Annotated in this window: 45 protein-coding genes (2 of these 45 only partly in view); 19 read left to right on the top strand and 26 right to left on the bottom strand. The window is 38.4% G+C overall.

Going from position 1 to position 57,671, the window contains the following annotated elements; translation table 11 throughout:
* A protein-coding gene (gene dacB, locus LQ201_RS18505) for a D-alanyl-D-alanine carboxypeptidase/D-alanyl-D-alanine-endopeptidase (protein ID WP_230146297.1) crosses the window boundary here: on the top strand, window positions 1–283 show its end. 1,124 nt of this gene lie to the left of the window's left edge; 283 of the gene's 1,407 nt are visible here — the last part of the coding sequence; the start codon falls outside the window, past its left edge; the stop codon is at window positions 281–283.
* A gap of 112 nt (window positions 284–395) precedes the next feature.
* Here the strand turns inward: dacB and LQ201_RS18500 are convergent, their stop codons facing one another.
* Both LQ201_RS18500 and LQ201_RS18495 read right to left on the bottom strand, forming a co-directional pair.
* Window positions 396–1,526: a hypothetical protein gene (locus LQ201_RS18500; RefSeq protein WP_230146296.1), complete on the bottom strand. Its 1,131-nt coding sequence runs from the start codon at window positions 1,524–1,526 to the stop codon at window positions 396–398.
* A complete protein-coding gene (locus LQ201_RS18495) occupies window positions 1,526–2,158 on the bottom strand; it encodes an ATP-binding cassette domain-containing protein (protein WP_230146295.1) in 633 nt (210 codons plus the stop codon). Before LQ201_RS18495 ends, LQ201_RS18500 begins: the two co-directional genes overlap by 1 nt.
* Window positions 2,159–2,233: 75 nt before the next feature.
* Between LQ201_RS18495 and LQ201_RS18490 the strand changes: the two genes are divergently transcribed.
* The 5 genes from LQ201_RS18490 to LQ201_RS18470 all read left to right on the top strand — a co-directional run bounded on the left by LQ201_RS18490 (window position 2,234) and on the right by LQ201_RS18470 (window position 6,474).
* A complete protein-coding gene (locus LQ201_RS18490; RefSeq protein WP_230146294.1) occupies window positions 2,234–2,755 on the top strand; it encodes a GNAT family N-acetyltransferase in 522 nt (173 codons plus the stop codon).
* A 60-nt stretch (window positions 2,756–2,815) separates the two neighbouring features.
* Window positions 2,816–3,664 carry a DUF2911 domain-containing protein gene (locus tag LQ201_RS18485; protein ID WP_230146293.1) on the top strand — a complete coding sequence of 283 codons (849 nt, stop codon included), beginning with the start codon at window positions 2,816–2,818 and terminating at the stop codon, window positions 3,662–3,664.
* 334 nt (window positions 3,665–3,998) lie between these two features.
* Window positions 3,999–5,294 carry a phosphopyruvate hydratase gene (eno, locus tag LQ201_RS18480; protein ID WP_029278432.1) on the top strand — a complete coding sequence of 432 codons (1,296 nt, stop codon included), beginning with the start codon at window positions 3,999–4,001 and terminating at the stop codon, window positions 5,292–5,294.
* 166 nt (window positions 5,295–5,460) lie between these two features.
* Window positions 5,461–5,760: a septum formation initiator family protein gene (locus LQ201_RS18475; protein WP_025145767.1), complete on the top strand. Its 300-nt coding sequence runs from the start codon at window positions 5,461–5,463 to the stop codon at window positions 5,758–5,760.
* Between the two features lie 99 nt (window positions 5,761–5,859).
* A complete protein-coding gene (locus LQ201_RS18470) occupies window positions 5,860–6,474 on the top strand; it encodes a trimeric intracellular cation channel family protein (protein ID WP_230146292.1) in 615 nt (204 codons plus the stop codon).
* A 56-nt stretch (window positions 6,475–6,530) separates the two neighbouring features.
* On the opposite strand, the gene LQ201_RS18465 is transcribed toward LQ201_RS18470, so the two are convergent.
* Window positions 6,531–8,615, bottom strand: a complete 2,085-nt coding sequence (locus LQ201_RS18465) for a hypothetical protein (RefSeq protein ID WP_230146291.1) — start codon at window positions 8,613–8,615, stop codon at window positions 6,531–6,533.
* A 245-nt stretch (window positions 8,616–8,860) separates the two neighbouring features.
* Between LQ201_RS18465 and LQ201_RS18460 the strand changes: the two genes are divergently transcribed.
* Window positions 8,861–9,595, top strand: a complete 735-nt coding sequence (locus LQ201_RS18460; protein WP_230146290.1) for a murein L,D-transpeptidase family protein — start codon at window positions 8,861–8,863, stop codon at window positions 9,593–9,595.
* A 94-nt stretch (window positions 9,596–9,689) separates the two neighbouring features.
* On the opposite strand, the gene fabG is transcribed toward LQ201_RS18460, so the two are convergent.
* The 5 genes from fabG to LQ201_RS18435 all read right to left on the bottom strand — a co-directional run bounded on the left by fabG (window position 9,690) and on the right by LQ201_RS18435 (window position 15,922).
* A complete protein-coding gene (gene fabG, locus LQ201_RS18455) occupies window positions 9,690–10,433 on the bottom strand; it encodes a 3-oxoacyl-[acyl-carrier-protein] reductase (RefSeq protein ID WP_057933957.1) in 744 nt (247 codons plus the stop codon).
* Window positions 10,434–10,512: 79 nt separating this feature from the next.
* Window positions 10,513–11,070 carry a hypothetical protein gene (locus LQ201_RS18450; RefSeq protein ID WP_230146289.1) on the bottom strand — a complete coding sequence of 186 codons (558 nt, stop codon included), beginning with the start codon at window positions 11,068–11,070 and terminating at the stop codon, window positions 10,513–10,515.
* 2 nt (window positions 11,071–11,072) lie between these two features.
* Window positions 11,073–12,149 (bottom strand): agmatine/peptidylarginine deiminase, encoded by a 1,077-nt coding sequence (locus LQ201_RS18445; RefSeq protein ID WP_230146288.1) that lies wholly within the window; start codon window positions 12,147–12,149, stop codon window positions 11,073–11,075.
* 98 nt (window positions 12,150–12,247) lie between these two features.
* Window positions 12,248–13,123: a carbon-nitrogen hydrolase gene (locus LQ201_RS18440; RefSeq protein ID WP_230146287.1), complete on the bottom strand. Its 876-nt coding sequence runs from the start codon at window positions 13,121–13,123 to the stop codon at window positions 12,248–12,250.
* A gap of 831 nt (window positions 13,124–13,954) precedes the next feature.
* Complete coding sequence (locus LQ201_RS18435; protein ID WP_230146286.1) at window positions 13,955–15,922, bottom strand: SPFH domain-containing protein; 1,968 nt, start codon at window positions 15,920–15,922, stop codon at window positions 13,955–13,957.
* Window positions 15,923–16,375: 453 nt separating this feature from the next.
* On the opposite strand from LQ201_RS18435, the gene LQ201_RS18430 reads away from it, so the two are divergent.
* The gene (locus LQ201_RS18430) at window positions 16,376–17,284 is read left to right on the top strand and encodes a hypothetical protein (protein WP_230146285.1); all 909 of its coding nucleotides are present in this window, start codon (window positions 16,376–16,378) and stop codon (window positions 17,282–17,284) included.
* Between the two features lie 158 nt (window positions 17,285–17,442).
* Here the strand turns inward: LQ201_RS18430 and LQ201_RS18425 are convergent, their stop codons facing one another.
* The gene (locus tag LQ201_RS18425; RefSeq protein WP_230146284.1) at window positions 17,443–17,682 is read right to left on the bottom strand and encodes a cysteine-rich CWC family protein; all 240 of its coding nucleotides are present in this window, start codon (window positions 17,680–17,682) and stop codon (window positions 17,443–17,445) included.
* Between the two features lie 230 nt (window positions 17,683–17,912).
* Here LQ201_RS18425 and LQ201_RS18420 point away from each other — a divergent pair, with 230 nt between their 5' ends.
* Complete coding sequence (locus tag LQ201_RS18420) at window positions 17,913–18,668, top strand: SDR family oxidoreductase (protein ID WP_230146283.1); 756 nt, start codon at window positions 17,913–17,915, stop codon at window positions 18,666–18,668.
* A 117-nt stretch (window positions 18,669–18,785) separates the two neighbouring features.
* On the opposite strand, the gene LQ201_RS18415 is transcribed toward LQ201_RS18420, so the two are convergent.
* The 5 genes from LQ201_RS18415 to sucD all read right to left on the bottom strand — a co-directional run bounded on the left by LQ201_RS18415 (window position 18,786) and on the right by sucD (window position 25,055).
* Window positions 18,786–21,170, bottom strand: a complete 2,385-nt coding sequence (locus tag LQ201_RS18415) for a ribonucleoside-diphosphate reductase subunit alpha (protein ID WP_131029987.1) — start codon at window positions 21,168–21,170, stop codon at window positions 18,786–18,788.
* A 150-nt stretch (window positions 21,171–21,320) separates the two neighbouring features.
* On the bottom strand, window positions 21,321–22,292 hold the full coding sequence (locus LQ201_RS18410; protein WP_025145778.1) for a ribonucleoside-diphosphate reductase small subunit: 972 nt from the start codon (window positions 22,290–22,292) through the stop codon (window positions 21,321–21,323).
* Window positions 22,293–22,747: 455 nt separating this feature from the next.
* The gene (locus LQ201_RS18405; protein WP_230146282.1) at window positions 22,748–23,128 is read right to left on the bottom strand and encodes a septal ring lytic transglycosylase RlpA family protein; all 381 of its coding nucleotides are present in this window, start codon (window positions 23,126–23,128) and stop codon (window positions 22,748–22,750) included.
* 144 nt (window positions 23,129–23,272) lie between these two features.
* On the bottom strand, window positions 23,273–23,776 hold the full coding sequence (locus LQ201_RS18400) for a methionine-R-sulfoxide reductase (protein WP_215131388.1): 504 nt from the start codon (window positions 23,774–23,776) through the stop codon (window positions 23,273–23,275).
* 406 nt (window positions 23,777–24,182) lie between these two features.
* Window positions 24,183–25,055, bottom strand: coding sequence for a succinate--CoA ligase subunit alpha (gene sucD / locus LQ201_RS18395; RefSeq protein WP_230146281.1), 873 nt, complete (start codon window positions 25,053–25,055; stop codon window positions 24,183–24,185).
* Between the two features lie 675 nt (window positions 25,056–25,730).
* Here sucD and LQ201_RS18390 point away from each other — a divergent pair.
* Both LQ201_RS18390 and LQ201_RS18385 read left to right on the top strand, forming a co-directional pair.
* A complete protein-coding gene (locus LQ201_RS18390) occupies window positions 25,731–26,159 on the top strand; it encodes a cupin domain-containing protein (protein ID WP_230146280.1) in 429 nt (142 codons plus the stop codon).
* Between the two features lie 114 nt (window positions 26,160–26,273).
* Window positions 26,274–26,963, top strand: coding sequence for a VIT family protein (locus LQ201_RS18385; protein WP_230146279.1), 690 nt, complete (start codon window positions 26,274–26,276; stop codon window positions 26,961–26,963).
* A 414-nt stretch (window positions 26,964–27,377) separates the two neighbouring features.
* Here LQ201_RS18385 and rlmF read toward each other — a convergent pair whose 3' ends face one another.
* The 6 genes from rlmF to LQ201_RS18355 all read right to left on the bottom strand — a co-directional run bounded on the left by rlmF (window position 27,378) and on the right by LQ201_RS18355 (window position 36,210).
* Complete coding sequence (gene rlmF, locus LQ201_RS18380; protein ID WP_230146278.1) at window positions 27,378–28,394, bottom strand: 23S rRNA (adenine(1618)-N(6))-methyltransferase RlmF; 1,017 nt, start codon at window positions 28,392–28,394, stop codon at window positions 27,378–27,380.
* A 210-nt stretch (window positions 28,395–28,604) separates the two neighbouring features.
* Window positions 28,605–29,891 carry a C4-dicarboxylate transporter DctA gene (dctA, locus tag LQ201_RS18375; RefSeq protein WP_230146277.1) on the bottom strand — a complete coding sequence of 429 codons (1,287 nt, stop codon included), beginning with the start codon at window positions 29,889–29,891 and terminating at the stop codon, window positions 28,605–28,607.
* A gap of 65 nt (window positions 29,892–29,956) precedes the next feature.
* A complete protein-coding gene (locus tag LQ201_RS18370; protein WP_230146276.1) occupies window positions 29,957–30,982 on the bottom strand; it encodes an isoaspartyl peptidase/L-asparaginase family protein in 1,026 nt (341 codons plus the stop codon).
* A 57-nt stretch (window positions 30,983–31,039) separates the two neighbouring features.
* Window positions 31,040–32,809: an ABC transporter ATP-binding protein gene (locus LQ201_RS18365; RefSeq protein ID WP_230146275.1), complete on the bottom strand. Its 1,770-nt coding sequence runs from the start codon at window positions 32,807–32,809 to the stop codon at window positions 31,040–31,042.
* A gap of 87 nt (window positions 32,810–32,896) precedes the next feature.
* A complete protein-coding gene (gene truA / locus LQ201_RS18360) occupies window positions 32,897–33,649 on the bottom strand; it encodes a tRNA pseudouridine(38-40) synthase TruA (protein ID WP_230146274.1) in 753 nt (250 codons plus the stop codon).
* Between the two features lie 71 nt (window positions 33,650–33,720).
* Complete coding sequence (locus tag LQ201_RS18355; protein ID WP_230146273.1) at window positions 33,721–36,210, bottom strand: prolyl oligopeptidase family serine peptidase; 2,490 nt, start codon at window positions 36,208–36,210, stop codon at window positions 33,721–33,723.
* 296 nt (window positions 36,211–36,506) lie between these two features.
* On the opposite strand from LQ201_RS18355, the gene LQ201_RS18350 reads away from it, so the two are divergent.
* The 8 genes from LQ201_RS18350 to LQ201_RS18320 all read left to right on the top strand — a co-directional run bounded on the left by LQ201_RS18350 (window position 36,507) and on the right by LQ201_RS18320 (window position 46,607).
* Window positions 36,507–36,974 (top strand): DUF4293 domain-containing protein, encoded by a 468-nt coding sequence (locus LQ201_RS18350; RefSeq protein ID WP_230146272.1) that lies wholly within the window; start codon window positions 36,507–36,509, stop codon window positions 36,972–36,974.
* Window positions 36,975–37,074: 100 nt separating this feature from the next.
* On the top strand, window positions 37,075–37,608 hold the full coding sequence (locus LQ201_RS18345) for a hypothetical protein (protein WP_230146271.1): 534 nt from the start codon (window positions 37,075–37,077) through the stop codon (window positions 37,606–37,608).
* Between the two features lie 175 nt (window positions 37,609–37,783).
* A complete protein-coding gene (locus LQ201_RS25745; RefSeq protein ID WP_371823053.1) occupies window positions 37,784–37,876 on the top strand; it encodes a DUF4293 family protein in 93 nt (30 codons plus the stop codon).
* 33 nt (window positions 37,877–37,909) lie between these two features.
* The gene (locus tag LQ201_RS18340; protein WP_230146270.1) at window positions 37,910–38,767 is read left to right on the top strand and encodes an acetylxylan esterase; all 858 of its coding nucleotides are present in this window, start codon (window positions 37,910–37,912) and stop codon (window positions 38,765–38,767) included.
* 324 nt (window positions 38,768–39,091) lie between these two features.
* A complete protein-coding gene (locus LQ201_RS18335) occupies window positions 39,092–40,993 on the top strand; it encodes a DEAD/DEAH box helicase (protein WP_230146269.1) in 1,902 nt (633 codons plus the stop codon).
* Between the two features lie 676 nt (window positions 40,994–41,669).
* Complete coding sequence (locus tag LQ201_RS18330) at window positions 41,670–43,514, top strand: alpha-L-fucosidase (protein ID WP_230146268.1); 1,845 nt, start codon at window positions 41,670–41,672, stop codon at window positions 43,512–43,514.
* 313 nt (window positions 43,515–43,827) lie between these two features.
* The gene (bshC, locus tag LQ201_RS18325) at window positions 43,828–45,414 is read left to right on the top strand and encodes a bacillithiol biosynthesis cysteine-adding enzyme BshC (protein WP_230146267.1); all 1,587 of its coding nucleotides are present in this window, start codon (window positions 43,828–43,830) and stop codon (window positions 45,412–45,414) included.
* A 107-nt stretch (window positions 45,415–45,521) separates the two neighbouring features.
* On the top strand, window positions 45,522–46,607 hold the full coding sequence (locus tag LQ201_RS18320) for an Ldh family oxidoreductase (protein ID WP_230146266.1): 1,086 nt from the start codon (window positions 45,522–45,524) through the stop codon (window positions 46,605–46,607).
* A 491-nt stretch (window positions 46,608–47,098) separates the two neighbouring features.
* Here LQ201_RS18320 and LQ201_RS18315 read toward each other — a convergent pair whose 3' ends face one another.
* The 6 genes in view from LQ201_RS18315 to LQ201_RS18290 are tightly spaced (at most 54 nt apart) and all read right to left on the bottom strand, a layout consistent with a single transcriptional unit that may run on beyond the window.
* Window positions 47,099–49,768, bottom strand: coding sequence for a glycoside hydrolase family 3 C-terminal domain-containing protein (locus LQ201_RS18315; protein ID WP_230146265.1), 2,670 nt, complete (start codon window positions 49,766–49,768; stop codon window positions 47,099–47,101).
* 2 nt (window positions 49,769–49,770) lie between these two features.
* Window positions 49,771–51,195, bottom strand: coding sequence for an alpha-L-fucosidase (locus LQ201_RS18310; RefSeq protein ID WP_230146264.1), 1,425 nt, complete (start codon window positions 51,193–51,195; stop codon window positions 49,771–49,773).
* Between the two features lie 18 nt (window positions 51,196–51,213).
* The gene (locus LQ201_RS18305) at window positions 51,214–52,524 is read right to left on the bottom strand and encodes a vanadium-dependent haloperoxidase (RefSeq protein WP_230146263.1); all 1,311 of its coding nucleotides are present in this window, start codon (window positions 52,522–52,524) and stop codon (window positions 51,214–51,216) included.
* Between the two features lie 10 nt (window positions 52,525–52,534).
* Window positions 52,535–55,885 (bottom strand): VCBS repeat-containing protein, encoded by a 3,351-nt coding sequence (locus LQ201_RS18300; protein ID WP_230146262.1) that lies wholly within the window; start codon window positions 55,883–55,885, stop codon window positions 52,535–52,537.
* A 54-nt stretch (window positions 55,886–55,939) separates the two neighbouring features.
* A complete protein-coding gene (locus LQ201_RS18295; protein ID WP_230146261.1) occupies window positions 55,940–57,274 on the bottom strand; it encodes a cytochrome c in 1,335 nt (444 codons plus the stop codon).
* On the bottom strand, window positions 57,274–57,671 hold the 3' portion of the coding sequence (locus LQ201_RS18290) for a redoxin domain-containing protein (RefSeq protein WP_230146260.1). Its footprint extends 190 nt past the window's final position; the window shows 398 of its 588 coding nt (coding positions 191–588); its start codon lies beyond the right edge, outside the window — the gene reads right to left on this strand; its stop codon occupies window positions 57,274–57,276. Before LQ201_RS18290 ends, LQ201_RS18295 begins: the two co-directional genes overlap by 1 nt.

The raw sequence follows: 57,671 nt of genomic DNA, 5'->3' as shown, positions 1-57,671 counted from the left end.
TGATGGCAGTGGGCTTTCTCCGGGAGATAGAATAACAACTTCGGCAATGGCGAATATACTTTTCCAGATCCAAAAGGAGAACTGGTTTCCCGATTATTACAAAGCCTTACCAGAATACAATGGTATGAAAATTAAAAGTGGGACAATAAATGATGTTTCGGCATTTGCAGGCTATCATACCGATGCTGCAGGCAATAAATACATAATCGTTATTAACATCAATAACTATAGCGGAAGCGGGATTAACAAAAAGCTGTTCAGGGTATTAGATGAATTGAAGTAATAGAAAAAACTTCGATTAAAATATGTCATTTGGCTACATATACATCCGTGCAGTCATCTTGATCCAATAGCTATCGGATCAGCACGGCGATCGTTGTAGGTAAACCTTTTCATCAAATACCGATACAATTGTTATTCAAGTAATTTCTCCTAAACACTATCCAAGCCACAATAAGATTCAACGGAATAAGGATTAATCCGAAGCCAAACATGATAAATACATAAAAAAGGAAAAACAAGCAAAAAATCCATATCAAAAATCCCTTAATCTGTATCGCATTTAACAAAAGCAGGCTTCTAAATAACAGCACTGTAGAAAAGGCAAATGCGATTAACCCAAACGATGTTAAAATATCAAAATTGGTAAATATCCAACAGATTTCGGGCAGCAATAAAACAAGATAGTTTAAACAAAAACTAAAAAATACTTTCTTTTTAGTAAAAGGAAAATTTGGCAAGAAAGATAAGTATCTATTATTAAAAACCTTCTCCTGATAAATGAGCACCACATGTGCCACAACAATACACGAGGTAACGAGCATCAATAATCTTGAATCATCTTTAAGATCAGCAAAAACGACCAACACACTTGAAATCAGCACCCACGAAAGCAGTTTGGTGAGCGTATAAGCCAATTTCGATTGATTGAAAACCTGAAAACTATATAACAAAAAAACAGGTTTGCTCCATTTCCTGCTTACCCTAAGTAACCAATTTGGCTTGTTAACCTCTATTAAACGGTTACTTTCTTTAAGATATATATAAGCGCCTGCTAAAACCAGAAGCAATTGAAAAAATAAAATCCCGATAGAAATAAGATAATATCCAAATACAATTCCAATGCTTATGGCATATAAAGTATAACACAATACAGGGATAAATATGCAGGTCTGCACTATACACCAGGTCGTAAACTGTTGTTTTTTGTTTAATGCGGTGAAACTATAATACAGAAACTCTTGCTGGGGCAAAGCAAGCTGACTTAAGACGTATTTTAAGCTTTTGTAAGCATATAATGTGCTTCCTATAAGATACAAAATCATCATTAGTGGATTACTCACCAAACTAATGGTAAAGAAAAACTGCCAGAAATCAATCTGGTCTGGCCGAACAGTGCCCAAAGTATTGATAAAGAAGCAGTAACTGATCAACATCACAAAGATGAATACCAACATAGCTGCATGGGTACGGTAAAAACCATCAACAAATATTTTCTTTAAGGCAGTGTTTGAAAGCAACGACATTAAAAATTCAGTATTATTTTTTTATCTTGAATGTTAATCTGTTTAAGTCCGGGCAGTTTTAACTCATCCAATGGCTGATGTGAGGACAGTAAAAAACTGATTTTTTCATTTTGGTACTTTTCTTTAATCCAGCGGTATAATATCTCCAAAGATTCTACATCGATCGTATTTAAAGGCTCGTCTAATAAGATCAATTTAGGTTTTCCTAAAAAAGCCAAGACCAACGACAACTTTTTTAACATACCACTGGAATATGAACCTAACGGGTTATGAATGTAAGGCTCCATACCCATTTCAGCAATTAAGGTCTTTTCTTGATCAGAAACAGCCCCCTTGGCTTTAGCGAAAAGATCAACCATTTCAAATCCGGTTAAAAATTCGGGGTACAGTGGTTCGGCATCGGCAAAATTTACAAGTTTTCTATAGGAAACACCATGATCTTTTAAATAAACAGTACTTAATGCGATATCACCTTCGAAAGACAATATTCCTGCAATTGCTTTCAGCAGGGTACTTTTCCCTGAGCCGTTACTTCCTTTTATCCAGAAAATGCCTTCGGGAATTTTAATATTATCTATCTTTAAAACAAGATGATTGAAATAAGATTTTTCAAATTGATTGAAGTGTAACATAAAAGCATTTTTGTTTCTGACTTTAGTTTTAATGAAAAGTTACAAAGCACATTCATCTTGATAAAATCATACGTAATGCAATTAATTTTACGAACTTACCAACCAAGTGATGTTGAAAGTTTGGTTAAACATGCCAACAATTTCAATATTTCGAAATATTTAACCAATAAATTCCCTTTTCCTTACGAGAAAAAAGATGGTGAAGCTTTTATTCGGCTAGCCTTAAGCCACGAACCTTTGCAAATCAAGGCTATTGTGTTAGACGGTGAAGTAATTGGATCCATAGGCGTGCATCAACTGGCCGATATTTACAGCAAGAGTGCAGAAATGGGTTATTGGATTGCTGAAGATTATTGGGGTAAAGGCATTGTTCCGCTTGCCATACAAGAAATGTTGAACTATGGTTTCGAAACATTTGATATTGAAAGAATTTTCGCACGGACTACACATACGAACCTGGCCTCGCAGCAGGTTTTAAAGAAATCGGGCTTTGTTTTCGAGGCATCGCTAAAAGATACTATTTTTAAAAATGGCGAATATTTTGATGAATTGATTTTTGGATTTAGGAAACGCCAGCTAAGCAAAGAACAGAATTAAAACATTTGTTAAACTCGAAGCTTATTGCGTAAATTCGTGCAAACCAAAAACAACAAAGCAATGAAATTATCGATCAAATCAGTAATGCTGTTTGTTGCACTTTTAGGTGCAGCAGATTTCGCAAATGCCCAGGGAGCCAAGTTTCCCCAACCGAGTAGCGGACAAACCATTATCCAGGATTTTGGATTAGGCAAAATAACTTTAACCTACTCTCGTCCGAATGTTAAAGGTCGCAAAATTTTTGGCGGCATGGAGCCAATGGGCGTAGTTTGGCGTAACGGGGCAAACGCGGCCACACGCATTAAATTTACCGATGCCGTTAAAATTGAAGGCAAAGATTTACCTGCCGGCGAATATGGCCTGTTCAGCATCCCAGGTAAAAACGAATGGACGGTTATTTTCAGCAAAACGCCCGATCAATGGGGTGCTTACGAATATAAGGAAAGTGATGATGTGCTTCGTGTAAAAGTAAAAACCACGGCTTTAAAAGATAAAGTAGAAACCCTTAGCATGCAGTTTTCGGCTGTTAACGAAACTTCGGCGCAGTTAAATATGATGTGGGAGAATAGTGCTTATGCCATCAATATTACAACTTCTATCGATGAAAAAGTAATGGCAAATATTGCTGAAGCGATGAAGGGCGAAAAAAAACCTTACTTTAATTCGGCATTGTATTATTATCAAAATGGAAAAGATTTAAAAACAGCTTTAGAATGGATGACGGAAGCAGAAAAATCAGACCCTAAAGCACCATGGTTTAAACTATGGAAAGGCCGTATCCAATTGAAAATGGGCGATAAAGCGGGGGCATCAGCTACTGCGCAGCAAGGTATAGACGCTGCAAAGGCACAAAAGATTGATGAATATGTACGCCTCAATTCTGAACTTTTGGCCGAAGCTAAAAAATAGAGATATTTTATTTCGGTCGGTGTGACACCGACCGATAGGAAATTTTATAAAACCGTTGGAGTTGATTCAACGGTTTTTTTATGAGGTTATAAATTACATTGTCATGCTGAGGCGCGAATCATCTGTTCCATAGCTTGCAGATGCTTCGTACCTCAGCATGACAGAATACCAATATTAACTTAAAATTAACCGTTGATTAACTTGAACAACTATCGTAACATTAACCCTTAAAACGCTTTATTTATTTAAAAATAATACTAACTTTGATGTTGCGCTTAGTAATTGTACTTTATACACTAAGCAGGTTAAAAAATCAATAAAAAATCAAATAAAAATGAGCATAATCGTTAATGTCCATGCCAGACAAATTCTCGATTCGAGAGGCAATCCAACAGTAGAAGTAGAAGTTGTAACAGAAGCAGGTGCTTTTGGCCGTGCAGCTGTACCAAGCGGTGCATCTACTGGACAATATGAGGCTGTTGAATTACGTGATGGTGATAAATCTACATATTTAGGTAAAGGTGTTTTAAAAGCTGTAGAAAATGTAAATACTAAAATTGCTGATGCATTAAGAGGTATTGATGTTTTTGAGCAAAATACAATTGATAAAATCATGTTAGATCTAGATGGTACCGAAAACAAAGGTAACTTAGGTGCTAACGCAATTTTAGGTGTTTCTTTGGCTGCTGCTAAAGCTGCTGCTGATGAAATCGGTCAACCATTATACCGTTACATTGGTGGTGTTAACGCCAACACTTTACCAATTCCGATGATGAATATCATTAACGGTGGCTCACACTCTGATGCGCCTATCGCTTTCCAGGAATTTATGATTATGCCAGTTGGTGCACCTTCTTTCTCTGAGGCTTTACGTTGGGGAACTGAAGTTTTCCATAGCTTGAAAAAAATTCTTCACGATAGAGGTTTATCTACTGCAGTAGGTGACGAAGGTGGTTTTGCACCAACTTTTGACGGTACTGAAGATGCAATTGAAACGGTATTAAAAGCAATTGAAACTGCTGGTTACAAACCAGGTTCTCAAATCTGTTTAGCGCTAGATTGTGCATCATCTGAGTTTTACAAAGATGGTAAATACGACTATACTAAATTTGAAGGCGCTACCGGCGTAATTCGTTCTAGCGAAGAGCAGGCACAATATTTAGCTGATCTTTCTGCAAAATATCCAATTATCTCTATTGAAGATGGTATGGATGAAAACGATTGGACTGGCTGGAAAAGCTTAACCGATAAAATTGGTGACCATGTTCAATTGGTTGGTGATGATTTATTTGTAACTAACGTAACCCGTTTACAACGTGGTATTGATGAGGCTACCGCTAACTCGATCCTGGTAAAAGTAAACCAGATCGGTTCTTTAACTGAAACCATCAATGCGGTAACTTTAGCACAAAACAATGGCTATACTTCGGTAATGAGTCATCGTTCTGGCGAAACTGAAGATGTTACGATTGCCGATTTAGCTGTTGCTTTAAATTGCGGACAGATTAAAACCGGTTCTGCATCACGTTCAGACAGGATTGCAAAATACAATCAATTATTACGTATTGAAGAAGAATTGGGTGAAAACGCTCGTTTCATCGGTTCAAAATTTAAATACGCTAAAAAATAATGTATAGGATTGGGTTTAAACCCAATCCTATAATGTTAACAAGTTGAAAAACTTATTTGCAGAACATCCGGAGATTTTAAATCTTCGGATGTTTTTATTTTAATACTATATTTGTTTGTCGGATTTGGGTTTCTCAAATCTCACATCTAAAATCTCATATCAATATATGAAACGTTTAATAGATCTTTTCCGAAATAAATATTTCCTTGCTACTGTCGCTTTTGCGATGTGGATGCTATTTTTCGACAAAAACGATATGATGTCGCAATACGAGTACCGCAGTCAGGCCAATAAACTGCAGGAAGAAAAAGAATATTTCGAGAAAGAAACCGCGCAGGTTAAAAAAGATCTAAACGAACTGAATACCAATCTGAATACGGCTGAAAAATTTGCCCGCGAAAAATACTTCATGAAAAAAGACAATGAAGATGTTTTCGTGATTATTCAGGAAGAGAAAAAGGATTAGTTTTCAGTTAAAAGTTTACAGTTTTGAGTTAACAATCAAACCATAAAACAATTTATATTCCAGTTAACCGATTAAGCAATCAAACAGTTAACCTATCTAATGCTCCATATCCTCTACATTATTGCCATAACCGCTGAAGCCATGACTGCTGCACTTTCTGCAGGCAGACGTGATATGGATTGGGTTGGCGTTTGTATTATTGCCTGGGTAACCGCATTAGGTGGTGGAACGGTTAGAAATGTATTATTTGGCCATTATCCAATGAGCTGGGTAGAACATCCTGAATATTTGGTAATTACCGCAGTAGCAGCCTTACTCGCGGCATTTATTGCCTCCATTATGACTAAACTCAAAAAACTTTTCCTTTACCTTGATGCTTTAGGTTTGGTGGTTTTCACCATTATTGGTTGTCAGGTTGCACAAGAAATCCATTTACCTTATCTAATTGTACTTTTTAGCGGAATGATTACCGGCTGTGCCGGTGGGGTACTTCGAGATGTGCTCTGCAATGAAGTTCCATTTCTTTTTAGAAAAGAGATTTATGCCAGCGCAGCGATAGTTACCGGCGCGGTTTACATCGGCATAGAGCATTTTCACGGAAGCGAGATGCTGGCTACCATTACAGCCGCTGTTATTGGATTAGCACTAAGATTACTTTCTATCCGCTTCGAATGGCATATGCCCAAGTTTGTTTACAGGGATGAATGGCATTGATTCAGTTCGGGAGTTTTCAGTTTAGAGTTTTGAGTCTCCACCCCCCAACTTCTAACTTAAAGTTCCCCGTTCCGCTTTCTCAAAAACCACTCTACGCCCAGCAAAATCAAAATTAAGCCGAACAGCCATTTCATGCTAATCAATTCGTCGTATTTGCGGTCTTCGTAACTGATGGTTTTAATATTTTCGTTTTTGGCAATCTCATCGGCTATTTTCAGCAGGTTTTCGGGCATAAACAGCTTACCATTGCTTTGCTTAGATATGGTATTTAAAAGCTGGTGATTAGCTGTTGTCTGCTGAAATTCTGCAATCAACGCATTTACATAGAAACTACCCGTAGCCGTGAATTTCTTTCCGCCAAGTTCGGTATTCGCGACATAAGAATAATTCCCTGCAGGCATGGTTCCTGCATCTAGCTGATAAGCATTTTCGGTTTTAGAAAAAATATAATTAAACACTTTGCCCGCTTCGTTTTTAACCTGAAGATTAACTTCCGACTCATTTACAGGCTGATAGCTATCGTTATAAAGGGTGCCGTTAAACTGGATGGTTTCATTTTCATCATAAGCAGACTTTGAAGTAAATACCTTAAACCTTCTCTTATCATCTTTAACAGATAGGTATTGAACCGTTTTTGAAATCAGATCGTTTAAAACCGATTGATTGCTTTCATTTTCAGCTTCCGAAAGTTTCCATCTCCAAAGCCCCTCTCCCATTAAATAACCTATCTTTAAGCCATTTTCATTGGCAAAGAACAGCAATGGCTGTTGTGTGCTTACTTTGCCGATACGCTGATTAAAAACAGGTATTGCGCCTGCATTTACGGTTAACCTTCCAAACGGACTTAACAAAGGATCGAAAGATGAAAACTGCTTCTTGTCATCTTCAGTAAGATTGAAGCTTGTAAATCCATTTGCAAAATCGGCATACACTTCCTGAATGGAGCCATTTGCAGAACCCAAATTGACCTGATTTTGCATTTGATTAAAAGCATTTATATTGCTCTGTGCGCCCAAAATATACCAGATCGGTTTCTTTAATCCAGTTAATTTCTTTAAAAATGTTGACGAAATGTTTTGCACGTCGGGTAATTGATACAATATGATTAGATCGAATTTAGACGGATCTATTGTATTTAAATCATCAGCAAGGGCAAGTTTAGCCTCGTAGTGTTTATTTAACGAAATGGCCTCCTTTAAAACGCCTAAATCGGGATGTGGAGCAACCGCAGCAAGCAATACTTTCTGCCTGCCATCAATAACTTCTATATAAAAGGTTTGAACATTATTTCTGGTTGTAATTTCATTTTGTAAAGCACCAAGCTGAACGGTATATTTCTGAACACCAATTTTACCCGCATGAATCTTGACAGGGATCGTTTTAACAAAGGAACCTCCATTAATCGATATGTTTTGCTGTTCTACCTTTGCACCATTTTGGTTAACCGTTAAAGAAGTACTTTCGCCCTCACTTTGAAAAGCCTGAACCTGAACTTCGATCGTAAAATCATCATCCAGGTACACAATGTTATTGTAATTTACATTCGAAATTAAAACATCGCGCTTTGGGATACTATCACCCAGGGCAATGGTATAAACCGGTGCATTAATCTGATTTACGCTGTACAGCGGATTTCCACCATGATTAAAAATCCCATCGGTGGCTAAAATAATGGCGCCAACATTTCTGTTCGTATACTCATCTCTAACTTTCTGAAAAAAAGCCGAGGCATCCGTTAATTTCCCCTGATTTTTAAAATCGAAACCATCTGCAACCTGATCGCCAAAGTGAAGCGTTTTTACCTCGTACTTGTCTGTTAGTTTATCTTGTAGAGCTTTAAGGTTATTTTCGTATAATTTTTGGTCGAAACCAGCTGCTTTAACCTGCCCTACAGAAAGAGAATTATCTTGTCCGATAATGATTACGGGTTTATCTAAAGTATAATTTAATGTTTTGATGAGCGGTGCAAATATTAACCACGCAATGGTAGTCACTACGATAATTCGCAAGGCAGTTAAGCCATACTGAAGTTTTTTATCCAAATTTTTGTTGCCACGATATAGCAACCAGGCATACAGCACGCCCAACGCCAGGCAACCGAGAAAAAACAAAATAGATGTACCCGAAAAAAAACTGTTCATACTTTTATAAAGATGGTAATTTTGAGGAAATTTTCAAGATTATTATCCATAAAGAATTTATGCTAAGGCTAAAAATACACATTCATTTAACCACTGAGTTTACACCGAGGAATACAGATTACCCAAACTGTCTTTAAGCACCCAACTCCGTCTACTTCGTGCCTTTTCTCGGTGACCTTTGTGGTAAAAAAAGAATGTTATGCGCTCTGTGGTTAAATCCCTATTTTTAAACCAAATCAAAATTTATGAAATTAATCTGTTTAACGTTTCTACTGTCTCTAAGCCTTATGGTAAATGCCCAAAATAATTTTAAAGCCACTCAAATTAAATTCGAAAGAGTAGAAAAGGCCTATGATGAAAAATGGGAAACACTGAGAAAGTTTGTTCTGGCAGGTGGCTATGGCGATCGGTTCTCTATGGTAATCAATGCCTACAAAACAGAAGGAAAACTGGAAGTATGGTTAAAGAATAATTCAGCTAAAACCTATTCGTTATTTAGAACTTACGATTTCTGTGCACACTCTGGTACCATTGGCCCAAAAGTGATTGAAGGAGATGGGCAAACACCAGAAGGTTTTTATTACATTAATGTTTTTAACCCGATGAGTAATTTCCATCTATCGTTAGGCGTGAATTATCCAAACGCTACAGATTATGCCCGAACTGGAAAGGGCAGAAAACCTGGAAGCGATATTTACATCCATGGTAATTGCGTTACTGTTGGATGCATTCCATTAACCGACGAAAAAATTAAAGAGGTGTATATTTTGGGTGTTGAAGCCAGGAATGCAGGCCAGGAAAAGATTCCTGTTAACATCTATCCTTTTAAAATGACAGATGGAAATATGAAGAAATATATTGCTCAATTCCCGGCACAAGCCAGTTTTTGGAAATCGTTGCAGCCAGGGTATTCAGCTTTTGAGAAAAATAAAAACCAAGCTAATGTAAGTGAGGTAAATGGGAAATATGTTGTGAAGTAACAAAAGAAGTCAAGTTTTAAAAACTTGACTTCTTAATATTTCTATGGTTTTGGAAAGAAACCCTCTACCTTAAACCTTCATCCCTTCTACCTCCCTACAGCATCCCGCCGCAAACAGATAAAGTTTGGCCAGTTACGTAAGCACTCATATCTGAGGCTAAAAACACGCAAACATTGGCAATATCTTCAGTTTCTCCGGCACGTTTTAAGGGGATATCTTTTTCCCACCCTTCAACAACTTTTGGATCAAGAATATCTGTCATCTCGGTACGGATAAAGCCTGGTGCAACTACGTTGGCACGGATATTTCTCGAACCTAATTCTTTAGCAATTGATTTGGTAAAACCGATGATACCAGCTTTAGATGCAGCGTAATTTGCTTGTCCGGCATTACCTGTAGTACCCACAATAGACCCCATATTGATAAAAACACCTTTACGGGCTTTCATCATTACTTTAGAAGCCGCTTTGGTTACGTTGAAAATCGATTTTAAGTTAATATTGATCACATCATCCCAGTTTTCTTCGCTCATACGCATCAATAAACCATCTTTGGTAATACCTGCATTGTTTACTACAATATCAATAGTACCAAACTCAGCTACGATATCATTGATCAATTGTTCAGCTTCAGCAAATTTAGATGCATCAGAACGATAACCTTTAACCTTTGTTCCAAAGCTTTGTAATTCTTGCTCCAAAGCTTCACCTTTTTCTACTGATGATAAATATGTAAAAGCTACATTAGCGCCCTGTTCGGCAAATTTTTCAGCTATTTTACGACCGATTCCTTTAGATGCGCCTGTAATTAATGCTGTTTTTCCTTCTAATAATTTCATTATGAAATGTTGTAAAGTTGAAATGTTTAATGTTGTAAAGTTAATATTAATCCAAAAACTAACTCTTTTTATTTTAAGTTCATTTATCTAAAACTATCTGTTTTAAGTTTCTAATAAAAGTATTTCTATTTTTTCTATTCCACCCGAAAGAAAACAAAGCTGTTTTAGCAGCTGGGGCACAAATGCTATTTATCAAGATTCCCTTATCAGTTTTAATAATTGTAATTAATTCTCCCCAATTTAAATAAGTTCTTGTATTGTGAACAGCACAGATATAGCTATCACTTTTTTCAATAATAATCCATTCGAGCTCTTGAGTCGTTTTAACTATTGCTTTTTTGCATTGCTTTTTTGTACAATCAATAACTACCTGTTTAAAAATTAATCTGCGATACTGGATAATAAAAAAAACTATAGAAATTACTAGAAATCCAACCCCAAGCATAATAGATCTTTCTAAGGTTGGGAATGTTGTTTCTAACTTTGTTATATTGATTTTAATTACCTGGTACCACCAAAAAATGGCTCCAAAAAATGTTAGAACTACAATCCAATAATGAGAAATTTTATCCCAAAAACTAAGTTTTAACCTTTGGGAAGTTATCATTTCCAATAACAATTCATTATCGAATTTCATATTTAAACCGCAGGTTCCTGCTGGCTCAAACAATGAAAGCTTCCCAATCCCCAAATAATATCAACAGAGTTTATACCGATCACTTTTCGATCAGGGAAACAGCTTTGAAGAATTTTAAGTGCTTTTTCATCATTTACATCATCAAAAATTGGCACAATTACCGCCGCATTGGCAATGTAAAAATTTGCATAAGATGCAGGCAGGCGAGTATCTTCATGAATAACCGGCGATGGCATTGGCAATTGAACAATATTCAATGCTCTACCATCTTTCAGCTTCATGGCTTTTAAGGCCTCTAGATTCTCTTGTAACAAGATATAATTTTCATCCAGTGGATTGCTTTCTACAACAGTTAAAACCGTATCCTCGTTTACAAAACGCGTAATATCATCAATGTGGCCGTCTGTATCGTCGCCAACGATTCCATCTCCCAACCATAATACCTGATCTTGACCATAATATTCTAGCAAATATTGTTCAATCTGCGCTTTGGTTAAATGCGGATTACGGTTTTCGTTCAATAAACAGGCAGTTGTGGTTAAAACCGTTCCAGCGCCATTAAATTCTACCGAACCTCCTTCCATCACAATATCTGGTGTAAACAAAGGTAAACCGAAATGTTTGGCAATTTTTGTCGGAACCACATCATCCAGATCAAACGGAGGGTATTTCCCACCCCATGCATTGTATCCCCAATCTACAACAGCCTTTTCATTTCCTTTCAGCAAAAATGCAGGACCGTGATCGCGGCACCAGGCATCGTTGGTTTCATTAAAATAAAATTCGATCTGGCTTAAATCGACATCTATTTTTGTTAATTCAGAAACAGCAAAAGCTTTCATTTCTTCATCCTTAACATTAATACGCACTTTCTCGCCTTCCGCAACAGCTTTAATAAACAGGCAATATGGTTCGTAAATGGTTTCGATTTTACCAGGCCAGCTCTCCTCTTTATGCGGCCAGCTTAACCAGGTTGCCTCATGTTTTACCCACTCTGCAGGGAAAACATAACCTTGCTTCTTCGGTGAATAATCGAATTGATTGATATTTAAATCTTTTCTTGGAGGGAAATTTGACATCTAATTTTAATTTATAAAATGAATGGTCCGTGAGGACACGAACCATGGATTTTTGTTTATGGGTTTTCACTTTAAGCTTTGGTCTTTAACCTTTCTGCTTAATCCCCGTCAATATATCTTTTTGTAATCGGCTGGTAAGAATCAATTCTTCTGTCTCTTAAAAAAGGCCAATGTTTACGGAAGAAATCAGATTCTGATAAATCCAGTTCAACTACCTCGGTTTCTTCCTGATCGTGAGAACCTAAATAAAGTATTTTGCCTTGTGCGTTTGTGGCGAAACTTCCACCCCAGAATTTCATGGCGCCATCTTGCTCAAAACCTACGCGGTTTACACTCACAACAGGCACACCATTTGCAACCGCATGTGAACGTTGGATGGTTTGCCAAGCATTGTATTGATCTTGATTGGTTTCTTCATCCTGATCCGTAGCCCAGCCAATTGCAGTCGGATAAAACATGATATCTGCACCCATTAATGCTGTAATACGTGAAGCTTCCGGATACCATTGATCCCAACAGATCAGAATACCAATTTTAGCAAATTTGGTTTGAAAAACTTTGTAGCCTAAGTCGCCAGGGGTGAAATAAAACTTTTCATAATAAGCTGGATCATCAGGAATATGCATTTTACGGTATTTACCTAAATATGAACCATCAGCATCTAAAACTGCAGTTGTATTGTGGTATAAACCTTCAGCACGTTTCTCAAACAAAGAAGCGATAATTACCACCCCCAATTCTTTGGCTACCACTTGTAAAGCATCAGTAGACGGTCCAGGGATAGCTTCAGCTAAATCGAAATTATCGTAATCTTCAACATCGCAGAAATACAAAGAAGTAAAAAGCTCTTGCAAACACACAATCTGTGCACCTTTTGCAGCTGCTTCCCTTACTTTAGCAATCGCTTTATCTAAATTTTCTTGTTTATCTTTAGTACAACTCATTTGTACCAAGCCAACTTTTACTTTCTTCATGTTTTTTTGAAATGAGAGAATGAGAGAATGATTAATTGAGAGAATGTTATTGTGCTTATAAGCCACATTCACTCATTCAAAATTCATTCATTCAAATTTTCGTCAAAGTTACTATTTTGTTTAAAAGTAGAACGGCATAATAATGTAATTGTTTTTCTGAAAAGCAAAGTCAGCATTTCAAACGTTTGCCAGTCGGGCTATCCATTATAGCTCCGAAGAAAATCGGAGGCTGCCATTCCTATCCCGTTTAGATGGGATAAGATAGTGCTGCTATTTGAGGTTAACCCACCTGACGGAAGCAATTCCCCGCTATGTTATTATTTTGAATGGAAAAAACATTGTCATCCTGAGGGTTAATTAATTGTTTAAAATCAATATGAGTGACGTACAATTGTTTTTTCTTGGTCTATGGCGCAGTCTTGCCTCGGCTCGCCGCCGCCGAAGGGCTCTTTCTTTTTGGCATCAAAAAGAAACAAAAAATGCCGGCTGAAAATTTTTCTTTTGAAGCGAGTACGTTGGCTTGGACAGTGCAGCCCGAAAAATTTGTTAGGCCGGGTTTAAGTAGAACGGTGATACAGTGCCGCGGCCTAGTTGGATGGAAATACACAATCGGCATAAACCATTCATATTTAAATAATTACAAAATAACGTCAATGGTAGCTTGTCGAAGGCAAATGTTTTTTTTCGATTATAAAAGGTCTTTACTTCGGCCAAGTTCAGTACAGGCTGGCTCAGACTGACAATTATGCTTAAAGTAATAAAATTTAGAGGAAGATAAAATGAAAAAGCCCCGATTCTCATCGAGGCTTTCTGTCTTACTTTAAAACCAAATTAAGGATTTATATTATCCTTTTTAGGTTTGGCTTTTGTTTCTACAATTTCTGCAACCGCTACCACTTCTTTGCGTTGCGTTGGGTCCATCAACTCCATCAACTTCAATCCCAACAGACCATCCATTGCTGAACCGCCGTGGTTACCTCCACTACCACCAATCAATACATCAGGAATCAGTTTCACATTACCTTTTGATAACTCCTCGGTAATTTTGTAACGGGTAAAGTTTTCGCCTCCCAAAGCTTTCACGGCAAGCTCGTAAGCTTCGGCGGTTGATTTACCTACCGCTAAGATTTTACCTGCTTCTGCACTACCGGTTAAAGAAATCTGCTCAGCCTCTGCTGATGCCCTTAACTTTATCGCTTCAGAATCAGCCTGTGCTCTTGCTTTGGTTGCCTCAGCCTCTGCATGCGCCCTCATTTTAGTGGCCTCAGCCTCTGCTCCCACTGCGAGTTTTACACCAGCCGCATCGCCTTCCGATTTTTTCACGGTTGCACTTGCGGTACGTTCGGCAATCTCCACACTTTGTTGTGCCTTCACAATATCTTTCTGCATATCAGCAATCGCAGTTTCTTTCTCCATCCCCTGGCGCGTTTCCTGTGCCTGTTTTTGGGTTTCGTAAGTAACCTTTTGCTCTTCCGCAATTTTACGGTCGGTTAAGGTTTTCATTAACGATTCTGGCGGAACAATGTCTCCGATCAGCGTATCAACCGCATTTACGTTATATTCATCAAGCACTTTACGGATATGTTCTTTAGCCGATTCCTGACGCTCTTTACGGGTACTTAAGAAAGCAATCACATCACTTCCCTGTGCCGAGTTACGGAAATAGTTACCAATGGTGGGTTCTAAAACCTGCGAAACCAGATTCACCATATTACCAAAACGTGCAATAACTTTAGGAGCTTCCGTAGTTGGTACGTGAATAATCTGCGCGACATCTAAATTAAAGGGGAAACCATCTTTAGAACGTACAGTAATGGTTGACAGGTTTTTATCCAGATTATGTGCCTCACTACGTGCCGATGCCCAGTTTAACACCAAATTAGTTGTTGGTACCAACTCTACCTTCATAATGTATTTGTTAATCGGATATTTACCTGGCCCAAGCGGTTCGAGCCAAACACCTTTAGAACCTTTACCAACAATATTACCATGTTTAAAGTCTGCACCGGTCAGGTCGTTCCCATCAGTACCAATAAATGAGATTACAACGCCTACATAACCGATCGCGATTTCAGTCATAGGGATTTCCTCCAATTGAATTGCCCAGGGGTTAAGGTTATAAGAACCTGCCAAAATTACCTGGGGTTGCAAACCACGGTTACCACCTTGTTTTATAAAGGCATCGAAATCCTGGAAATTGTTGTGTCCATCAACAAGCTTGCCCGCAATCTGATTGGCCTCAATCGGTAAACCATCTAAAGTGGTTACAATGCCCACCATGCTTTCCTGGATTCGGATCATATCCGTAACAGAAACCTGAAACAGCATCGTATTGATACGATAAGAACCCGAGGTAATATAAGAGGTTTGCCGGCCTCGCTGACCGCCATTTTCGAGAAACTTCACTGCATCCTGAAAATTATCAGACTCTACCCTTTGCCCAAGGATATTACCCGTTGGAATTTCCGAACCATCTTTGGCCATAATCAGTCCGATTTTACCCTCCGGAATAATGGTAAACTGTTCCATCGTTACGCTGTACTGCCAGAACCACATTCCGAAATACAACCCTGGGGCTAAGGTTTTTCCCTGGAAACCAGCTTCGCCTTTAACCGCGATGATGCGGCCATCGGGCAGCTCCCGGTCGGAACCGAAGAGCACGAATTTTTTGGTAATCAATCCGATCCTATCTTCGGGTACGATGACCATCCCGAATAAGAAACGTAAAATATATTTGTATAAAACTATGCACAACAGTGCCACTAAAACCCACCAGTAATTAGAAATGAGCGCTTCCATAATGTTATTATTTTTTCTTTTTTTAACCTGATAAACCATTTATCAAGCACGATATAGATATCAAACGCCGTGCTTTGTTACCATTTTTGACACTTATTTTTAAACTATTTTTTATTGATTTTAAGGCCTAAAAGATGACTCAGGATCGATTTAGAGCGAAATGTCATCTGCAGATGACATTTTATAGAATAGCCTGACTAAATGCTTATAAACGCTAAAAACTAACCATTTAGGTTTACCGAAATAGTTGCAGAAATTTTAATTGTATAAATTACAATTAATCGAAAAAAATGTGTCCTTTTTTAGACCTATACAAATGACCCAATTGGCCTACACTAATTGATAAGCTTTAATACCAGAAGCCTCAAATGAGCGTGATCTTAAATAATATACGGATAGAAACATTACAATATATTAGAGATATTATTACATTTATTCAAAGTATTATCAGACATGGGCTTTTTCGAAGATTTTACGGACGACTATATAAAGCCTTTCGGAGAACTGATCGTACTTGTTACTTTCTCTATTTATACGCGTATTGCCTTATGCGTTTATTTGGTCTTTAGCGATCCTCTTTCAGTGGAATTTAAATATCTCGTTGTTATTATATTCTGTATTCCAATTTTGAGGTATATTTTCCATTCGGTTACCAAAACCGATATGCCAGATGGTTCAAATATGTTTACTTCATGTGTTTTTCCCGTATTATACCCTTTCGCAAATTCCCATATCTTATATCTATACAATTTTCCGACACTGCTGGCATTGTTGATATTGTTTATCCCAATGGCCATATATTACGCCTTTTTTATTGCTGAACGCCTTTATCCCGATAATCGGATAAAATTTTTAACTACCTTATGTTTCTACGTCTTACAGTTTTTGTTTGCTGTAAATTTTGCCTTTGATACCGCAAAAACTATTGATAAAAGATATTATGTTATTTCTAAAAACGAAATCGTTACCGGAGGAAATGGCCCTGAAGATTTTGAGACACATCACTATTACTTAGATCTGGTACCCATAAATAAGAATGTAGATCCACCTAAATGGATAGAAGTGAGTGAAAAAACTGATAGTACGTTTCGTGGTGTTTTTAGCACTAAGTTTTTATTATGGAATGGCAAACCCTATAGAATATTTGCCAAGAAGAAAGTAACTGATACCATAAAAAGAAAATATAACACATTTCTATTACCAAGAACGCGTTTGCGTTATTATTTCTTGTTGCAGCATGATTTAGATTACGAGCGAAAAAAAATAAAAGGAGAAGTGTACGATAAATTTAACATAGGTAGTTATATAATAATAGAAAAACACCCCGGCCTATTAGGGATTGAGTGGATTACCTATCGTTAACATTTTTACCAGAATGGATTGGAACCCCATGTAAACTAAACCCGATTGCACGAATGCCCCCGGTTTTTTTATCGGGGCAGAAGGAAAAGCGGGACAGGAACCAACCTAAAAGCACAGGAACTTGCTTTTCAAACTATTTCGACTACAAAACACAAAGATTAAATGCCTACTTCTACACGATACTCTTGCTGCAACTCAAACAGGCATTTGGCGCAGAGGCAGCCATCGTACAGTTCGGAGATGTATTGTACCTCGTTAATGCTTAACTGCACCACGCTGCACTGGCATTTGGTATAAGAATTTGCCTTGCACTCAATGACGCCATTACATCGCTCGCAAGGGATGATTTCGTGTTTGGCGCTATGTTTTAAGGTATTATTCATATGTTCACTGGTCATTAGTTCACTTGTATTTGGCGCTTTAGAAACTAATGAACCAATGGCTAATGAACTACTGAACCACACAAAAGTATAAACAAAAAATAAGGTTTTGAGCGTTTGCCCAAAACCTTTACTTTATAATTGCTTTTAAGGAACTATAGCTACATTTACCTTTCTTAAACTAGTTTAAGTTTTTCTTGCAAGGTACTGTTCATCTTTGTATAGTACAATTTATCCTAGCAAAGATTATGAAAATAGTAGTTATCGGCGGTACCGGCCTTATTGGTAACCAAATCGTAAATCAATTACAAAACAGCGGACATGAAGTGATCGCTGCCTCGCCCAATAACGGAGTGAACACACTTACTGGCGAAGGTTTAAAAGAAGTATTGCAAGGGGCACAAGTAGTGGTAGATGTATCTAACTCGCCATCTTTTGAAGACGCTGCTGTGATGAACTTCTTCAAAACCTCCAACGAAAACCTGTTGCCTATGGCAACGGCAGCTGGGGTACAGCATCATATTGCCTTATCTGTAGTGGGTACCCAAAAACTCCAAGCCAGCGGTTATTTTCGTGCGAAACAGATGCAGGAAAGCCTGATCAAAGCATCAGGCATTCCCTATACTCTTGTTCATGCTACCCAGTTTTTTGAATTTGCAGGAAGCATTGTTCAAATGAGCATGACCGATGGAAAAGTAATCCTACCTGCAGCCAACATTCAACCTATCGCAAGTAAAGATGTAGCTGCTTTTATGGCCAAAATAGCTTTGGAAAAGCCCGCTAACCAAATTCTTGAAATTGGCGGACCTGAAAAATTTGATATGGCAATATGGATAAGAAAATATTTGCAGGCAACTCACAAAAACTATGAGGTAACATCTGATGTTCAGGCTTCGTACTCGGGAGCATTGTTAACCGCTGACACGCTGGTGCCCGAAGCAGCTGTTTTTCTCGGCGAAACCCATTACAAAGATTGGATTGCGATTACTAAAAATCAACGATAAAAAAAGCCCGATACAATGTATCGGGCTTTTGTATTGGAGGCTGTTTTAAATAATCTCCTTTAAAATTCTATCTTGCGTCAGACCTTGAAACAACCTTAGGATGACGACTCGTTAGGACTAGCCTGAGCAGCTGATACAGCCTTCTTCCATTGAACAAACTGGTCCGTCAACGATTTCTTCTGCAACCTGATCTTGTGTCATTTCAGCTGGAATAACCGCTTCAATTGCTTTACCACCTTGGTTCTCTACCGTAAATTTAACGGCCTGAGAAGCTGCTTGTGTACGCAAGTAATACATACCGGTTTTTAAACCTTTCTCCCATGCATAGAAGTGCATTGAAGTTAATTTTGATGTATTTGGTGCGTTTACGAACAAGTTTAACGATTGCGACTGGCAGATATAGGCACCGCGATCTGCAGCCATATCGATGATATTACGCATCTTGATCTCCCAAACGGTTTTATACAATTCTTTAATATAATCAGGAATCGAATCAATAGCCTGGATTGAACCGTTAGCCAATATGATCTGATTTTTCATATCGTTGTTCCATAAACCTAATGCTACTAAATCTTTCAATAAGTGTTTGTTTACCACTACAAACTCTCCACTTAATACACGGCGGGTGTAAATGTTAGAAGTATATGGTTCGAAACATTCATTGTTACCTAAAATCTGAGAAGTAGATGCAGTTGGCATTGGTGCAACCAATAGTGAGTTGTACACACCATCTTTAACTACTTTTTTGCGCAATGCATTCCAGTCCCAACGGCCGCTATCTGGTGTAACATTCCATAAATCGAACTGGAATTTACCTTTTGATAATGGCGAACCTTTAAATGTTTGATAAGGACCATTTTTCACAGCCAAATCGTGCGAAGCCGTCATCGAAGCGAAATAGATCGTCTCGAAAATATCTTTATTTAAACGTTTAGCCTCATCACTTTCGAAAGGTAAACGCAATAAGATAAAGGCATCAGCCAAACCTTGTACACCTAAACCAACGGGACGATGGCGCATGTTTGAGTTTTCGGCTTCTGGCACCGGATAATAGTTATGGTCGATGATTTTGTTCAGGTTTAAAGTAGCCTGATAAGTTACATCGTATAATTTCTGGTGATCGAAAGCACCGTTGATTACGAAACGAGGTAATGCCAATGATGCTAAGTTACAAACCGCAACTTCATCTTTAGAGGTATACTCGATAATTTCGGTACACAAGTTAGAACTTTTGATGGTACCTAAATTCTGTTGGTTAGATTTGCTGTTCGCTGCATCTTTAAACAACATGTAAGGCGTACCGGTTTCAATTTGCGAATCTAAGATAGCAAACCAAAGTTCTTGTGCTTTAATGGTTTTACGGCCACGGCCTTCTGCTTCATATTTAGCGTATAATTCTTCGAATTCCTTACCGAAACAATCTGCCAAACCTGGTGCTTCGTGCGGGCAGAATAATGTCCAATCGCCATTATCTTTAACACGTTGCATAAACAAATCGTTAATCCAAAGGGCATAAAACAAATCGCGCGCACGCATTTCTTCTTTACCGTGGTTTTTACGAAGGTCTAAAAATTCGAAAACATCTGCATGCCAAGGTTCTAAATAAATAGCAAAAGCACCTTTACGTTTACCTCCACCCTGATCTACGTAACGTGCAGTATCGTTAAATACACGTAACATTGGAATAATACCGTTACTTGTACCGTTTGTACCACCAATATACGATCCTGTTGCACGGATGTTGTGGATACTTAAACCAATGCCGCCTGCACTTTGCGAAATTTTAGCCGTTTGTTTTAAAGTATCGTAAATACCTTCGATGCTATCATCCTGCATGGTTAACAAGAAACATGACGACATTTGAGGTTTTGGTGTAGCTGCGTTAAACAAAGTTGGTGTAGCATGTGTAAACCAACGCTCGCTCATTAAGTTATAGGTTTTGATTGCGCTATCGATATCTTCTTTGTGGATACCAACAGAAACACGCATAAACAAATGTTGAGGACGCTCTACAATCTGACCGTTAACTTTTAAAAGGTAAGATTTTTCTAAAGTTTTAAAACCGAAATAATCGAAACCGAAATCGCGGTCGTAAATGATAGAACTATCTAAAATATCCTTGTTTTTTTCTATAATCTCATAAACATCATCAGCGATAAGAGGAGCATCTTTCTGCGCTTTCGGGTCGAAATATTCGTACAACATTTTCATCGTACCCGAGAATGATTTAGTGGTGTTTTTATGTAGGTTGGAAACCGCAATACGCGATGCCAACAAAGCGTAATCAGGGTGTTTTGTTGTTAACGAGGCAGCAGTTTCTGCAGCAAGGTTATCCAGCTCAGATGTTGTTACACCATCGTATAAACCTTCGATAACCTTTTTGGCTACATCGATTGGATCGACCAGATCTGAATTTAAACTATAGCACAACTTTTGAATGCGGGCTGTGATTTTGTCAAATTGCACCGCTTCTTTGCGGCCATCTCTTTTTAGTACGAACATATTTTATGAGATTTAAGTTTTATTATTAAGCCGTGAGTATCAAGTATCAAGACCTAATCATCACTTTGTATTTTTTGTTATTTATTTATTAGTATCGAGTAGCGGGTAACAAGTATCAAGTAGCGAGATTAAAACCTTTCGCCCTCTACCTTAAAAGTCTTCATCTAAAGAAAACGCCTGTTTGTTATTATCAGCAGAGGTTAATACACCACTTTTCTGATAATCGCCAACACGTTTTTCGAAGAAATTGGTTTTACCCTGCAATGAAATCATTTCCATAAAATCGAATGGATTGGTTGCATTGTAGATTTTTTTGTAACCCAGCTCCTGTAACCATCTATCGGCTACAAATTCGATATACTGGCTCATTAATTTTGCATTCATACCAATTAGCGCAACTGGTAAGGCATCAGTAATAAATTCTTTTTCAATTTCTACAGCATCACTAATAATGCCATGAACTGCTTCTTCGCTCAATTTATTGCTCAACATGCTGTAAAGTAAACAAGCAAATTCGCAATGTGAACCTTCGTCTCTCGAGATCAGCTCGTTACTGAAAGTTAATCCCGGCATTAAACCACGTTTCTTTAACCAGAAAATAGAGCAGAAACTTCCGCTGAAGAAAATACCTTCAACCGCAGCAAATGCCACTAAACGCTCGGCAAAAGTTCCATTTTCGATCCAGCGTAAAGCCCATTCTGCTTTTCTTTTCACCGCAGGTACGGTATCAATGGCGTGGAACAAACGGTCTTTTTCTTCTGGATCTTTAATATAAGTATCGATTAACAGGGCGTAGGTTTCGGCATGGATATTTTCCATCATAATCTGGAAACCATAAAAACAACGTGCTTCTGGCAATTGAACCTCACTCATGAAGTTTACCGCAAGATTTTCGTTCACAATACCATCACTAGCAGAAAAGAAAGCAAGGATGTGCGAAATGAAATGTCTTTCGCCATCGTTTAAATTGTCCCAGTGTTTCTGGTCGTCAGAGAGATCAATCTCTTCTGCAGTCCAAAAACTAGCTTCGGTCTTTTTATACATTTCCCAGATTGCCGGATACTTAATCGGCAAAAGCACAAATCTATCTTTGTTTTCTTGTAGTAATAATTCCTGTTCCATACGCTGATGTTTTTAATTCTATTTTTTTAACAGAGCCGACAAAGGCACGCATCCATCAATTTTAAATGATGATTGTAATGTCTTTTATCAAAACGCTGTTGTGAAAGTGCTAACTCTATTGCCCGACAAACAACTGAGTTTTTAGTTAGGGAAAATTTAAAATTGCAATCAGGTGATATACGTATAAATTACTAAAAACTAAGCTTTTATATTTGTTTTCAAGCGCAAGAAGTTAAAGAACTTTGTTATAACAAATATATATACGGCGGCCCTTTTTTGTGAACCAAAGTTGTTAACACCCTGTTCAATTGCTGGGGAAAAACGATCAGTCGAATATCATTTTCAAGCGAAAAAAAAGCTAATCGTTTCTTTTCAAGGGCTTAGCAAACCAAAATGAGTGTTAATAACTTAAATTTGAGGGGTATAACAACTACTAAATAGAGCCAAAAGGAGTATTACCCAGTCGTATAACTGAGGCTTACTTTAGCTATGCCTTTACGGAAGATACCGATCTGTTTTGCAGCACGTTCAGATAGATCTATAGCCAATCTTTTAGAGAAAGGACCACGGTCATTTACCTTTACCACAACTGATTTTCCGTTATCTGGATTGGTTACCGTAACCAAGGTGCCGAATGGCAGCGTACGATGGGCAGCTGTTAGCTTTTTTGCCCTGTATTTGGCGCCGCTGGTGGTACGGCGACCTTCAAATTTTCTGTGATAATAAGTGGCGAGAACTGTTTTTTTAATACTATCTGGTTCGTTTGATGAATCAGAATCTTGTGCTTTACCTTGTAAAAACAGGAAACAAAAACTTAATAACAACAGACACTTCATAGGCTAAATTTTCTTTATCGAGCCTGCAAATATAAGCATTTAGTTTATAATCAATAATTTGTGGAAAAACAGCCCGATTTTGCGCATTAAAAAAGGCGTACAACTTATCGCTGTACGCCCTTACCTAACCCTTCTACATCCACCTTATTTTTGATCTGGCACGAAATTCATTGAGATCGAATTTACGCAATGACGGGTGTCTTTATTGGTAAATCCTTCGCCCAAAAATACGTGCCCTAAATGCGCGCCACAATTGGCGCAAACAATTTCTGTACGCGAGCCATCAGCATCAGGGATACGCTTTACAGCGCCTTTAATTTCGTCATCGAAAGCAGGCCAGCCGCAGTGTGCATCGAACTTACTTTCCGAACGGTACAAGGCCGCATTACAACGCTTACAGGTATAAGTCCCTTTATCTGTTGTATGTTCATATTTACCTGTACCAGGGTATTCTGTACCTTTATTTACAATTACTCTTTCTTCTTCGGGTGTTAATGGATTCCAGTTCATTTTCTTTTTTGGTATGATTTGTTCTGTTTCCTTCGATTGTTTTACGGCTTTCTTATCTTGCTTTTGGGCACAAGCAGAAATACCTGTTATTAAAACAACAGCAGAAACCAAAAATAGTTTATTTAACATCGTTTTCATACCTCAATATACGCTATAGATTCTGTTTTGGTTTGCAGGTTTAAGAGAATGGGGTAGTGTTTACAAAGCGATGATAAATGAGCGGGGAGTTTGGAGTTTTCAGTAGGGAGTTTTCAGTTTTGGGTGCAGAACCTCACCCTGACAAAGTTTAGGTGGTATGTTCCTTTCGTTCCGTCCCTCTCCTCCAGGAGAGGGAAACGAGGGCTGGTGGTTTTAACCTTAAGCATTAAAGATTCCAGCCTGCGCGGGAATAACGCCATAAGAAGAAAGATGGCCATAACACGCCAACTTCGTGTACTTTGCGCCTTAGTGGTCGAACACATTCTTCGCGAACTTTGCGGTAAAAAAACAAAAAAAGCGTCCCGAACCTAATCGAAACGCTTTTCTATAAAGAGATTTTTAAATCTTATTTTGCTAATTCTTCTGCCATTGCAGCACCGATTTCAGCAGGACTTTCTACTACACGGATACCACACTCGCGCATGATTTTCATTTTAGCAGCTGCAGTATCATCAGCACCGCCAACAATAGCACCAGCGTGGCCCATTCTACGTCCTGGAGGCGCAGTTTGACCAGCGATGAAACCAACAACTGGTTTAGTACCATGTTCTTTGATCCAGCGGGCAGCTTCTGCTTCCATTCCACCACCAATTTCACCAATCATGATGATACCATGAGTTTCAGGATCGTTCATTAATAATTTAACTGCTTCTACAGTAGGTGTTCCAATAATTGGGTCACCACCAATACCGATAGCCGTTGTAATACCTAAACCAGCTTTAACAACCTGATCTACCGCTTCGTAAGTTAAAGTTCCTGATTTAGAAACCACACCTACATGACCTTTTTTGAAGATAAAACCTGGCATGATACCAATTTTAGCTTCGTCAGCCGTAATTACACCCGGGCAGTTAGGGCCGATAAGTGTAACATCGCGGTCAGTAATATATTCTTTAACCTGAATCATATCCTTAGTTGGGATACCTTCAGTAATACAAACAATAACTTTAATACCACCTTCGGCAGCTTCCATAATTGCATCAGCAGCAAAAGCTGGTGGCACAAAAATGATAGATACATTTGCACCCGTTTTATCAACGGCATCTTTAACAGTATTAAAAACAGGCTTATCTAAATGCAATTGCCCACCTTTGCCAGGCGTTACACCACCAACTACGTTTGTACCATAGGCCAGCATCTGCTCAGCGTGGTAAGTTCCTTCGTTTCCGGTAAAACCCTGAACGATAACCTTAGAATCTTTATTTACTAAAACGCTCATGTATCAATATTTTTTTTGTGCAAAGCTAATATTATTGAACTGGAATTCAAATCTAAAACCATATTATTTAGTCCGTTTTTTCAGGAAAATGTAAGGAAATGGTTTATAGCCGCCGTAGCCAATCATAGGCTTTATTCAGAAGTAAAAACAAACCGTTCGTTTTCAAATTAAAATATCAACATTTAGGATTAGGAAATGAGCAGTCCTGTGCTTTTGGAGGGCTGCACTCCCGCTCTCCGTTACTTCTGGTAAAAACCAGAGCCACTGTGATCGGGTTTAGTAACAAAGTGCTGGTGCTTATGGCAACATGTCTGGAGCAAGCCTTTCATTATAAACCTGACAGGAACGGCAGCCTCCGATTTTTTCTATCGGAGCTACAGTGGATGGCAGGACGGAACCCCACCTAAGAACGGCAAACCATACGTTTTCAAATTAAAATATCAACATTTAGGATTGGGAAATGAGCAGTTAAGCGCTTTTGGAGGGTTGCACTCCCGCTCTCCGTTACTTCTGGTAAAAACCAGAGCCACTGTGATCGGGTTTAGTAACAAAGTGCTGGTGCTTGTGGCAACATCCATACAAAACGCCTAAATTTACCTTTTGAGCGGAAAGACTAAAGACCAAAGCGGAAAGACTAAAAATCCAGACAAAACTTAAGCCAATTATAAAACGCATATGATCAAGAAACTAATCCCAATCGCAACCATTTTTGTTGCAGCCTTTATTTCAGTTAAGGCCAACGCACAAAGTACCGATACCAGTAAATACATCATCCAAAACGATATTGAAGTAGCCAAAGAGGAACCTGGTACGCATAACGGCGGGGGTAAAACCATCGGCTTTAACTTTTTTAGTGATGCCAAAAACCTTAAAACAGCATTCCGAAAAAGAACTTTAAAATCGGGCTCCTCTATCGGATACCATTTGCAAAAAGAAGATGAGATTTATTACGTACTCAGCGGAAACGGAACCATGCAGATGAATGGAAAAACTTTTGCGGTTAAACCTGGTGATGCCATTTTAACCCGCCCAGGTAGTTCGCATGGTATTGCCCCAAATGCCGGTAATGATTTGACTATTATGATTGTTTACGAGAAGAAATGATGATATTCGGTTCTTTACGAGATGCTACGATTTGGGAGTTGCATTAGTTTTTCATCCCCAGCCCCCTTCAAAGGGGGACTTTAATACACTACATTAGAGAACAGATACCAAACAATGGAACTGGAAAAACATTATACCAACAGAACGGGCTGGCTAAGGGCGGCAGTGCTTGGTGCCAACGACGGCATTATTTCTACAGCCAGTTTAGTTATTGGTATTGCTGCGGCGAGTGATACCAGAAGTCCGATTGTATTGGCGGCATTAGCGGGACTGGTTGCCGGAGCATTATCCATGGCAGCTGGAGAATATGTTTCAGTAAGTTCTCAGGCTGATATTGAAAAAGCAGATCTTGCACGCGAGAAAATAGAACTCGAAACCATGCCCGAATTGGAGCTGAAAGAGCTCGCGAAGATATATGTTACACAAGGGCTTGATGAAGATCTGGCCATGCAGGTAGCCATAAAATTAACCGAGAAAGATGCCTTAGGCACACATGCCAGAGATGAACTGGGTATTAACGAAATTACACAACCCAAACCGCTTCAAGCGGCTTTTGCATCTGGAGCCTCCTTTATAAGCGGTGGTATTTTACCTTTTTTAGTTGCTTTTCTTGCTCCAATAAAATCGATGGTGTTTTATCAATATGGTTTTGCTATCGTGTTTTTGGCCTTATCAGGTGCAATTGCAGCAAAAGCAGGAGGCTCTAACATGATTAAAGGGGTATTACGGATCTGTTTCTGGGGAACGGTGGCCATGGTAGTAACTGCTTTGGCTGGGTATATTTTCGAGGCCAGGACCAGTTAATCAATAGGCAGTTTACAGTTCTCGGTTGACGGTTCTATTTTGCAAAATCTGCGAGCATCCTTGTAATCTGTGGGAACCATTTAAACGTATTTATTCCCGCTGATTTTAGATGACAAACGCAGAATGTAGCTTGGCTTTTCCCGGTATCATAATCCTAAAAACGAAAAGCCGGACTAACTTTAATCGTTAATCCGGCTTTGCTTTACTTATCTCTCGTAATTCGTCATTCTGAATTTATTTCAGAATCTTAAATGCTATTCTAATCAAAATAGACCCTGATCCCGAACATTCGGGGACAGGGTGACGAACAGATAAAGAATAATTTCGATCCGGAAACAATTGCCAAAAAAGATAAAAACGAAAAGCCGAACCAACTTTAATCATTGATCCGGCTATGTTTTACTATTTATTAGACTAAAGATTTTCGGCTTCAGACTTAGGCTTTTCTACCTTTGGTTTTGGCTCAGTTTTCCAGGCTTTTACCCATTCGGCCTGTGCAGCTTCGTCATGGAAAGTCCATGCTACGAAACGGCTTATTTTTTGTCCCTGGCTCATTTGAACGGTGGTTACCTCAAAAGCATTTGCTTTAACCAATGCGCTGTAGATGCTTTTTAAGTTAGCACTTTTTGATACCAATGAGGTAAACCATAAAACCTGGTTTTTGATCTGCTCACTCTGGATAATCATTTGCTCTACAAAAGCACGTTCACCACCCGGGCACCAAAGCTCGGCCTTGTTACCACCAAAGTTTAATACATGTTTTACTTCCTTCTCATTTCCGCCCAGATTACGCCATTTCTGACGGGTACCTTGCTCAGCTTCTTTTAAAGAGGCATGAAACGGTGGATTACAAACCACCGCATCGAACCTTTCTTTACCACCTACAACACCCCTAAAAATACCCATTTTTGAAGATTGCTGACGGATTTCCACTGCCCCTTGTAATGGCTTATTGGCTTCGATAATGCGCTTAGCCGAATCGACCGAAAGTGGATCGATCTCAGAACCTACGAAACTCCAGCCATATTCCTGGTGACCAATGATGGGGTAAATACAGTTTGCACCTACACCAATATCCAATACATTAATATTGGCTCCTTTAGGGTTTTTACCTTTATTGCTTGAACCCAATAGATCGGCAACATAGTGAATATAATCGGCCCGGCCCGGAATAGGCGGACAAAGAAAATCCTGGGGAATGTCCCATTGTGAAATGTTATAAAAATATTTCAACAATGCCCTATTAAGTGCTTTAACGGCACTTTGATCTGCAAAATCGATAGAATCATCATTGTGTTCGTTTTTAAAAACGAAACGTTTTAATTCTTTTGAGGTTGCTATAAGTTGTTTGAAATTGTAACGCGAACGGTGTTTGTTGCGTGGGTGTAACTCGCTTTTTTCCTTGCGGTTATTTTGTTCTTCTTGAGCCAATGTGCTATGGATTAATTAAACAAGCTGTGTGCATGTTTCTAACACAAAGGTACATAAAAAGGTTGAAGGCATGAAGGCTGAGGGTAGAAGGCTTTTGCATGTGCTATAAAAACAAAGATTTACTATAGCATAAATACAAGAAATTTTCCGTGATTCCGTGGCTAAATTATCTGCACCCAGAACTGAAAACTCACAACTGAAAACTCCAAACTACACCTCCTCTGCTTTTTCTATCATTGCAGGCTGAATAGCTTTCTGATACTTTGCCTCATCAAACTGGTTTTCACTTTTAGCAATTACTATGGTGGCCACGCCGTTTCCGATTACATTGGTTATAGCCCTTGCTTCGCTCATAAAACGGTCTACACCAATTAATATGGAGATATGTTCTATCGGCATAATTTTCAAAGCGGTTAAGGTTGATACCAAAACGATAAAGCCGCTCCCCGTTACCCCAGCTGCACCTTTAGAAGTAACCATAAGCACGCCTAAAACTGTAATCTGCTGACCCAAGGATAAATCGACATGAAAAACCTGACAAAGAAATATTACGGCCATGGCCAGGTAAATTGCCGTTCCATCAAGATTAAAAGAATAGCCGGTAGGGATAACCAAACCAACAACCGATTTATCGCACCCAATAGCTTCCATTTTCTGCATCATGCTTGGCAATGCCGATTCGGAAGAAGAAGTACCCAGTACAATTAAAATTTCCTGTCGGATATACTTCAGGTAAGCCCACAAGCTAAAGTTATAATAGCGGCAAATCCCATTTAAAACAATAAAAATGAACAGGATGCAGGTTAAATAAACTGAGCCCATTAGTTTAGCCATACCCACTATACTTTCCAAACCATGCGTACCAATGCTGAAGGCCATTCCTCCGAAAGCCCCAATTGGCGCTAAACGCATAATTACCTTCATAATTTTGAAGAGTACTTTCGATATTTTATCGAAGGCATTTAAAACGCTTGTTCCCTCTCCTCCTAATTTATTCAAACCATAACCGAAAAGAATGGCAAATAGCAAAATCTGTAAAATGTTTCCCTCAGCAAAAGCGGCAATCACATTATGCGGGATAATATGCAGAAAGAATTCTGCCCAGTTCATATCTTTTGCCTGCTCGGCATAACCAACAATTTTTGTAGCATCGCTAGCCTTAGTTATCATTCCGGCACCAGGCTTTAAAACATTCGCTACCACTAAACCAATTGCAATAGCTACTGTGCTTACAATTTCGAAATATAACAATGCTTTGCCACCCACCCTACCTACTTTTTTCATATCGCCCATGTGAGCAATACCTAAAACAATAGTAAAGAATATAATTGGTGCAATTAACATGCTAATCAGGTTGATAAAACCCTGACTGATCAATTTAGCTGTAGGCGCAAAACCGGGGAAGAAAATCCCAACATTAATTCCTATTATGATGGCAAGGATGACCTGAAAGGTTAAATTGGAGAATACTTTTTTTATAAATTCTATAAATGTCATCTTTATTTTTTTAGGTGTTTTGGCTTGCTATTGAATAATGAACAGACAGTAAGCTTAAAATAATTTTATTTATAAATACTGACCTCAATTTTCCCGTCGGCAGTAATTGCGCCTCTATACATTCCCTCGGTATTAAATGGCATAGTCATATTTCCTTTTTTATCCAAAGCAATTAAACCACCGTCGCCCCCCATTTTACCTACTTTATCTAAAGCAATTTTCGATGCCTCTGCAACAGATAAGCCCTTATATTCCATTAAATCGGAAATCGTTTTGGCCACCACATTACGGATATAAAACTCGCCCCAACCAGTACAGGAAATACCTGCTGTTTCATTATTACAGTAGGTACCCGCCCCTATAATTGGTGCATCGCCCACACGTCCATATTTTTTGTTCGTCATACCACCGGTTGAGGTTCCCGCTGCCAGGTTTCCAGCCTGATCTAAAGCTACACAACCCACCGTGCCGAATTTGTAATCGTGGTTTTTAATTCCAAATAATTCCGATTTTTTACTTCCATGATCTAAAACCGCTTTGGTAGAATCTTCTTTAATGGCCTGTTTTAAGCCATCCCAACGTTCCTTAGTCCAGAAATATTTAGGATCTACGATTTTCAATCCGACCTCTTTTGCAAACTGATCGGCACCTGCGCCAACCATAATTACATGTTCCGATTTTTCCATCACAGCCCGTGCTGCAGAAATTGGATTTTTTATGGTAGTTACCCCAGCAACAGATCCCGCCATTAAGGTTTTTCCATCCATTATTGCGGCATCAAGCTCATTTCTGCCATCATGTGTAAAAACAGCACCTTTGCCAGCATTAAAATGCGGATCATTTTCTAAAACATGAATGGTTGCTTCAACGGCATCGAGGCTCGATTTACCTGCTTTAATTTCTGCATAACCTGCATTTAGTGCTTTTGTTAAGGCAGCGATATAAGCAGCCTCCTTTTCGGGACTCATGTTCTTTTTGAGAATAGTACCAGCACCACCGTGAATCACCATTACATATTTTTTCTGCTGTGCAGAAACCTGCAAGGCTAAAGCCGAAAACAAGAATAAGGCAAGTAATTTTAACCGTTTCATCTTCCTATTGGGTTTAAGAAGCCGTTAAATTAAGAAAATCCTTGAGAATAAATAAGTTTAAACTTTAGCTATCCCTTTGGATGAGAACTGCAGATCATAAAGCTTTTTATAGTAGCCATTTAATTTTAACAGCTGTTGATGCGTGCCTTTTTCTTTAATCTCACCTTTATCGAGCACAATAATCTGATCGGCCTTTTGAATGGTCGATAAACGGTGGGCAATTACAATTGAGGTACGACCTTCCATTAAGTTATCAATAGCCTTCTGGATCAATAATTCTGTTTCGGTATCCACTGATGAAGTGGCTTCATCTAAAACCAAAATAGCCGGATTATGCACAAGGGCACGGATAAACGAAATCAACTGGGCCTGACCAGCTGAGAGTGTAGCACCTCTTTCCATCACATTATATTGATAGCCACCCGGTAAACGTTCTATAAAGTCGTGAGCACCAACTTTTTTGGCAGCATTCACCACTTCTTCGATGGTAATTTGGGGGTTATTTAGTGTAATGTTGTTTAAAATGGTATCCGAAAACAAGAAAACATCCTGAAGTACAGTAGCAATATTACTCCTTAAGTAATCCAGATCAAAATCTTCGATATGAATGTCATCTACGGTGATATCACCCTTTTTCACTTCGTAAAAACGGTTCAGGATATTAATGGTAGAAGATTTACCAGCACCTGTTGCCCCTACCAAGGCCACAGTTTCGCCAGCCTTCACTTCGAATGTAAGGTCTTTCAGCACGTAGTTTTCGTCGTTATAGGCAAACCAAACCTTTTCGAATTTAATATTCCCGTCTAATTTGGCTGGCTTTTGCGTCCCCATATTTGGCGTAGTTTCATCAGTATCTAAAACTTTAAAAACACGTTCGGCACCCACCATTCCCATCTGCAGCGTATTAAACTTATCGGCCAACTGGCGGATCGGTGTAAATACCATACCCAGGTACATAATAAACTGTGTGATGGTTCCAGGCGTTACATCCAACGGTTTGGAAAGAATACTTTTTGCGCCGTACCACACCAACAAACCCAGCGACATGGCCGAGATTAACTCCACCACAGGAAAAAAGATAGAGTAATACCAGTTAGAACGGATATTGGCATCACGATAGCGCTTATTAATGGCGTAAAATTTTCTGTATTCCTGTTTCTCCCTGGCAAAATACTGCACAATAGATACACCCGTAATGTGTTCCTGCAAAAAAGTATTCAGGTTAGAAACCTCATTCCTGATTTCCTGGAAAGCCACTTTAATCGCTTTCTGGAATTTCCGGGTAGCAATAATCAACAATGGAATGGGCAAAAGCACCACTAAACTCAATTGCCAATCGGTATATAACATGACGCACACAATCACCACCACCTGCAAACTATCGCCTATCATCGAGATTAAACCTTCCGAAAAGATATCGGCAATAGTTTCCAAATCGGAAACAGTTCTGGTAATTAATTGTCCGATAGGCGTTTTATCGAAGAATTTTAGGCGGAGTTTTGTAATGTGGTTAAAAACATTGATCCGAAGATCGCGGATAACCGATTGACCTAACGTATTGGTTAAAAGCGTGTGGTTATATTGAATCAAAGTTTGTAAGATCAACATAAAGATCATCAACATGGTCATATTCACCAGGCCAGAATAATTTCCGGTTAAAATATAATGATCGAGTGTATACTTAATTAAAAACGGACGGACCGGAGAAATGGCCGCAAGCAGAATGGTTAAAATAACCGACCATACAAAAACGGCACGGTAAGGCTTTACGTATTGAAAAATACGTTTCAGTAATCCAGTGTTGTATACGTCGCCTGTAACTGCCATTTTTTTTTAATTTTGAATGAGAGAGTTTCGAATATTGAATGTTAGAGATACTTTTTCATTCCCTCATTCAATCCTGCTCTCATTCAATCATTTTATATAATCGTATTCTATTCTCACTAAGTATAAGCCACAAGCAGGCACCGATTGCCCGGCCTTACTGCGGTTTTTACTTTCTATTATTGCTTTAAAATCTGTTAAATTTATTTCTTTTTTACCGATCTCTACCAAAGTACCCATAATGGCTCTTACCATATTGCGTAGAAAACGGTCGGCCTGAATGGTAAAAACCAATCCATCTTCCTGCTGCTCGAAAACAGCTTTGCTTATTTTACAGTTATTGGTAAAAGTTTGCGTGTTTGATTTGCTAAAACACGAAAAATCGGTATAATTTAATAACAGTGCCGCTGCCTCGTTCATTGCATCTACATCCAGTTTATCTTTAACCAACCACGATCGGTTAAGTTTGAAAGGATTTTTTTCGAAGTGAAGGTAATATTTATAAGCACGGGCAGTGGCATCAAAGCGGGCATGGGCATCATCATGTACAGGTATAATCCGTTTTGCTGCAATTTGATAAGGCAGCATGGCATTAATACCGGTTACCGCACTTAAAACCTTAGCCTCTTCTACACCTTCAACATCAAAATGTGCATAAAAATCAGTAGCATGCACGCCTGCATCCGTTCTTCCACAGCCCAATGTTTCGATGGGCTGTCTAAAAAAAACAGACATAGCCTTATCTAACAATTCCTGAACGGTAATTGCATTAGGTTGTGTTTGCCAGCCATGGTATAAGCTGCCATCATAAGCCAATTGGATGAAATACCTTTTTTTACTCAAAGCGATGCAAAAATACTTTTTTCCTTTTATTTAGAAGGAAAGCGCTCTACATTTATTATAAGTAGCCATAACTAAGGTGTAGCGGTATTTTTCTCGTCAAACTGCCATTTATTATTGTAAAAACCGGCCAGCTTAATGCCTTTGCTTCCTTCTTTTGGTAACTCAGATGAAAAAATCATAAAATCAGGGAAACCACTACCTCCGGCAAAATACTGGTTGGCATAAGCCGCTTTCATCCCTTTTACTCCAGTACTGGCTACTACGCCTATCAATAATTTATTGTCGTGTTGAGGCCAAATGTAATATGCGGCTAAATCATCGCCTTTCAACACATGTTGTTTCGTTGTTATTTGCGAATTGCTTACTTGTATAGGACAATCTTTAAGTAATTTATTCCAGGCTGTATTATTTTCGGAGTTTCCATATAAAATAATATTACGCCCCTGGTATTTTGATGCTGAAAATTCTTTATCCATAATGATATCAATAGCTCCATTACCCCGGTAATACCAACTTTCAGCATCGTATTTGGCTTTATTTAAATTAGCCAGATTGACTTCAGCAGAACCGTTTGTTCCAACCACAAAAACCATTTTATGATTAAAAGCTTCTTTAAATGTGCCATATCGTAAAGGGTTTTTATCTCTTTTATCAATTTTAGTGATGATTTGCCACGCATCGTTATTTTTCTCTAAAAACAGGGTATCATTAACGCTTTGTGTGGTATAATTAATAACTGTTAAACTATCTAAAGTAATTTTTATGGGTGTTTTTACAGCAAAATCTGTTAAAGCCAATTTTAAAAGCGCAACGTTCTCGGTTTTACCAACAATGGTTGATAGCTTCCTGTCTCTTGTTAAAATGATGCGACTATATTGTAAAGGCTGCGTTTGCTGATAAATAGTAGCCCAGCGATAAGTAGACGAAATTCCGGGACTAGATGTGGTAAAATCGATGCGGTTTACAGCAGAATCGGCAGCAATAGTATGCCACTTAAAAAAACTAAAAATAGGTGGCCAGTCTACACTTTGGTCACCGAACCAGTGCTCGCCGCCTGGATATTCATAATAACTAAAATCGGCATGAAAACCAGCAAGTAATTTCTTCATTTGCCTTGCATAACTAACAGGCACTACCCTATCCGCATCGCCATGCAAAACATAAACGCCTAATGGTGTGTAATTAGTCACTAATTTCGGAACATCGCTCTGGTTGCCAGCCCTTAACAACATCCTTTCGACCATATTTTTACTACTATCAGGGATTTTCCCATCGGCAGAACCGTAATCTTTAAGCGAAGCATAACCTGCGGCAGGTGCAATAGCAGCCCATTTATCGGGGTAAGTGGCACCTAAAAACCAGGTACCATGTCCACCCATAGAATGGCCGGTCAGGTAAATCTGTTTATCGTTTGGTTTAAACTGATCCTTTGCCAACGCCAACGCTTCTAAAGCATCCTGTCTACCCCAATCTTCCCAATTAAAACCACGTGGCCTGCGGTTAGTGGCTGCAACTACCGTTCCCCAATCTTTAGATTTATAGGCTTTTGCCTGACCAATGGCTTCTACACCGGCACCGTGGACCGACAGAAACAATGCTGAATTTGGTTTCCAGCCGTTAAGCTGTGGGGTAACTGCGAAATACTGCAAGCTGCCATCAATTTTACTGATAAAAGTCTGTTTATAGCTTGATGAATTGGCTAAAGCTTCAATTACAATCGTTTTCTGTTCCACATTTGTTTTGTTCTGTAAGAGTTGTATTTCGAGATTATAATTACCTGGTGTGGTTATGGTACTTGCATCTAACTCAAAAATCACCTTCCTCATGCTCAGTTTGGCGATGCGCGAAATGGCCACTTCCTGCTGTTTACCATTTAAAACAGTTTTGATATGCAAACCGTTAACATCTTTCAAAGAAGAATTACTTACCGTTAATGCCCCTTTTAGTACACCATTTGCCCGATTGATCACAATGTTCGGTAAAGTAACGTCGTCTGTATGGATGAGTAACTTTTTAGCATTAATAATGATCATAGGCAATATGCTGGCACCTCTTACAAAAAGTTCGTTTACACCTTTTTTTAATTGAACCGGAATATTCATATAAGCCGATGCATAGGGATCGCCCATATGTGGGGTACCATTGAAAAACAAACTATTGCCTCCAATTACATTTAAAATTGCCGTCTGTTCTTTTGGGGAAGTGTAAGTAATATAGAGATAATCAGAACCTCTATCTATGCTCCCTGGATTTAGGAAAGGATTATTTGTAGTCTGAAAAGATCTTCTGGAGAATGCACTAAAACGGCCATTAGCATCTGCTTTAATTGCTTTCCATAATACTTTTTGACCATCTTTGCCTGCTGAAAACGCACCATTTTCCGTCGGCCTCTGCAATTTTCCATTTGCCATTTGCCAGGCCAGTAAATCGGTATAAACAGCTTCGCGGCCATAACGGCTACCACTGGCTACCGTTAATGCCTGCTCAAATTTAAGGGTATCTTGCGCAAAGGTGTTTGTTGCAGCAAGCAGGAAAATTAGAAAAAGTAAGTTTTTTGGCATAAATCGTTTTATTGGTATGGTTTATCAAAGTTAACCGATTTAAAAGACCACCATCGCAGAACAGTTGGATGTAATACCTTTTTTACCCAAAGCGACATATAAGTACTATTTAAGGGCAAAGGGGTGAATAGCGCGTTTGGCGCTGAGCGTTTGGAGTTAGGGGTTTCGGGTTCGACGGAAAATATTGATGAAAATTGTAATTCATGCTCCTTATCAATTTCTGCTCCTATCTGGAAACTTTAATCTTTCTTTCTTTTCTCAAAAAAGGCTAGATTTGTTCCTATACATTTACATTCATGATACAAAGAATACAATCGATCTGGTTTTTTTTAGCGGCATTAACTTTGACTTTAATGTTATTTTTACCTATCGCCACAAAAGATGCTGCAGGAACAGAATCAGCGGTATACACTACCGGGCTATACCAAACTTTAACTATTAAAGCAGGCATAAGTCTTAAAGTTCAATCTTTTCTACCTTTAATTATTACCAACATAGCTGTTGCATTTATTTGTTTAATGAATATCTTCAACTATAAAAAGAGAAGTTTTCAAAAACGGATTGCCGTTATTTCGATCATACTAATTGGAGGTTTTGCTTTTTGGTGCAGTGTTTATGCTAAAAAACTACCTGGCGGTATTGAAGGTGCTAGTTTTGGTGTTGGAGCATATTTGCCTGCCTTAGCTATTTTATTCGTTGTACTGGCTATCTTTGGCATCAATAAAGATGAAAGATTAATCCGCTCGGCCGAAAGGTTAAGATAATTCGCTTATGACTTACAGAAATACATTTACCGTTCTTTTTATCTGTTTACTCTTTTCGTGCAAAAAAGGCGGAAGCAAATCTGAAATAAATTTCCCATTAATGCTACAAACAGAAAATCTGGTTAAAAAATCAGAAACACGTTTATTTACGGCGAACGGTGAAATAAAAGATCAAAATATAATTAAGCAGTTTATTAAAAACGAAAGCAACTTTATTGTACCAGATCATTACGTTGCAGATGGCAGCAGTTTGTTTTTTTCAACTAACGATATGGCAACAATTGGCGGAAATGTAAACTATTCGGTAGTAAAAGACGGAGATTTAATTTTGTTCTACTCTCCAAAAACCGTATTAACCAACAATGAACTCATTGATCAGATTTTTAAATACCGGGCTCCAGTAACTCCTATCACAGCTCAGAATGGATACAACTTTATTACGCAGGAAGTAAAGGTTGCCCGTGGGGATTACGATAAATTTTCATTTTCGAGAACAGTTTTTTTGCTAAAACGCGGAGCCACTTCAAAACAATCGGGGATTGCATTTAACGATATTGCAGATGATATAGTTTCCAAATTGACAGCTCAGGATACCCTGGCCTATTTAGAAACCGCACTGATTATGGCTCGTTAACGCCTCCTAAAACAAAATAGTTTGATTAAAGCTATTTATCTAATATTAATTTTAAATATTTTTCGGCACTAATCTGCTTTGCAAACATTTTCAACTTAAAAGTAGAAGTGCTCAAAAGAGGATTGCAAGCTGACCATTATTACTAATTGCCGGTTTTGTATTTGGTGTAACTGCTATGCCCGCACTCGCTATTTTATTTTTGATTCTTGCCATCTTCGGCATTAACAAGGATGAAAGATTGATATGCTCGGCTGAAAGGTTGCGCTAGTTCTTTAATTTTAACAGAAAATTACCTCTCTCTATGCCGATTAAAATAAATTATGCGGTTAACTACATCTGTTCGGTGGTTTTGCTTTGCGGAATCTTATCGTGCAATAAAAGCATCCGTACTTTCGGAAAAACCAAAATCGCTAAAAGTGTCGATTCGATCTCCCTTAAACAGAGAATAGCCGAAATAAAAGGTTTAAATACCGATATTTTTACGAAAGGATCATTCAAAGGCGCTGGTAATACACCAATTGTATACCGCTTACTAAAACCAAAAAGTACGAACAGAAAACTTCCATTGGTAATTGTATTTCATGGATCAAACGCGGTTGGAAACGACAATAGCAGCCAACTGGGTATTTTAGCAAAATTATTTGCTACGGATGAGATACAGGCGAAATACCAAGCTTTTATTTTGGCACCGCAGTTCCCTTCGCGATCGTCAAATTACATGATGGACCAAAGCAGAAATGTACTTACCTCTGTACCACAGCCGTGTTTAACAACCGCATTACAGCTGATTGATAGCTTAAAAAACACTTTAAATATTGATGAGAAAAGGATTTACCTCATCGGTTTTTCGATGGGGGCATCTTCGGTGATCAATGCCTTATCGTTAAAGCCTGATTTATTCGCTGCAGGTATAAGCATTTCCGGCATACCGCAATTCGACAAAGTAAAAACACTCACGAACATTCCAATTTGGTTGATCCACGGAAATATGGATACTGAAAACCCCTTCAACAGCGATGAGCAGTTTTTTAAAGAACTAAGCCATAACAACAAGATCAGGTTCTGGGAGTTCGACGATCTGGCTCACAACGATATTTTCGCTCCTGCAATTTTAACTGACGAACTGCCCCATTGGCTGTTTAAATACAAACGTAAATAGCTGCATTACCCCAGCAACCTAAACCCGGTTGGCGTGAAAATCCTTTTTAAAACCTGAAAGGTTTGAAAAAGATTGAAACAGAAAACGGGACTGAGGTAACCTAAGCACAACTGCAGCCGCTTTCAAAACAAAAAACACATGTTCTTATTGCAATCACGACCTCAATTTAAACCTGCTACATCCTACCTTTTCCATCATCCATCTTACATCTACTGTTACTTCCTTATTTTCAAATATTTAGCTTAAAAAACTATTTACTTGATTATCTGTGAAATACGAAATATTAACCTTACCTTTGCGGCTCAATTAAAAATAAAAAGACGAATGACAAACCCATTTCAATTATTGGGGATAAGTGATGACGTCGTTAATGCCGTAAAGGATCTTGGATTTGAAACTCCAACACCTATTCAGGAGCAAAGTATTCCTGTACTGTTAGAAGGCACTAATGATTTTGTTGGTTTGGCCCAAACAGGAACAGGAAAAACAGCCGCATTTGGTTTGCCGCTGTTAGAACTAATCGATTTTAAAGTTAATAAACCACAGGCATTGATTTTATGCCCTACCCGTGAGTTATGCTTGCAAATCGCTAACGACCTTAAAAACTTTTCTAAAAACGTTGCTAATGCCCACGTTGTTGCCGTTTACGGTGGTGCGAACATTATGCAACAACTACGCGAAATACGCCAAGGCGTTCAGATCGTAGTGGCCACGCCCGGCCGTATGTTGGACATCATTGGCCGTAAAGCCATTGATTTTTCTTCAGTTAAATATGTTGTGCTTGATGAAGCTGACGAGATGTTGAACATGGGTTTCCAGGACGACATTAACGACATTTTATCAACTACTCCTGATGACAAAAAAACCTGGTTATTCTCGGCTACTATGCCTGCAGAAGTTCGCCGTATAGCTAAAAACTATATGGATAACCCTGTTGAATTAACCATGGGCACAAAAAATACAGGTAACGTAAACATCGAACACGAATATTACATTGTTCGTGCACGTGATAAATATGCTGCCTTAAAACGTATTGTAGATTTTAACCCTGAAATTTTTGCCGTAGTATTTTGTAAAACCAAATTGGATACACAAGATGTTGCCGAGCACTTAATTAAAGATGGTTACAATGCTGATGCTTTGCACGGCGATTTATCGCAACAACAACGTGATAAAGTAATGCAACGTTTCCGTGAGCGTAACATGCAGTTGTTAATTGCTACTGATGTTGCCGCACGTGGTATCGATGTAAACAATGTAACACACGTAATCAACTATTCTTTACCTGATGAAATTGAAAGTTATACCCACCGTTCTGGCCGTACAGGCCGTGCTGGTAAAACTGGTATCTCTATCTGTATCATCAACTCTAAAGAAGTTGGAAAAATCCGTCAGTTAGAGCGCATTATTGGTAAACAATTTACCAAAGCTGAGCTTCCTACAGGATTTGATGTTTGTGAAAAACAATTGTTCTCTTTGGTACATAAAGTACACAATGTAGAAGTTAACAACGAACAAATTGATCAGTACATTCCACGTATTATGGATGAATTTGCTGATTTATCAAAAGAAGATGTAATTAAACGTTTTGCTTCATTAGAATTTAACCGTTTCTTGGATTACTACTCTAAAGCTCCTGATTTAAATGCTGCAGTTGGCGATGATCGTGGTGCAGACAGAGGCGAAAGAGGTGCCGGACGTGGACGTGGTAGCGAAGGTTACACCCGTTTGTTCATCAACTTAGGTTCTGTAGATGAGTTTACCCGTGGCGATATGTTATCATTTATCTGTAACAACGGTAAAATTGGTGGCAAAAGCGTTGGTAAAATCGATTTAAAAGGTGTTTTCTCTTTCTTTGAAGTGGAAGACGATGTAGCTGACAAAGTTTTTGAAGGCTTTAAATCTGTTGAGTTTAACGGTCGTCAGGTACGGATCGAGAAAAGCGGAGACGGCGGTCGTGGTGAAGGTGCTGGCGAAAGACGCGGTGGCGGTGAAAGACGTAGCGGTGGTTTCGGCGGTGAACGCAGAAGCGGCGGCGGTTATCGTGGCGGAGGTGATAGAAAATCTGGCGGTGGTAGCGGAAGACGTGAAGGTGGGAACAGTGGTGGCGGTTTCAGAGATTTCTCTGGACGTAGCCGTGATGACAAAGGTGGCAACACCGGAGGTCCACGCAGAGAAGGCGGAAACCGTGAAGGTGGCAGTGGCGAACGAAGAAAAAAATGGTAAATCACTAAACCAAATATTTTACAGCCGTTCTGATTATTCAGGGCGGCTTTTTTTATGGGTAAATTTTGTTGTGAAGGGGTGACGTCATTTTGAGGGATAATTTATTATATAAAAATCAATATGAGTGACGTTTAATTGATTTCTTTTGCCCTAAGGCGTGGTCTTGCCTCGGCTCGCCGCCGCCGAAGGGCTCTTTCTTTTTGGCATCAAAAAGAAACAAAAAATGCCGGCTGAAAATTTTTCTTTTGAAGTCAGTTGTACAGCTAGAACAGTGCAGTCCGAAAAATTTGTTATGCCGGATTTAAGTAGAACGGGGATACGGTGCTATGGCCTAGCTGGACGGAAACGCAAAATCGATTAAAACGCTGATTAATAGCGTCTTGTTAAACAACGTCAATGATAGAAGTGCAACGCAGTCGGGAAATCTATTAGTATATCTGTCCGGTGTCGCATCAACAGATATATGTGATGTCAGATGTTACCAGCTGACCTCTAACCGAATTCTTAATTTAGTGCTTCTATAGTTACCTTTCACTCAGATGATAATACTTATTTACAAATTTTCTTACTAAATCAATCTCCAGTCAGATGGTAACATCTGACTTCACAGCCAATTTTTGTTTAAAAAACAGCTATAAAACATTATATTTAACGTTTAGATATACTAAACACGATCATGCGTTATTTAAAGTTTTTCATCATTTTATTTTCACTATTCATCAACAGCAGGCTTTCTGCTCAACAAAAAATTTCTGATCAAAAAATGCAATGGTTTGCTGATGCCAAACTGGGTATTTTCATCCATTGGGGTATTTATTCAGTTAATGGAATTTCCGAATCGTGGTCGTTTTTTAACAACTACATCAATCATGATGCATACATGAAACAGCTTGATGGTTTTACCGCTGCAAAGTACAAACCGGAAGAATGGGTAAACTTAATTAAAGAAAGCGGTGCTAAATATGCGGTAATTACGACCAAACACCATGACGGCGTGGCCCTTTGGGATAGTAAAGCTCCCTTAGCCACTACCACATTAAAAAATAGTACTGCTAAAAAAGATTTAATCACTCCATTTGTGGCCGAACTTAAAAAATCGGGGCTTAAAACAGGGCTATATTTTTCTTTACCTGATTGGAGCTACCCGGATTATGATGGTTTTACCCGCGACAGGAAACGTTATGATTATAAACAGGATCCTTTACGCTTTAAAAAATTCCAAAATTATTTTCAAGGGCAGTTAAACGAACTTTCGGCCAAATATAATCCTGATCTGGTATGGTTTGATGGCGATTGGGAGCATACGGGAGAAGAATGGCAGGCCAAAAATATACTATCGAACTTACGCAAGGTAAATCAAAATATCATTATCAACTCTCGCTTAAACGGACATGGCGATTATGATACACCGGAGCAAGGTGTTCCCGTTGTAAAACCAAACTCACCAGAATGGGAACTTTGTTACACCATGAATGATTCGTGGGGCTATCAGCCTTATGACAATCATTATAAATCATCAAACATGATCATCCGCACCCTGGTTGATTGTTTCAGCATGGGCGGTAACTTATTGCTTGATATTGGACCAAAAGCAGATGGAACCATTGCGCCAGAACAGGTTAAAATTTTAAAAGATTTAGGCCGCTGGACCAAGAAACATGCAGAGGCCATTTATGATACACAGGCAGGGATCCCAGATGGGCATATTATCGGTAAAACTACCTTATCCAAAAACAAAGATGTACTGTACCTGTATCTCGATTACAAAACCGAAAACGGGATTTTACTATCAGGTATAAAATCAAAAATAAACAACATTGAAGTAGTTGGCAGCAAAGCACAGCCATATACAATTAAGCTAAATGAAACAGATTATCTCCTTAATTTTAAGGAAGCAGATTTTGACAGCGATGTAACCGTTCTAAAAGTATCATTAAACGGCCCTATTCAGCTCGTTGAAGACAAACAGAAAACCCTTTCGCTGGCAGACTTATATGCTGCGCCCAAACAACGGGGTTTAACCAACTTAAATCTGAACAGGCTGGCCATTAACTTAAATGCAGGTATAAATGTATTTCAAAATACAGGTTTAACTGCTGATGGCTTAGACTTTAACCCTGGAATTAAAAACGCAGATCAAAATATTAGCAACTGGGTAATCAAAAATGCAGAGGCGCTATACAAAACAACGGGGGGAATTCCGTCAGGACATTACCAAGGCAATACGGTCCTTTCTGCAGATAAACAAACCCTTTACTTATTTGTAGAAGGCACGCCAACCGGGCCAATTGCCATTAAAGGTTTAAAAAACAACATCAGCAGGATCAGGATTGTGGGTGAAGGTACCATGCTACCACACGAAATTTATAACAAACTGTATTGGAGCAAAATACCGGGCATTGTTTACATTCCGGTGCCTAAAGACAAACTAGATCCCGAATTAACCGTAATTGCAGTACTTTTAGATAGCCCGATTGATTTGTACCGCGAAAAAGTTGGCGCGATAGAAAGCAATCTTTAATTATTTTGTATCCTAAAGATCCTTCGACTCCGCTCAGGAGGGCAACCATATGGAGTTTCTGTGCTTCCGTGCCCGAAGAGCAAGGCCAATGTCCTTAGTTATGCCATGCTCATGGGTAAACACAATTTAACCACAGATAAATTAGGATGCACACAGATATAAACATCTGTGTTTATTTGTGTCCATCTGTGGTTAAAAACTCTTAACTTAATGACCTTGATGGCAAGGTGGGCGTGGCAAAAAATTATTTAACAATTGTAAAATAGTGGCGCGACTTTACGATTATCCTTAAATTGCATTACTTTCGCACATCATGCAGGCAAAATATATCTCATATCAGGAAACCGGATCATTTTCAAAACTGGTTTTAGATTATATTAACGACGAAAATCAGCTTAAAGCTTTTTATAGCTATCGTCCTGATATGGAGGGCTTAGCCAAAGCAATTGAGCATAGAAATTTTTTAGGCAATAGAGAAACTTTAGTTCAGGTTTTACAAGATCAATACCAACATTTACAGCCCAATAAATCGGTTACCAAAAACATAGAACTTTTAGGTTCAGCGAACACCTTTACGGTTACAACGGGCCACCAATTGAATTTATTTACTGGTCCACTTTATTTTATTTACAAAATTGTAACCACCATTAATTTAGCCATCGAGTTAAAAATGGCACATCCCGATAAAAATTTTGTTCCGGTTTATTGGATGGCAACAGAGGATCACGATTTTGATGAAATTAACCATGTAAGTGTTGATGAAAAGAACATCAGTTGGATACAGCAAACCAATGGCGCCACCGGAAGACTAAGCACCAAAACCGTTGCCGCAGCAGTAACGGCTTATAAAGGATACCTTGGGATCTCTAAAAACGGAAAACGAATTGCCAAATTGGTAGAACAGGCCTATTTACAACACGATAATTTAGCCGATGCCACCAGGTTCCTAGTAAATAACTTGTTCGAGAAATATGGCCTGGTGATTGTGAATGCTGATGATACACAACTAAAAAAGCAATTCGCGGATATCATTACCGAAGATATCATTCAGCATAATAGTGCAAAAAATATTGAAAATAGTTCGAAAAATCTGGAGGACTTAGGCTATAAAACCCAGGTGAATGGCCGTGATATTAATTTCTTTTACCTTATCGACAATCTGCGTGAGCGTTTGATCTTCGAAAAAGGAAAATACATTGTAAATCATACAGACATTAGTTTTACGGAAACGGAACTAAAAGCCGAAATCGAATCATATCCCGAGCGTTTTAGTCCGAATGTAGTAATGCGGCCCATGTACCAGGAAGTGATTTTGCCAAACATTGCTTACATAGGTGGCGGTGCAGAAGTAGCTTACTGGATGCAGTTAAAGGCAAATTTCGACTTTTATAAAGTTGATTTCCCGGTTTTATTGCTTCGTAACTCAGCTTTATTGATTGATAAACGCAGTGCGCAGAATTTATACCACTTAGGTTTTTCTTTAGAAGATATATTTTTACCAGTTGAAGCGTTAAAAAACATTTGGGTAAAGCGAAATACAACTGCCCAATTGAGCTTAGCTGATGAAACCAGGGCCATTAACAGCATTTTCGATCAAATTAAGCTAAATGCCTATAAAATAGATAAAACGCTTTCTGTATCAACAGATACAGCAAAACAGCGGACCAATCATTTATTGGCTAACCTGGAGAAGAAACTATTCCGCGGAGAGAAAAGGAAACATGAAACGGCATTGCTGCAGATTGATAATGTAAAGAAAAGACTTTTTCCGAATGGAGCACTTCAGGAAAGAACCTTAAATATTGCACCCATGTATGTAAATTATGGAGAAGATTTTCTTTCCTCATGCATAGAAAACTTCGAACCACTGGGAGGCGATTTTACTGTTTTATTGCCGTAATTATTAGATAATCCGTCATTGCGAGGCACGAAGCAATCTTAATGCACCTAGTTTAGCGATAGTCGTAGGATTGCTTCGTGCCTCGCAATGACGACAAAAAATAAAAAATGAACTTCATCACTTTTACAGAAACCAATCTTAGAGCTTTTACCTTTAGCGTTTTTAAAAAAATGGGCTGTTCTGATGAGCATGCCGATTTAGCAACCGATGTATTAATCCGTTCAGATTTACGTGGAATCGACTCGCATGGCGTTGCCCGTTTAAGCGGTTATGTACACCTTTGGGAAAAGAAAAGAATAAATGCGACACCCAATATTAAAATCGTACATGAAACACCTACTACTGCCACTGTAGATGGCGATGCAGGTTTAGGCTTAGTGGTTGCACCATTTGCCATGAAAGTTGCTATAGAAAAAGCAGAAAAATACGGTAGCGGATGGGTATCGGTTAAAAATTCCAATCACTTCGGTATTGCAGGTTACCATGGTTTAATGGCGGTAGAAAAGGATATGATCGGAATCAGTATGACCAATGCAAGCCCTTTGGTAGCCCCTACTTATGCTAACGAACGTTTATTGGGTACAAACCCCATGTGTTATGCTTTCCCAGCAGGGAAATACCCACCGGTAATTGTAGATATGGCCACAGCAGCGGCAGCAAACGGAAAACTGGAAATTGCCCAGAGGGCAAATAAAAGTATCCCAGATGGCTGGGTTCAGGACAAAAACGGAGAAAACTCTACTGATCCGAACGAATTAAAAAACGGCGGTTCGCTCCTTCCTTTGGGCAGCGATAAAGATCATGGCAGTCATAAAGGTTATGGATTGAGTGCTACGGTCGATATTTTATCAGCGGTGTTATCTGGCGCGAATTATGGCCCTTGGGTGCCTCCTTTTGTGGCTTTCTTAGAACCATCGGCCAATCCGGTTGGCGAAGGACTTGGCCACTTTTTAGGCGCTATGCGCGTAGATGGTTTCAGACCAGCTGCAGACTTCAAAGATCATTTAGATAATTGGATAGAACGCTTTAAAAGTGCAAAAACAATAGATCCTGATAAAAAGGTAATCATCCCTGGCGAACCTGAACATGAATTTGAGCAGGAAAGGAAAATCAGCGGTATTCCGATCATTGATGTTGTGGTGAAGGATCTGAATGAACTTGCAGTGAAGTTAGGGATAGAAGAATTAAAATAACTTCATTTAACCGCAAAGGGCGCTGAGAAGAAAGCACGAAGTTCGCAGAGTTGGATGTAGCAATTCTATTTTTCCTTAAAGATCCTTCGGCTACGTTACTTGGCAGACTCCAATAGAATGATCGTCATCTCGACTGGAGCGCAGCGAAATGGAGAGATCTATCTAGGCAGATTTCTCGACTGCGTTGCACTCCGCTCGAAATGACGAAAACTAGGGGGAGACTATCTCCTTGAACTTCTATGTCATTTATATTGATTTTTATAGAATAAATTAACCCTCAGGATGGCAGCCGAATAAAAATTTCATGTTTTCCGTGTTTCCGCGGCAAAGACACTTAGGTGAGTTCGTCATTCTACCGCTTCAATAGATCCTGAAATAAATTCAGGAGGACGGACGTAAGAAAACACGGATTAGAATAAAAAAAGCCGCAGATTTAACCAGAATTTGCGGCAACTATTAATGATATTGTTTATACCATAGGATGTATTTTTTTAAGGCTTAACAGTTAAGTTATCTTTTAAATAAAGTGATTTACTTGATGATCCGATCATAATCCTATATTCCCCAGGAGCTACTTCCCATACATTATTGATATTGAGTGTTTGCAGCACCTCTTTATCCAGTTTGAATGAAATTACCTTTGTTTCGCCAACCTTTAAATGTACCCTCTGAAAAGCCCTCAATGCAAGAACTGGCTGCGCCAATTTGCTCAACAAAGGTCTCATATACAACTGCACCACTTCTTCACCATCGTAATTGCCCGTATTTTTAAGCTCGAAGCTTAAATTAGCGTTTTCATTTTTAGCAATACTTTTACGGTTAAACTTCAAATTGTGGTAAGAAAAGTTGGTATAACTTAATCCATATCCAAATGGAAAAAGTGGTTCGCCGCTTAAGTTGTTATAATCATCGCCTCTTCCCGTAGGTTTATGGTTGTAAACCAACGGTAACTGTGATTCATCTATCGGGTAAGTAATTGGAAGTTTACCTGATGGATTTACCTTGCCAAGTAGTACATCTGCAATGGCGCTACCGCCTGCTTCGCCTGGGTACCAAACATCTAAAACTGCATTTACTTTATTTAACCAAGGCTGCATATTAATGGCACTTCCACCGGTTAATACCACAATAATAGGTTTCCCGGTTTTTGCGAGTTCCTCCAGTAGCATTTCTTGATTACCAGGCAGGTTTAACATCGCCCGATCTAAAAACTCCCCTTCTTTTATACCTGCAACAAATACAATTGCATCGTTATTTTTTGCCGCAGCAACTGCATCGGCTATTTCGTTTGATTTCTTGATATTATAATCCCAGATCAGTTTGATTTTACCATTGCCTTTAGGCTCATAAAATTCGACCTTAATTGCATACTCCTTATTTTTCTCGAAATGAAATGGAACGGTTTTCGTATTGAATGATTTTTTATCCCAATTATCGATAAGTAACTGGTTATCCAGGTATAATCGGTAACCATCGTTTCCCTCCAATCCGATATTAACATCAACATTTTGTGGCACCTTAATTTTACCGGCCCACCTTACCGAATAATCATCCAATTGGAGCTGCTCGTCTGGCGGGTACAATGTCCAACTGAAATTAACCGCCTTATCATTTACTTCTTTAACGGGTTTCCCTGAGAACTGAAGCCCTTTGTAATAGTTTCCTATTAATCCTGCTTTCTGATTGGCAGAAAGAAACTGGCTATCTACCGGAATATAAGATTGCAGTTCCCGGCTACTGCCCTTTACATAATTAACCTTAACGTTATTGGATACGGCATTTTTTAAGCCCTCCAATATATTTATCTTATTGTTTCCGGTACCGCTGTAGCCACCTAATCTGGCTTCAATTGCATCTTCCCCTACCAGTAAGATCTGCTTTTCACTTTTTAAAGGAAGCGTGTTGTTATCATTTTTCAGGAGCACAAAAGATTTTAAAGCGGCCTCTTTGGCGAGATTGTGATTACTTTGATCGCTTAGCATCTTTTCAGCAATACTTTCATCCACGTAAGGATGTTCAAACAGCCCCAGCTCGAATTTAGCTTTCAGCACCCTTGACAATGCATCATCTATTCTCGATTTGGGAATGCCACCATCTAAAAATGCGGGCAGAAAAAGTTTATAATGATTATAATCTACCTGGAAGATTACATCAAGGCCGGCATTAATCGATTGCGCCGTAGCATCTTTATAATCTTTAGCTGTAAAATGTAATACATTGGCACCTCCAACTGCACCTGCATCAGAAATTACGAAACCTTTAAAACCCCATTCTGTTTTTAGTTTAGTGGTGAGCAGCCATTTATTTGAGGTTGCCGGAGTACCAAAAACGCTGTTATAGGAAGTCATTAATGAACGGATACCTATATTTTTAACCCCATCTTTAAATGCTGGAAAGTGGATTTCTTCTAAAAAATGTTTATCCATCTCTATCGGGTAGCTATCCCGCCCGCCATCGCCAACATTGGCAATAAAATGTTTTGGGGTAACAATGATATTCTGCCTTTCTATGGCATTCATAAAAGCATGCCCTATTACAGTTGTTAGATAAGGGTCTTCTCCATAGGTTTCTTCTACCCTGCCCCATCTTACATCTGTAGCCATATTGATTACAGGCGCCAAAAGATCTCTCAAACCGCGTGCCCTTGCCTCATTGGCAATAGCGGTACCAATTTTGGCTACTAAAGTAGTATCGAAACTTGCAGCTAAACCAATTGATTGTGGAAAAGCAGTAGCACCTTGCCTAACCAAACCGTGTAAAGCCTCATCAAATGGAATGATGGGAATGCCCAAACGGGTTTCCTCAACAAAAAATTTTTGAATTTCATTTACTTTTTTAGCCAGAGAAAGTCCATCTTCAGAGGTATTATAGGTTAACATTTGTTGTGCATTACCACTTCCCTGGGCAGCAGCACTTACCTGCAAACCAAAAATACCGTTTTTAAATTGTGTCTTATTTTCAGTTGTAACATCTCCAGGAATCATAAATAACTGCCAGAATTTCTCTTCCGGTGTCATTCTCGAAATGAGGTCTTTTACCCTCAAATCGACACTTAATTTCGGATTTTTATAGGGTAAAGATTGCCCTTTAACTTGAGCAAAAAGGCTACTACAGAAAAATAATGCAGGCAATAAATATAGGTGTCTTCTCGGTTTCGGCATTGCTATTTAGTTTCGGGCGTAAAAGAAAAAGTCAGGGCTATTTTCTCCTCTGTTTTAGGAAAATCGAAGTGTGCTTTGCCATCTTTCAATGTCCATTTTACCTTTTGGTTGGTACTTAAAATGGTAATGAGACTTCCTTTTTTAGGAATACTCCCCTGCCATGAAATTTCTTTGTTTGGCGTATTGCCGATTAAACTGATGCCGTAAATAGTTTTACCGTCTTTACTTTGCGTAAACCAGTTCTGTCCATCATGGTAGTTTTTGGTAATCCTTGTTCCGTATATGGCAACACCATTCTTACTGGTCCACTTACCAATTTCATCCAATCTTGTAATCACATGATCAGGCAGCGTTCCATCAGCTTTAGGCCCAATACCTAAAAGCAAACTTCCGCCTTTGGCTACTATTTCTACTAATTTATGAACCACTTCTCCTGCCGATTTATACTGATCGTTGGGTACAAAACCCCAGGCTCCGCCTAACGTCATACAGCTTTCCCATGGATACTCCAACTGATTTTCAGGGATTTTTTGTTCAGGGGTTTGGTAGTTTTCAAACTGGCCGTGTACCGTTCTATCCACTACAATTAAACCAGGTTGTGCTTTTCTAGCATCAGCTGCAATTTTCGGCATATCAATATCCTGACTCCAATCAGGAATAGGTGCTCCCCAAGAAAGTACTTCTTTATTTACGCTAGCCCGTGGACGGACCCATCCACCATCTAACCATAAAATATCAATGCTTCCGTAATTGTTCATTAACTCTCCAATCTGGTTCTGGGTATAACTTTTGAACATATTCCACCGCCATTCATTCTTTCTGATGTCGTAATTGTTATTTCTATCTGCAGTGGCATATTTATCCCACCAATAGTATTGAGAATGCCAATCGGGTTTAGAAAAATAAGCACCGATCATAAAATTTTCCTTACGGAAAGCATCGAACACATATTTAGCTACGTCTTTTTTGGCATTGGTTGAAAAAGGACCTTTTGCAATGCTAAAATCAGATTGTTTGGTATCGAACATAGCAAAGCCATCGTGATGTTTGGTGGTAAACACCAAATATTTCATTCCTGCACTTTTACCTGCTTTGGCCCATTGCTCAGGATTGAATTTTGTTGGGTTAAATTTTTCATTAAGGCCCCAATACCATTTTTTATAGTCTTCGTATTTAATGGTACTGTCTCTATCGATCCAATCTTCAGAACAGATTGACCAAGATTCGATAATCCCTGGAACAGCATAAAGCCCCCAATGGATAATCATTCCAAACTTTTTATCCTGCCAGGTATCGAGTTTTTGCTTAACAGTTAGATCTGTTGGCCACTCGTAATCTGATGATTCTTTTAGTATGTCGTTTCTTTGGGCACTTGAAAACTTAGCCAAAGCAATTAAAACAAGTACTAGGAGGTATTTTATTTTCATTGTTATTCTGTTTTTAACTTAATCTTTTTTCATTATAATTTTTTCGGTCTGATATGCTCCGATATTCCTACCTTGAATCTGACCATTTTCAATGGCTGGTCTGTAATGTATACCGCCGTAAAGTCTACTAAGAGCGGCTTCGTTAGCAGCTTGATTAAAAGAAGTGAAGCTTCGCACCGGTAATCCGAAATCAGTCTCAGTATTGTCTTGAAACTTAAAATTATCGCCAAATATTTTGGTTAATACATAGGCTGCAGATGTTGAAGCAACGCTATGCCCACTCGGGTATTCGGGAAATGGAGGTGTTTGCAAAATTGGCCGCCAATTTTCATCGATATTTGCATCAATAAATGTTTCCGGGCGAATATAATTGCTCCTGTATTTCTCATCCCAACAGCTGATAAAGGCATCAAATAATGCAATACAGGTAGATGTATAAGCACGACTACTTTGAACGTAGTTAAAGCTTTTTAGTTTGCAGGCAATGCCAGCTATCGAAATCCAGTGTGCTCCGGGTGATATCTTTTTTGTAGCATAGTTCATATGCCCATTTACATTTAAAAAGAAAGGGTTACAATCCCAAAATTTCGCTATATCTAATTGCTTTTGATTTAGATTTTTACCAACCGTGTAAACTTCATTTGCATTGATATAAAAAGCACTATTTTTATCTTTACTGTAAGCCGGAGGAGGTGAAGGTTTAAACTGACCAGCTGTTTTCATCACTAAAGGTCTTATTTTATTCCAATAAGGCTCTACAGCTGCCATATAACCAGGGGGAGTAGGTGCCCAGTTACCTTCTTTTTTTACAATGCTGTAACGTCTTAATTTACGCGTTTCTTTATAATAATCCTGATCAACCCATTTTAAAACAGAATCTGACACCTTTTTACCGTACAAAATAGAATTTTGAACAATAGTATCCGGATATCCTTTTACTTTATACCATAATAGTATGCTGTTTAGGCTATCTAAAGCCACCTGATCAGAGAAAACAAGTCGTTTTGCAATCTGCCAATAGGCATAAGTTGCGGCGACAGAATAACTAATTTGCTTTTTATCTGCATTTGGGATGCCATTAAAACTATTCAATTGTCCTTTTAGAGATTGAAACTGACTATTGTTTTTCGCCTGAATCTCGTATGCAGCAATGTTTGCATAAACAAAAATTCTACTCGCAACCGGCGGAGAAAATATATCACTTACAATGATATCAGAAAGTGCCTTTTGCGATCTATGCAGTGGTAAAGGATCATTTTCGCTTTTACGCCACTGAGCACTAGCACTGATTGAAATACAGAAAATAAATAAAAACAGATATATCTTCATGATGCTGGTTTTAATTAGTAGTTTTTAAAAGCTGGACCTTATCATTATTTTTAACAACAATAATTTTTTTGATTGCTCCCTTAATCTCAATCATATTCCTAACGTCGCCATCTATATACAATCCTGAATCATAAGGGGGCACCGCTTTAAAATCGCCTTTGCCATTTCCGACTAAAAGTAAGCCCAAACCTGCATCTGCCTGACCAAGCTGAACCCGATATGGATAAAAATTTCCCGACAAAAGAATATCCTCTTTCCCGTCCTTATTAAAATCATCTACAACCACGCCCCATGTTCTCGAAAACTGCGCCTCGATTGGAAGCGTCTTAATTGTAAACTTTCCATTTCCATCATTTAATAAAATGGAGGTTTCCAGTTGCTTACAATAAAATTTTTGACTTTTACTCAACTGCTCTGGTGTAAATAATTGTTCTATTGTGATATCAGCATAAGAGGCATAATTTAAAAACCGTTTTTTTAATTGAACCATCTGATCAAGTAGTTCATCTCTAGAAGCCATCGGATAATTTTGCCCTTGAATGTAATAACACATCACTGGATCTAATACGCCATCATTATTAAAATCACCTGCATAAACTGTTACCGGCTGCTTACTATTGGCTTTAAATTGATTGTTTAAACCACAGTTGCCAACAATAAAATCCATTGCCCCGTCCTTGTTTACATCCATTGGTACAATTTTACTCCACATACCATCTGAGTTTTCTAGTCCAGAATCTTTATCATATTTTAAAGCCCCCTTATCATTTTTGAATTTCTTTAATGGCATCCAATCACCGCCAATTAACAGCTCTGGGTATCCATCAGTGTTCAAATCCTGCCACAAAGCGGTAGCAACCATACCCGCGTACTCCAATTCAGGAGCGAGTTCTTTGGTTACATCAATAAACTTTACCGCTCCACCTTTTGATTCGTTACGTAATAAATAACTTTTACTGCAGAGGGGGAAAGATCCCGGTTTACTCATACCGCCAACAAAAACATCCAAATCTCCATCCTTATCAAAATCAGCAATGCTTATGGCCTGTTTACTACTCCACATTTTTGGCAATGCATCTTGTGCCTTATTAAAAGTACCTTTCCCATTATTTAAATATAATCGATCCTGATACTCTGGGGCATTTTCATCATACTCATTTCCACCGCTTACCACCCATAAATCTAAAGCCCCGTCGCCATTTGCATCGAAAAAAACAGCATTTACATCTTCACTCGCTTTATCTTCTTCCCAAGGCTGACTTTGAGAAGGACTAAAGTTCCCCGCTTTATCGCCTAAGAATAATTCACCTGCCTGACCAATTGCCCCACCTATAAAAACATCTTCTATTCCATCTTTGTTAATATCAGCCTTAGCTAGCGCAGGTCCAAATTTAGATAGTTGATAAGGTAAAAGGGTTTCGCCTTTAAAATCGATAAAATCGTTTTCATGATGTTTAAAATCTAAGCCTGAATCTGCAGTATAATCTGTAAATAGTGCTTTTGGTGCACTAATATTCTCCTTTTTTATTACAGCTTCATTCTGCTTAACTGTTAGTGTCTGATTTGATTGTACATTTTCAATCAAACTTTCTTTTCCGTCTGGCCAAACTATTTTTACATAATTTATTTTATTGTGTTTACCTAAACCAAAACAATTGATTTGATCTACACTTGATTGATAACCACGTACCACATACTTCTCCTGATACTGTAAATTATCATCTGTTTTAATATAGATTTTAGCCCCAATTGCTCCTGTATTTAATCCTTCTCCAATAAGATTAATTTTTAAATAGTTCGATTTCAGTAAATCGGAATTGTTCTTATACACCATTACCGGTGAGTTTATATTACAAACAATTAAATCCAGATCACCATCATTATCCAAATCGGCATAAGCAGAACCATTTGAAACGGAAGGTGTTGAAATGCCCCACTCTACTGTTTTATTGGTAAAAGTTAAATCATGGTTGTTTGAAAGAATATAATTTGAGATTTGATTCGATGGCATTTTCTTCACCAGATCGAAGGTTTGAAATTTTAAACTCCCTTGTTTAAGTGATTCCTTTTGGGCATTTGCAACGGTATATTTCAGAAAATCCATATCCGTAAAGTCTCTTAAATATCCGTTAGAAATAAATAAATCCTTCCAACCATCGTTGTCAAAATCAGCAAATAAAGGTGCCCAACTCCAATCTGTATTAGAAATGCCTGCCAATTGTCCTATTTCGCTGAAACGCAAATTACCATCTCCTCCTAATCCCTGATTTAAGTGCAGCATATTTCTCATCTGCTGATTGTAATATCCACTATCCAGTAATAAGTGATATTGATCATACTCATCTGGTCCTTTAAGCAGCTTTTGCCTATGATTATCTTCGGGCAACATATCAAGCGTGATGATATCGGGTTTACCATCATTGTTATAATCGGCTATATCAGAACCCATTGAATACTTTGAAATGTGCTTGATAGACTTCCGGATGCTTTCAGAAAAAGTACCGTTCTTATTGTTGATATAAAGGCAATCCTGTTCAGTATAATCACTTGAAGTATAAATATCCGGCCAGCCATCATTATTTAAATCGCTTACCGCTACGTTTAGGCCAAAATTTAAGGCATTATTTATAATTCCAGAGGTTAACGTAACATCTACAAAATGGGGTTGATTGTTTTTAGAATCATTTCTAAATAAACGATTCCCAAATTTCATATTTGGGGTAGATCGTACTTTTTTAGTATTTAAAAAAGGTTTGTATGTTTGATTTGAATGATTTAACAAAAACATATCTAAATCACCATCCTTGTCGTAATCAAAAAAAACTGCTTGTGTAGATTGGGTTCCTATTGCATCAAGGCCGTAAACCTCTGCCATGTTTTTAAAAACAGGTATACCAGCTTTTATTCCCTGGTTAATAAATAACTCATTTTTAAGTTTACTGTCAGGAAATTTCCCGGAATGACTTACATATATATCGGGTAAGCCATCTGCATTTAAGTCAGCAATACATACCCCTGTTCCCCAGGTACCATTTCCCCTTACACCTGCTTTGTTCGTAATATCTTCAAATTTTAAATTTCCTTTGTTAAGGTACAATTTATGATCTGATGCATTTGATGAAAAAAAGATATCTGACAAACCATCGCCATTAAAATCGGCTACTCCAACACCTGATCCGTTATACAAATATTCATAGTTCATAACGTGTAATGAATCCGTTTCAATTACTCTATTTACAAAACTGATATTTGTTTCCTTTGCTGGTAACAAGGTAAATAAAGGCTGTTGTGCATTAGCGTTGTTAACAACAGCAGCTTGCATTAAGAAAAAAAGTGCAGATCGCCATATTCTTATTTTCATGGTACTTCTTATTAAATCAAGCTGAAATTAAATTACACAGTTGGTAGTAAGCCTTTATTTTAATTGTATTTGTTCGTCATTTTCTTTGTAGGGCAAAAACACAAGTAACATGGTCAACATCTCATCGGTAGATTTCATATCATTGGCCGAATAAACATTTCGGGGCGGGCTGCTTGGATTGTTAGGATTACTCGTTGTATTATCATAAGTACCCTCTATTGTTAATATAGAGCCCTTAGGGATTTTTACTAAATTTTTAAATTGATAAATTTCCTGCCATCTAAAATCCCAGGATGGAATTGAAACGAGTTGTATGGTATCTCTCTTAGGTGTTACTGCGTATGATTTGAATATCTTACCCAGGTAATGCATATGTGGCCAAATGTATAATAAAGATTGATCTTGCGGTGTTGTGATTTTTAATTCGAACTTTCTTACAGACTCAGCAGGGATAAAAAAATAAGGCTCGATAGATTTTTCGCCTACGCCTGCAGAACCTAAACTAATTACCTCAACTTTCCGCCCTATTGGCGTTTTTTTGAAAAAGAAATTTACACCTGAAATATTCTCTTCCTCCTTTGAAACGGGAGCAAAGTGTACAGTTAATAATATAACGCCCCGTTTAGGCATTATCCAGCCAAAATTATTTGGATAAGATTCATAAGAGGTTCCTGGGATCCATCCTCCGTAATAGGTCATGGTTTTTTTAAAAGGAAAATACTGCGAGTATTTAGTCCGATCATCTTCTGTTAAATTTAAAAAATCGGCTCCCTGGTTAATATCAATATTATCTGCTACAGGGTGAATAGCAAAGTTAGCATGATGTACTACTTTTTTATTGGATGAAAAAAACTCCATTGCTTCTACGTTTTTTTCTACGCCAATATCAAAAGGAATTTTAAAAACAATAAACCGCTCCTTATTATCGCCTAAAACTTTATATGGTTTAATTGTTTTTAAAACAAGATCGGGTTTCCTGAAATATTGGGTCCCATCTATATATGTTTTAACTGCTTTTTTAGGCATTTCGCTAATATCGCCCATCGGCATTTTCGCGTCAACCCATTTGGCTATAGTTAGTTTTTCTTCATTTGTTAATGATCTATCATTCTTAAATAGTCTGTAGTGGTTATCTGGCTTCCATGGCGGCATATAACCAGATTGGGTTACCTTTTTAATAAAAGAGCCTCTTTTTGCAACATCCTCATAGGTTAATAAAGCAAATGGAGCAGCTTCTCCTGGCCTGTGACAGGGTTGGCACTTATTTTGGATAATGTATGCAACATCTTTATAGTAAGTTACCTTTTGGGCACTTACATGAGGTATGCAAATGAATGTCCCAAGTATAATGGTAATAATTTTTAATAATACTAAAGATTTTGGATTCATTATATGTCGTTAATTAAGCACCCTACAGGAATCGTTTTTTTAAATGTTTGTTTGCCGTTTAGAAGGTCTTTTATAGCTTGCTCAAGATATTTTTCGGTAATTACCAAGCGTTTCTGTCCGAGTGAGGAAGACCAGTTATCGATTAATCCGCTGTAAACTATTGCGCCCATTTTACTGATTAAAAAAACCTCAGGCGTAGTGGTTGCACCTAAATATTTTGATAATCGTTTGTCTTTGTCTGTTAACAGATCGAAGTTGATACCATATTCATTTTTAAGTTCATTTATTTCTTTTATTGAATAACTGGTACCTGGGATTACTCCGCAAAAATTGATGCTTTTATTCGCATTTTGAAGTTTTACCAAGCCTGGTAAATAATTTTTGCATAGCGGGCATT

Source organism: Pedobacter sp. Bi126 (assembly GCF_918698245.1).
In the GTDB taxonomy this organism is placed as follows: domain Bacteria; phylum Bacteroidota; class Bacteroidia; order Sphingobacteriales; family Sphingobacteriaceae; genus Pedobacter.
The sequence above is the reverse complement of the archived record's forward strand: the minus strand, read 5'-3'. Positions and strand labels throughout refer to the sequence as shown.

Excerpts from the sequence above, each read along its gene's own strand:
- LQ201_RS18500 (WP_230146296.1), bottom strand. The coding sequence starts at position 1,526 with ATGTCGTTGCTTTCAAACACTGCCTTAAAGAAAATATTTGTTGATGGT.
- LQ201_RS18495 (WP_230146295.1), bottom strand. The coding sequence starts at position 2,158 with ATGTTACACTTCAATCAATTTGAAAAATCTTATTTCAATCATCTTGTT.
- LQ201_RS18490 (WP_230146294.1), top strand. The coding sequence starts at position 2,234 with ATGCAATTAATTTTACGAACTTACCAACCAAGTGATGTTGAAAGTTTG.
- LQ201_RS18485 (WP_230146293.1), top strand. The coding sequence starts at position 2,816 with ATGAAATTATCGATCAAATCAGTAATGCTGTTTGTTGCACTTTTAGGT.
- eno (WP_029278432.1), top strand. The coding sequence starts at position 3,999 with ATGAGCATAATCGTTAATGTCCATGCCAGACAAATTCTCGATTCGAGA.
- LQ201_RS18475 (WP_025145767.1), top strand. The coding sequence starts at position 5,461 with ATGAAACGTTTAATAGATCTTTTCCGAAATAAATATTTCCTTGCTACT.
- LQ201_RS18470 (WP_230146292.1), top strand. The coding sequence starts at position 5,860 with ATGCTCCATATCCTCTACATTATTGCCATAACCGCTGAAGCCATGACT.
- LQ201_RS18465 (WP_230146291.1), bottom strand. The coding sequence starts at position 8,615 with ATGAACAGTTTTTTTTCGGGTACATCTATTTTGTTTTTTCTCGGTTGC.
- LQ201_RS18460 (WP_230146290.1), top strand. The coding sequence starts at position 8,861 with ATGAAATTAATCTGTTTAACGTTTCTACTGTCTCTAAGCCTTATGGTA.
- fabG (WP_057933957.1), bottom strand. The coding sequence starts at position 10,433 with ATGAAATTATTAGAAGGAAAAACAGCATTAATTACAGGCGCATCTAAA.
- LQ201_RS18450 (WP_230146289.1), bottom strand. The coding sequence starts at position 11,070 with ATGAAATTCGATAATGAATTGTTATTGGAAATGATAACTTCCCAAAGG.
- LQ201_RS18445 (WP_230146288.1), bottom strand. The coding sequence starts at position 12,149 with ATGTCAAATTTCCCTCCAAGAAAAGATTTAAATATCAATCAATTCGAT.
- LQ201_RS18440 (WP_230146287.1), bottom strand. The coding sequence starts at position 13,123 with ATGAAGAAAGTAAAAGTTGGCTTGGTACAAATGAGTTGTACTAAAGAT.
- LQ201_RS18435 (WP_230146286.1), bottom strand. The coding sequence starts at position 15,922 with ATGGAAGCGCTCATTTCTAATTACTGGTGGGTTTTAGTGGCACTGTTG.
- LQ201_RS18430 (WP_230146285.1), top strand. The coding sequence starts at position 16,376 with ATGGGCTTTTTCGAAGATTTTACGGACGACTATATAAAGCCTTTCGGA.
- LQ201_RS18425 (WP_230146284.1), bottom strand. The coding sequence starts at position 17,682 with ATGACCAGTGAACATATGAATAATACCTTAAAACATAGCGCCAAACAC.
- LQ201_RS18420 (WP_230146283.1), top strand. The coding sequence starts at position 17,913 with ATGAAAATAGTAGTTATCGGCGGTACCGGCCTTATTGGTAACCAAATC.
- LQ201_RS18415 (WP_131029987.1), bottom strand. The coding sequence starts at position 21,170 with ATGTTCGTACTAAAAAGAGATGGCCGCAAAGAAGCGGTGCAATTTGAC.
- LQ201_RS18410 (WP_025145778.1), bottom strand. The coding sequence starts at position 22,292 with ATGGAACAGGAATTATTACTACAAGAAAACAAAGATAGATTTGTGCTT.
- LQ201_RS18405 (WP_230146282.1), bottom strand. The coding sequence starts at position 23,128 with ATGAAGTGTCTGTTGTTATTAAGTTTTTGTTTCCTGTTTTTACAAGGT.
- LQ201_RS18400 (WP_215131388.1), bottom strand. The coding sequence starts at position 23,776 with ATGAAAACGATGTTAAATAAACTATTTTTGGTTTCTGCTGTTGTTTTA.
- sucD (WP_230146281.1), bottom strand. The coding sequence starts at position 25,055 with ATGAGCGTTTTAGTAAATAAAGATTCTAAGGTTATCGTTCAGGGTTTT.
- LQ201_RS18390 (WP_230146280.1), top strand. The coding sequence starts at position 25,731 with ATGATCAAGAAACTAATCCCAATCGCAACCATTTTTGTTGCAGCCTTT.
- LQ201_RS18385 (WP_230146279.1), top strand. The coding sequence starts at position 26,274 with ATGGAACTGGAAAAACATTATACCAACAGAACGGGCTGGCTAAGGGCG.
- dctA (WP_230146277.1), bottom strand. The coding sequence starts at position 29,891 with ATGACATTTATAGAATTTATAAAAAAAGTATTCTCCAATTTAACCTTT.
- LQ201_RS18370 (WP_230146276.1), bottom strand. The coding sequence starts at position 30,982 with ATGAAACGGTTAAAATTACTTGCCTTATTCTTGTTTTCGGCTTTAGCC.
- LQ201_RS18365 (WP_230146275.1), bottom strand. The coding sequence starts at position 32,809 with ATGGCAGTTACAGGCGACGTATACAACACTGGATTACTGAAACGTATT.
- LQ201_RS18355 (WP_230146273.1), bottom strand. The coding sequence starts at position 36,210 with ATGCCAAAAAACTTACTTTTTCTAATTTTCCTGCTTGCTGCAACAAAC.
- LQ201_RS18350 (WP_230146272.1), top strand. The coding sequence starts at position 36,507 with ATGATACAAAGAATACAATCGATCTGGTTTTTTTTAGCGGCATTAACT.
- LQ201_RS18345 (WP_230146271.1), top strand. The coding sequence starts at position 37,075 with ATGCTACAAACAGAAAATCTGGTTAAAAAATCAGAAACACGTTTATTT.
- LQ201_RS25745 (WP_371823053.1), top strand. The coding sequence starts at position 37,784 with ATGCCCGCACTCGCTATTTTATTTTTGATTCTTGCCATCTTCGGCATT.
- LQ201_RS18340 (WP_230146270.1), top strand. The coding sequence starts at position 37,910 with ATGCCGATTAAAATAAATTATGCGGTTAACTACATCTGTTCGGTGGTT.
- LQ201_RS18335 (WP_230146269.1), top strand. The coding sequence starts at position 39,092 with ATGACAAACCCATTTCAATTATTGGGGATAAGTGATGACGTCGTTAAT.
- LQ201_RS18330 (WP_230146268.1), top strand. The coding sequence starts at position 41,670 with ATGCGTTATTTAAAGTTTTTCATCATTTTATTTTCACTATTCATCAAC.
- bshC (WP_230146267.1), top strand. The coding sequence starts at position 43,828 with ATGCAGGCAAAATATATCTCATATCAGGAAACCGGATCATTTTCAAAA.
- LQ201_RS18320 (WP_230146266.1), top strand. The coding sequence starts at position 45,522 with ATGAACTTCATCACTTTTACAGAAACCAATCTTAGAGCTTTTACCTTT.
- LQ201_RS18315 (WP_230146265.1), bottom strand. The coding sequence starts at position 49,768 with ATGCCGAAACCGAGAAGACACCTATATTTATTGCCTGCATTATTTTTC.
- LQ201_RS18310 (WP_230146264.1), bottom strand. The coding sequence starts at position 51,195 with ATGAAAATAAAATACCTCCTAGTACTTGTTTTAATTGCTTTGGCTAAG.
- LQ201_RS18305 (WP_230146263.1), bottom strand. The coding sequence starts at position 52,524 with ATGAAGATATATCTGTTTTTATTTATTTTCTGTATTTCAATCAGTGCT.
- LQ201_RS18300 (WP_230146262.1), bottom strand. The coding sequence starts at position 55,885 with ATGAAAATAAGAATATGGCGATCTGCACTTTTTTTCTTAATGCAAGCT.
- LQ201_RS18295 (WP_230146261.1), bottom strand. The coding sequence starts at position 57,274 with ATGAATCCAAAATCTTTAGTATTATTAAAAATTATTACCATTATACTT.